At 48.7% G+C, this 57671-nt stretch carries 53 protein-coding genes, 2 tRNA genes, 3 rRNA genes and 3 pseudogenes (1 of these 61 only partly in view); 36 read left to right on the top strand and 25 right to left on the bottom strand.

Going from position 1 to position 57671, the window contains the following annotated elements; all coding sequences use genetic code 11:
- Positions 1–76 precede the first annotated feature (76 nt).
- Positions 77–1082, top strand: a pseudogene (locus tag HRU78_12645) (IS5 family transposase).
- Positions 1083–1218: 136 nt separating this feature from the next.
- Positions 1219–1985: pseudogene (locus tag HRU78_12640) on the top strand (IS5 family transposase).
- A 38-nt stretch (positions 1986–2023) separates the two neighbouring features.
- On the opposite strand, the gene pgl reads toward HRU78_12640, so the two are convergent.
- Genes pgl through HRU78_12610 form a run of 6 tightly spaced genes read right to left on the bottom strand, consistent with a single transcriptional unit; the run spans position 2024 to position 6759 of the window.
- Positions 2024–2707, bottom strand: coding sequence for a 6-phosphogluconolactonase (gene pgl, locus HRU78_12635; protein QOJ24383.1), 684 nt, complete (start codon positions 2705–2707; stop codon positions 2024–2026).
- A gap of 13 nt (positions 2708–2720) precedes the next feature.
- Positions 2721–3362 (bottom strand): HAD family hydrolase, encoded by a 642-nt coding sequence (locus tag HRU78_12630; GenBank protein QOJ24382.1) that lies wholly within the window; start codon positions 3360–3362, stop codon positions 2721–2723.
- A 2-nt stretch (positions 3363–3364) separates the two neighbouring features.
- Positions 3365–4294 (bottom strand): NAD(P)-dependent oxidoreductase, encoded by a 930-nt coding sequence (locus HRU78_12625; GenBank protein QOJ24381.1) that lies wholly within the window; start codon positions 4292–4294, stop codon positions 3365–3367.
- A gap of 4 nt (positions 4295–4298) precedes the next feature.
- A complete protein-coding gene (locus tag HRU78_12620) occupies positions 4299–5234 on the bottom strand; it encodes a phosphoglycerate dehydrogenase (GenBank protein QOJ24380.1) in 936 nt (311 codons plus the stop codon).
- A complete protein-coding gene (locus tag HRU78_12615) occupies positions 5231–6001 on the bottom strand; it encodes a 2,4-dihydroxyhept-2-ene-1,7-dioic acid aldolase (GenBank protein QOJ24379.1) in 771 nt (256 codons plus the stop codon). Before HRU78_12615 ends, HRU78_12620 begins: the two co-directional genes overlap by 4 nt.
- A gap of 8 nt (positions 6002–6009) precedes the next feature.
- The gene (locus tag HRU78_12610) at positions 6010–6759 is read right to left on the bottom strand and encodes a 3-deoxy-manno-octulosonate cytidylyltransferase (GenBank protein QOJ24378.1); all 750 of its coding nucleotides are present in this window, start codon (positions 6757–6759) and stop codon (positions 6010–6012) included.
- A gap of 278 nt (positions 6760–7037) precedes the next feature.
- Here HRU78_12610 and HRU78_12605 point away from each other — a divergent pair, with 278 nt between their 5' ends.
- The 9 genes from HRU78_12605 to HRU78_12565 all read left to right on the top strand — a co-directional run bounded on the left by HRU78_12605 (position 7038) and on the right by HRU78_12565 (position 14774).
- Positions 7038–8303 (top strand): hypothetical protein, encoded by a 1266-nt coding sequence (locus HRU78_12605; GenBank protein ID QOJ24377.1) that lies wholly within the window; start codon positions 7038–7040, stop codon positions 8301–8303.
- A 62-nt stretch (positions 8304–8365) separates the two neighbouring features.
- Positions 8366–9130 (top strand): FkbM family methyltransferase, encoded by a 765-nt coding sequence (locus HRU78_12600; GenBank protein ID QOJ24376.1) that lies wholly within the window; start codon positions 8366–8368, stop codon positions 9128–9130.
- Between the two features lie 7 nt (positions 9131–9137).
- Positions 9138–10250, top strand: coding sequence for a glycosyltransferase family 2 protein (locus tag HRU78_12595; GenBank protein ID QOJ24375.1), 1113 nt, complete (start codon positions 9138–9140; stop codon positions 10248–10250).
- Between the two features lie 212 nt (positions 10251–10462).
- Positions 10463–11656 carry an O-antigen ligase family protein gene (locus HRU78_12590; protein QOJ25052.1) on the top strand — a complete coding sequence of 398 codons (1194 nt, stop codon included), beginning with the start codon at positions 10463–10465 and terminating at the stop codon, positions 11654–11656.
- A gap of 6 nt (positions 11657–11662) precedes the next feature.
- Positions 11663–12631 carry a class I SAM-dependent methyltransferase gene (locus HRU78_12585; GenBank protein ID QOJ25051.1) on the top strand — a complete coding sequence of 323 codons (969 nt, stop codon included), beginning with the start codon at positions 11663–11665 and terminating at the stop codon, positions 12629–12631.
- Between the two features lie 38 nt (positions 12632–12669).
- Positions 12670–13353, top strand: coding sequence for an O-methyltransferase (locus HRU78_12580; protein ID QOJ24374.1), 684 nt, complete (start codon positions 12670–12672; stop codon positions 13351–13353).
- Between the two features lie 157 nt (positions 13354–13510).
- Positions 13511–13765 carry a DUF2024 family protein gene (locus HRU78_12575; protein ID QOJ24373.1) on the top strand — a complete coding sequence of 85 codons (255 nt, stop codon included), beginning with the start codon at positions 13511–13513 and terminating at the stop codon, positions 13763–13765.
- 97 nt (positions 13766–13862) lie between these two features.
- On the top strand, positions 13863–14378 hold the full coding sequence (locus HRU78_12570; protein ID QOJ25050.1) for a hypothetical protein: 516 nt from the start codon (positions 13863–13865) through the stop codon (positions 14376–14378).
- A gap of 51 nt (positions 14379–14429) precedes the next feature.
- Positions 14430–14774 carry an arsenate reductase family protein gene (locus HRU78_12565; GenBank protein ID QOJ24372.1) on the top strand — a complete coding sequence of 115 codons (345 nt, stop codon included), beginning with the start codon at positions 14430–14432 and terminating at the stop codon, positions 14772–14774.
- 158 nt (positions 14775–14932) lie between these two features.
- Here HRU78_12565 and rplS read toward each other — a convergent pair whose 3' ends face one another.
- Genes rplS through rpsP form a run of 4 tightly spaced genes read right to left on the bottom strand, consistent with a single transcriptional unit; the run spans position 14933 to position 16929 of the window.
- The gene (rplS, locus tag HRU78_12560) at positions 14933–15328 is read right to left on the bottom strand and encodes a 50S ribosomal protein L19 (protein QOJ24371.1); all 396 of its coding nucleotides are present in this window, start codon (positions 15326–15328) and stop codon (positions 14933–14935) included.
- A gap of 17 nt (positions 15329–15345) precedes the next feature.
- Positions 15346–16116, bottom strand: a complete 771-nt coding sequence (gene trmD, locus HRU78_12555) for a tRNA (guanosine(37)-N1)-methyltransferase TrmD (protein ID QOJ24370.1) — start codon at positions 16114–16116, stop codon at positions 15346–15348.
- Positions 16117–16127: 11 nt separating this feature from the next.
- Positions 16128–16640 carry a ribosome maturation factor RimM gene (gene rimM, locus HRU78_12550; protein ID QOJ24369.1) on the bottom strand — a complete coding sequence of 171 codons (513 nt, stop codon included), beginning with the start codon at positions 16638–16640 and terminating at the stop codon, positions 16128–16130.
- A 22-nt stretch (positions 16641–16662) separates the two neighbouring features.
- On the bottom strand, positions 16663–16929 hold the full coding sequence (gene rpsP, locus HRU78_12545) for a 30S ribosomal protein S16 (GenBank protein QOJ24368.1): 267 nt from the start codon (positions 16927–16929) through the stop codon (positions 16663–16665).
- A 209-nt stretch (positions 16930–17138) separates the two neighbouring features.
- Here rpsP and HRU78_12540 point away from each other — a divergent pair, with 209 nt between their 5' ends.
- The 13 genes from HRU78_12540 (at position 17139) to HRU78_12480 (ending at position 29461) form a co-directional block, all read left to right on the top strand.
- Positions 17139–18395, top strand: a complete 1257-nt coding sequence (locus HRU78_12540) for a (Fe-S)-binding protein (GenBank protein QOJ24367.1) — start codon at positions 17139–17141, stop codon at positions 18393–18395.
- A gap of 85 nt (positions 18396–18480) precedes the next feature.
- The gene (gene coq7, locus HRU78_12535; protein ID QOJ24366.1) at positions 18481–19107 is read left to right on the top strand and encodes a 2-polyprenyl-3-methyl-6-methoxy-1,4-benzoquinone monooxygenase; all 627 of its coding nucleotides are present in this window, start codon (positions 18481–18483) and stop codon (positions 19105–19107) included.
- 75 nt (positions 19108–19182) lie between these two features.
- Positions 19183–19743 (top strand): YqgE/AlgH family protein, encoded by a 561-nt coding sequence (locus HRU78_12530; GenBank protein QOJ24365.1) that lies wholly within the window; start codon positions 19183–19185, stop codon positions 19741–19743.
- A 12-nt stretch (positions 19744–19755) separates the two neighbouring features.
- A complete protein-coding gene (gene ruvX, locus HRU78_12525) occupies positions 19756–20241 on the top strand; it encodes a Holliday junction resolvase RuvX (GenBank protein ID QOJ24364.1) in 486 nt (161 codons plus the stop codon).
- The gene (pyrR, locus tag HRU78_12520; GenBank protein ID QOJ24363.1) at positions 20222–20728 is read left to right on the top strand and encodes a bifunctional pyr operon transcriptional regulator/uracil phosphoribosyltransferase PyrR; all 507 of its coding nucleotides are present in this window, start codon (positions 20222–20224) and stop codon (positions 20726–20728) included. The genes ruvX and pyrR overlap by 20 nt, the downstream gene beginning before the upstream one ends.
- The gene (locus HRU78_12515; GenBank protein ID QOJ24362.1) at positions 20725–21684 is read left to right on the top strand and encodes an aspartate carbamoyltransferase catalytic subunit; all 960 of its coding nucleotides are present in this window, start codon (positions 20725–20727) and stop codon (positions 21682–21684) included. The genes pyrR and HRU78_12515 overlap by 4 nt, the downstream gene beginning before the upstream one ends.
- A 10-nt stretch (positions 21685–21694) precedes the next feature.
- Complete coding sequence (locus HRU78_12510) at positions 21695–22969, top strand: dihydroorotase (protein QOJ24361.1); 1275 nt, start codon at positions 21695–21697, stop codon at positions 22967–22969.
- Positions 22970–23024: 55 nt separating this feature from the next.
- The gene (locus HRU78_12505; GenBank protein ID QOJ24360.1) at positions 23025–25118 is read left to right on the top strand and encodes a M3 family metallopeptidase; all 2094 of its coding nucleotides are present in this window, start codon (positions 23025–23027) and stop codon (positions 25116–25118) included.
- A 238-nt stretch (positions 25119–25356) separates the two neighbouring features.
- Positions 25357–26136, top strand: a complete 780-nt coding sequence (locus tag HRU78_12500) for a VacJ family lipoprotein (GenBank protein ID QOJ24359.1) — start codon at positions 25357–25359, stop codon at positions 26134–26136.
- 243 nt (positions 26137–26379) lie between these two features.
- On the top strand, positions 26380–27531 hold the full coding sequence (locus HRU78_12495; GenBank protein QOJ24358.1) for an FAD-dependent oxidoreductase: 1152 nt from the start codon (positions 26380–26382) through the stop codon (positions 27529–27531).
- A 69-nt stretch (positions 27532–27600) separates the two neighbouring features.
- Positions 27601–28215, top strand: a complete 615-nt coding sequence (locus tag HRU78_12490; GenBank protein ID QOJ25049.1) for a septation protein A — start codon at positions 27601–27603, stop codon at positions 28213–28215.
- Complete coding sequence (locus tag HRU78_12485; protein QOJ25048.1) at positions 28215–28517, top strand: YciI family protein; 303 nt, start codon at positions 28215–28217, stop codon at positions 28515–28517. The genes HRU78_12490 and HRU78_12485 overlap by 1 nt, the downstream gene beginning before the upstream one ends.
- 149 nt (positions 28518–28666) lie before the next feature.
- Positions 28667–29461 carry a peptidylprolyl isomerase gene (locus tag HRU78_12480; protein ID QOJ24357.1) on the top strand — a complete coding sequence of 265 codons (795 nt, stop codon included), beginning with the start codon at positions 28667–28669 and terminating at the stop codon, positions 29459–29461.
- Between the two features lie 43 nt (positions 29462–29504).
- Here the strand turns inward: HRU78_12480 and alr are convergent, their stop codons facing one another.
- Positions 29505–30581, bottom strand: coding sequence for an alanine racemase (alr, locus tag HRU78_12475; GenBank protein QOJ24356.1), 1077 nt, complete (start codon positions 30579–30581; stop codon positions 29505–29507).
- Positions 30582–30834: 253 nt separating this feature from the next.
- On the opposite strand from alr, the gene lplT reads away from it, so the two are divergent.
- Positions 30835–32109 (top strand): lysophospholipid transporter LplT, encoded by a 1275-nt coding sequence (gene lplT, locus HRU78_12470; GenBank protein QOJ24355.1) that lies wholly within the window; start codon positions 30835–30837, stop codon positions 32107–32109.
- 4 nt (positions 32110–32113) lie between these two features.
- On the opposite strand, the gene HRU78_12465 is transcribed toward lplT, so the two are convergent.
- The 6 genes from HRU78_12465 to HRU78_12440 form a co-directional block, all read right to left on the bottom strand.
- A complete protein-coding gene (locus HRU78_12465) occupies positions 32114–32842 on the bottom strand; it encodes a uracil-DNA glycosylase (protein ID QOJ24354.1) in 729 nt (242 codons plus the stop codon).
- Positions 32839–33300: a ribosomal protein S18-alanine N-acetyltransferase gene (gene rimI / locus HRU78_12460; protein QOJ24353.1), complete on the bottom strand. Its 462-nt coding sequence runs from the start codon at positions 33298–33300 to the stop codon at positions 32839–32841. Before rimI ends, HRU78_12465 begins: the two co-directional genes overlap by 4 nt.
- The gene (tsaB, locus tag HRU78_12455) at positions 33297–33971 is read right to left on the bottom strand and encodes a tRNA (adenosine(37)-N6)-threonylcarbamoyltransferase complex dimerization subunit type 1 TsaB (GenBank protein ID QOJ24352.1); all 675 of its coding nucleotides are present in this window, start codon (positions 33969–33971) and stop codon (positions 33297–33299) included. Before tsaB ends, rimI begins: the two co-directional genes overlap by 4 nt.
- Positions 33972–34046: 75 nt before the next feature.
- Entirely contained in the window at positions 34047–34559 is a 513-nt protein-coding gene (gene thpR / locus HRU78_12450) for an RNA 2',3'-cyclic phosphodiesterase (protein QOJ24351.1), read from the bottom strand.
- A 36-nt stretch (positions 34560–34595) separates the two neighbouring features.
- The gene (locus HRU78_12445) at positions 34596–35084 is read right to left on the bottom strand and encodes a 2-C-methyl-D-erythritol 2,4-cyclodiphosphate synthase (GenBank protein QOJ24350.1); all 489 of its coding nucleotides are present in this window, start codon (positions 35082–35084) and stop codon (positions 34596–34598) included.
- Positions 35081–35785 carry a 2-C-methyl-D-erythritol 4-phosphate cytidylyltransferase gene (locus HRU78_12440; GenBank protein ID QOJ24349.1) on the bottom strand — a complete coding sequence of 235 codons (705 nt, stop codon included), beginning with the start codon at positions 35783–35785 and terminating at the stop codon, positions 35081–35083. The genes HRU78_12445 and HRU78_12440 overlap by 4 nt, the downstream gene beginning before the upstream one ends.
- A gap of 240 nt (positions 35786–36025) precedes the next feature.
- Here HRU78_12440 and prfB point away from each other — a divergent pair.
- The 8 genes and pseudogenes from prfB (at position 36026) to HRU78_12400 (ending at position 44308) form a co-directional block, all read left to right on the top strand.
- A protein-coding gene (gene prfB, locus HRU78_12435; GenBank protein QOJ24348.1) for a peptide chain release factor 2 occupies positions 36026–37133 on the top strand; the annotation gives its coding sequence in 2 pieces (ribosomal slippage) (positions 36026–36106 and positions 36108–37133; 1107 coding nt in all).
- A gap of 318 nt (positions 37134–37451) precedes the next feature.
- Positions 37452–38993 (top strand): 16S ribosomal RNA (locus tag HRU78_12430).
- Positions 38994–39095: 102 nt separating this feature from the next.
- Positions 39096–39172: transfer RNA gene (locus tag HRU78_12425), tRNA-Ile, on the top strand.
- Between the two features lie 6 nt (positions 39173–39178).
- A tRNA-Ala gene (locus HRU78_12420) sits at positions 39179–39254 on the top strand.
- Between the two features lie 208 nt (positions 39255–39462).
- A 23S ribosomal RNA gene (locus tag HRU78_12415) occupies positions 39463–42410 on the top strand.
- 104 nt (positions 42411–42514) lie between these two features.
- Positions 42515–42627: ribosomal RNA gene (rrf, locus tag HRU78_12410) — 5S ribosomal RNA — on the top strand.
- Together the 16S, 23S and 5S rRNA genes with 2 tRNA genes alongside form the textbook arrangement of a ribosomal RNA operon.
- 399 nt (positions 42628–43026) lie before the next feature.
- Positions 43027–43245, top strand: a pseudogene (locus HRU78_12405) (transposase).
- 118 nt (positions 43246–43363) lie between these two features.
- Positions 43364–44308, top strand: coding sequence for a S49 family peptidase (locus tag HRU78_12400; GenBank protein ID QOJ24347.1), 945 nt, complete (start codon positions 43364–43366; stop codon positions 44306–44308).
- A gap of 25 nt (positions 44309–44333) precedes the next feature.
- Here HRU78_12400 and rfbD read toward each other — a convergent pair whose 3' ends face one another.
- From rfbD to HRU78_12380, 4 genes are all read right to left on the bottom strand, one after another.
- Positions 44334–45248 (bottom strand): dTDP-4-dehydrorhamnose reductase, encoded by a 915-nt coding sequence (gene rfbD, locus HRU78_12395; protein ID QOJ24346.1) that lies wholly within the window; start codon positions 45246–45248, stop codon positions 44334–44336.
- Between the two features lie 18 nt (positions 45249–45266).
- Positions 45267–46292, bottom strand: coding sequence for a dTDP-glucose 4,6-dehydratase (gene rfbB / locus HRU78_12390; protein ID QOJ24345.1), 1026 nt, complete (start codon positions 46290–46292; stop codon positions 45267–45269).
- A gap of 84 nt (positions 46293–46376) precedes the next feature.
- A complete protein-coding gene (gene tilS / locus HRU78_12385) occupies positions 46377–47729 on the bottom strand; it encodes a tRNA lysidine(34) synthetase TilS (protein QOJ24344.1) in 1353 nt (450 codons plus the stop codon).
- Entirely contained in the window at positions 47698–48666 is a 969-nt protein-coding gene (locus tag HRU78_12380; protein ID QOJ24343.1) for an acetyl-CoA carboxylase carboxyltransferase subunit alpha, read from the bottom strand. Before HRU78_12380 ends, tilS begins: the two co-directional genes overlap by 32 nt.
- A gap of 158 nt (positions 48667–48824) precedes the next feature.
- Here HRU78_12380 and msrB point away from each other — a divergent pair, with 158 nt between their 5' ends.
- From msrB to HRU78_12365, 3 genes are all read left to right on the top strand, one after another.
- Positions 48825–49349 (top strand): peptide-methionine (R)-S-oxide reductase MsrB, encoded by a 525-nt coding sequence (msrB, locus tag HRU78_12375; protein QOJ24342.1) that lies wholly within the window; start codon positions 48825–48827, stop codon positions 49347–49349.
- Between the two features lie 85 nt (positions 49350–49434).
- On the top strand, positions 49435–50535 hold the full coding sequence (locus HRU78_12370) for a cupin domain-containing protein (GenBank protein QOJ24341.1): 1101 nt from the start codon (positions 49435–49437) through the stop codon (positions 50533–50535).
- A gap of 737 nt (positions 50536–51272) precedes the next feature.
- Positions 51273–51416 (top strand): hypothetical protein, encoded by a 144-nt coding sequence (locus HRU78_12365; GenBank protein ID QOJ24340.1) that lies wholly within the window; start codon positions 51273–51275, stop codon positions 51414–51416.
- Positions 51417–51488: 72 nt separating this feature from the next.
- On the opposite strand, the gene bamC is transcribed toward HRU78_12365, so the two are convergent.
- The 4 genes from bamC to HRU78_12345 form a co-directional block, all read right to left on the bottom strand.
- Positions 51489–52634 carry an outer membrane protein assembly factor BamC gene (gene bamC / locus HRU78_12360; protein QOJ25047.1) on the bottom strand — a complete coding sequence of 382 codons (1146 nt, stop codon included), beginning with the start codon at positions 52632–52634 and terminating at the stop codon, positions 51489–51491.
- Between the two features lie 10 nt (positions 52635–52644).
- On the bottom strand, positions 52645–53529 hold the full coding sequence (locus tag HRU78_12355; protein QOJ24339.1) for a 4-hydroxy-tetrahydrodipicolinate synthase: 885 nt from the start codon (positions 53527–53529) through the stop codon (positions 52645–52647).
- A 134-nt stretch (positions 53530–53663) separates the two neighbouring features.
- Positions 53664–56252 carry an ATP-dependent chaperone ClpB gene (clpB, locus tag HRU78_12350; GenBank protein ID QOJ24338.1) on the bottom strand — a complete coding sequence of 863 codons (2589 nt, stop codon included), beginning with the start codon at positions 56250–56252 and terminating at the stop codon, positions 53664–53666.
- 66 nt (positions 56253–56318) lie between these two features.
- Positions 56319–57671 carry the end of an EAL domain-containing protein gene (locus tag HRU78_12345; GenBank protein QOJ24337.1) on the bottom strand. It continues 1746 nt past the right edge of the window, so 1353 of the gene's 3099 nt are visible here — the last part of the coding sequence; the start codon falls outside the window, past its right edge; it ends in the stop codon at positions 56319–56321.

The following is a 57671-nucleotide window of genomic DNA, read 5'->3' as shown; positions in this document are numbered from 1 at the left end:
TTGATTGGTAGTCTAGGAATAAAAATACCGGATGAGACAAAATTATTTTAATAATGTCTTATTTTATAGAATAAAACTGAAGGCAACGATTGACACTGCGGTGCACACCAAGGCGGTCAAACCGGCTGAATTCAAACGAGTGATTGTTGACACGACAATTCAGGAAAAGGCAATTGCGCATCCGGTGGATAGCCGGTTACTGGAAATTGCTCGCGGCAAGATTGTGCAAGCAGCCAGACGGGCTGGCATCACCTTGAAGCAAACCTACGCCAAAGAAGGCAAGGCGCTGCGCCGAAGGGCAGGCGGCTATGCCCACGCCAGGCAATTGCGGCGTCTGCACAAAACCGTTAAACGCCAACGCACGATCCTTGGTATCGTGCTGCGGGAGATCCAGCGCAAACTGGCAACCGTGACGACGGTCTGTGCCGCATCGCTGCAGCAATTGACCACGCTATTGGAACGGGCAGGACGGATTCATAAGCAGCAACCCAAGGACAACAACAAACTCTATGCATTGCACGCACCGGAAGCCGAATGCATCGGCAAGGGCAAAGCACGCAAACCTTACGAGTTCGGAGTTAAAGCCGGCATTGCTGTTACGCACAAAAGCGGCCTGATAGTCGGTGCCAGAACCTTTCCTGGCAATCCCTACGATGGTCATATTCTCCACCAACAGCTCGAACAAACGCACAGGCTACTCGAAGATACCGGATCAATACCGAAGCAGGTTATTGCCGATCTCGGGTTCGGGGAGTGGATGCTGACAATCCGGCAGTGGAAATCATCCATCGCGGCAAGTACAAGTCGCTGACGAAACCGCAGCGGCGCTGGCTCAAGCGCCGGCAGGCCGTGGAACCTGCAATCGGGCATCTGAAGTCGGATCACCGAATGAATCGCTGCTGGTTACCAGGTCAGTTGGGGATGCACTGCACGCTGTGTTATGTGCGGCTGGCTACAATCTGCGCTGGCTGATGAGAGCTATACACCATTTGGGCATCAAGAATTCTTTATTGCGACTTGCGCTGCTGCAACTGATCAACACCTTTTACACAAAACGTTCGTTTGTCGGCATGACTGTGTGAATTTTGCAGGGGCGACTATGTAGTAATTCAGATTAGCATCAACTTTGGCTAGGGCATGTGGACAATTAAATGTATATAGTTTCCCAGAGAATCAGATTGTGATTTACTGTTTATAAACAGTTAGAGGAGGTTATAAATGGTGAAGCGCTATGGATTACGGGACGATCAATGGCAACGGATCGAGCACTTGTTACCGGGTCGCAAGCAAACAGTTGGTGTAACAGCCAAGGATAACAGGCTATTTGTTGAAGCTGTTTTGTACCGCTACCGTGCTGGGATACCATGGCGTGATCTGCCGGAGCGTTTTGGAGATTGGAACAACATAGCCCGCCGTCATCGCCGCTGGTCGGAAAGCGGCGTATGGGAAAGGGTTTTCACGTATTTGGCCGAAGATGCTGATAATGAGTATGCGATAATCGATAGTACAATCATCCGTGTTCATCAGCATGCTGCGGGGGCAAAAGGGGGAACAGGCAAACGGGGTGCATTGGGCGCAGTAAAGGCGGACTGAGCACAAAAATACATGTAACCTGTGATGCTCTTGGCAACCCGACCGGTTTTCATCTTACACCGGGGCAAGCCCATGATCTTCAAGGTGCGGATGTTTTATTGCCGGACATTCTGACGTGTATAGAATCTTTTCTGGCCGATAAAGCGTATGATGCGGCGGAACGGGTTCTTGATCTGTTAAAGAACGCCGGGGTTCGGGCCGTCATACCACCAAAGTCAAACCGTAAGGAACCACGCGAATACAATGAGGAAATGTATAAGGCACGGCATTTGATCGAGAATTTCTTTGCAAAACTCAAACAATACCGTGCCATTGCAACTCGGTACGATAAACGTGCTTCAACTTTCCTCGGCGGCATCCACCTCGCTGCAGCTATCATTTGGCTCAATTGACCACACGCCTTAGTTAAATATATAGTTCCCCTTTTTATTTACTGTGCGTCTGTTTCAAGAACCGTAACCGACGATCGAGTACGTTGCAATAACCAAGTAATTGGAAGCTTTGGATCTAGATTCTTAATCAATTGATCCAATAGTTTGCGTTTTTTTTCTCCCGTCACCACCAGTACAATCTGCTCGCTTTCCGCCAGCAGTTTCAACGAAAGACTGACCCGCAACGATGGCGCAACCGGCGGTGCGATCGCAATGCAGTGATGGGTATCAGCTAAATCAGGATTCATGCCGGGAAACAGCGAGGCAATGTGGCCGTCTTCGCCCAATCCTAATACCGTCAAACTCAATGGCATCGGCAGCTTGTCGAGGCGCTGGTGGATTGTTTCGATGGCTTCAAAAGGATTGTTGTGATGGGTTTTGAGTCCGACGAAGCGTGCGTTTGCGGGCAAGTGATCTATCAGATGCTGCTTGACCAGGTGTTCGTTCGATTGTGTGTCATTGACATCGACCCAGCGTTCATCGGACAACGTGACAGTGATACGTTCCCAAGGCAGCATACATTTTGCCAATGCGGGCAGGTAATGGCGCGGGGTGTTGCCGCCGGGAACGACCAAGGTGGCTTGGGGTTTCCGGCTTAGGGTGTCGCGCAGTGCGGCAGCGGCAAAATCAGCGAAGCCTTGGCTTAGCGATTCGATATCCGGGTAGACGTGCCTTTGTATCATGGAACTGCCAACGTTATTGCACCAAGCTGCGCAAGTCCGGCACGGTCTTGATGTGCGCCGAGAACGGATTCGGGTCGCCAGGGAAGACGCGCCCGAGGAAAGCGGTGTTGTTGGCTTGCGCGCCTTCCAAATCGGCCATCGCGTCGCCGATCATCAGCACCGTTTCGGGTTGTAAGTTGTGTGTCGCGAGGATTTCCGCGATGATGGTTTTTTTCAGCGCCGGTGCGCCGCGCACAGCGGTGAAATAAGGTGCGAGGCCACGGCGTTCGACGATGACTTTGAGCTCGACTTCCGGTGTGCCGGAGGCGACGAACAGTGGGATTTTGCCGGATTGCTGGCGGATCAGTTCGATTGCACCGGGCACGGGGTCGGCGGCGATCACGGCTTCGACGACCAGTTCGGAGAAACGGATGTCGAGTTGCCGTTCTTCCGCTTCGGTCAGCGGTGGTTGGTGCAGAAAATGCTCCTGAAAGTGGCGGAATTTACGGTAGCGCGACATACCGCCGTTTTTCGTGTGGAATTGTACCACTTGTACAACGATGTCCTCGCCGTACGGGCGGTACAATTCCGCGAACGCTTGCGTTTTGATTGTGCCGGATTCGACCACGACACCATCGAAATCGAAAATGATCGCCTGCCAGTTAAATTTGTTCATGGCTAGGCGCGATTGTCCGATATGGACGGCGTGGCGTCGTCGTTCTCGTCGCCATGGTGCAAGTCCTGATGAATTTCGCGCAAACAGTCGAGGATGCCTTGCCCCAGATCGACATGCTCGTTCAGCACCAGTTTGCGGCCAACGCGCGGTTGAAACGCATACGGCGTAATTTCATAGTGATGCACCGCGTTGGCTTCGTCGAAATGCAATTCCACCGGCCACGGCAGGATTTCCGAGATCATCGTCATGACATCCTTGATGCGCAATCTTTCCTGGCCGGTCAGAATCATGTGCCGGTTGGCGAATTCGGGCGCCAGTATTTGCACGCTCATGCGTGCCGCATCTTCCACGTGGATATATTCGCGCATGGCATCACCGCTGCCTTTGTAGGTGATGGAATGATGCGCGACCGCTTCGTGCAGCATGCGGTAGATACCGTTGCGCTTGTCGGCGCGCCGTCCGTACAGCGAACCGTAACGTAGAATACTGTAATCCAGGCCATAGCGCTCGTGGTAGGTTTCGGTGAAACGTTCCGCCGCCTGCTTACTGGCGCGATAAAAAGAACCGGATTCGGAATAGACATAAATGCTGCTGGCGAACACAAAACGGCGCGCCCCGGCGATACGCGCGGCTTCCAATGCATGCATGTTGCCCAGCACGTTGATGGTGGCGGTCGGGATCGGTTTGTCGTTGGCTTCGTCGATGTCGGCGATCGCGGCGAAGTTGTACACAATGGAAGTTCCTTTGGCGGCCTCGACCACTTGGTCGAGATTCATGATGTCGCCGATGATCATTTCCTGGTTGCTTTTCAGATACGGCGATGGGCTGCGGTCAAACAGCCGCACCCGGTAGCCTGCGGCCGATAATGCGTCCGCGACATGGCTGCCCAAAAAACCGCTGGCGCCGAATACCACAACCTGTTCATTCACCATAATGCTATCCGTTATTGACGAGACCTGCTTTGATCAAACCTTGCAGCAGATTTTCCGCCGCTTCGAGTTCCATGCGCTGGCGCGACTCGCGGGCCAGGGAGCCGACGTGCGAGGTCAGAATGACGTTGCCGCTTTCAATGAGCGGGCCGTGATACGGTTCCTGCTCAAACACATCCAACGCGGCGCTGATCTTGCCGGATTGCAATGCCGCCAGCAGCGCGTTTTCGTCGACCAATCCGCCGCGCGCGGCGTTGATGACGATGGCTTCGGGTTTCATCGCCGCGAATGCCTGCGCATTCAGCATATGGTGCGTATCCGCGCTATAGGGCGTGTGCAGCGTGATGATGTCGGCACTGACCAGCAATTGTTGCAGTGGCATTAACGTGACACCGTCCGGTAGTTGGGTTGCGAACGGATCGTGCGCGATTACCGTGGCTTCAAACGCCTGGCATAAGCGCGCGACGCGTCGGCCGATATATCCCAAGCCGATGGTACCGACGGTTTGCGCCGCCAGCAGGCGGCCTTGCGTGCGCGGCCATTCGCCATTGCGCACCGCCCGGTCGATCGGGTTGATTTGCCGCAATAACGTCAGCATCAATCCCAAGGTCAGCTCGGCCACCGCCTGCGCGGGCGCTTCCGGCGTGTTCAACACCGTGATGCCGTGATGCTTTGCCGCGGCCAGATCGACGCTATCCAATCCGGCGCCGCAGCGCGAAATGACTTTCAGATTCGGCGCGGATTGAAACACTCGTTCGGTCAACGGTTCGATACCGGCGATCAGTCCGGTCGCACCATGAGCCAATAATTCGATGATCTCGCCTTCGGTGAGCTTGCGTTTGTGCGGATTGGTGACGACCTGAAAACCTTGTTGCAACAAGCGCTGAATGGCTGGATTGTTGCCGGTATCGAACGACGAGGTGGAAATGATCAATGAGTTCATGACGTTTTTAATGTTGCGCGGATGCTGTGTAAATGCGTGCGGCAGATCGAATCCAGGATGCGGATATCCAGTGCGTAACCGAGGAAATTAAAACCGGCTTGAATGCGTTGCTGCAATGCCTGCGGATCGGGTTCGATGACATGGATGCCGCCCGGTTTACCCGCACGGCGGCCCGCTTCCAGCACATGCGCGACGGCCGCTTGCACATCCGGGTGATTGAGATCGCCGGGACGGCCCATCGAACCGGATAAATCGTAGGGGCCGATGATATACGCATCGATACCGGGAACGGCGAGAATCTGATCGATCGCCTGAACGGCATCGACATGCTCGATCATAACGACGATCACGGCATTTTCCTCCAGCCACTGGCGGTAGGCTTGAAAGCTCGCGCCGTAACCTTGCGCACGCGCCAGGCCGACACCACGTTGTCCGCGCGGCGGGTAGTACACGCTTGCTACAGCCGCTTCGGCATCGGCGGCGGATTTGATCATCGGCACCATGACACCGGTGGCACCGGCGTCCATGACGCGTTTGATCTGATCGGGGTGGTTCGACGTCAGGCGCACGATGGCCGGACATTGCTTGGCATCCAATACCTGGATGATGGCTTGCACTTCGCCGAGTTCCAGCACGCTGTGCTCCATATCCAGCACCAGCCAGTCGAATCCGGCCGATGCCATGATTTCGGCAATCGACGGATGTCCCAGCGTGACCCAGGAGCCGATGGTCAATTCGGATCGGCTTAATTTAGCTTTTAATGACATGACGATTCCTAGTAGCGCGAGAGTAATGGGTCGGATGCCATCAGTTTTTCGACGCGCGCCAGATCTTCCGGAGTATCCACCGCCTGGGTATTGAATTCGGTAGGCACCATTTTAACTTGCATGCCGTGCTCGAGCAGACGCAGCATGTCGATGGACTCCAGTTGTTCCAGCGGTGTCGGTGTCAAATGTGTATATTGATACAAGGTGCTGCGGCGAAAAGGAATGATGCAGACTTGCTTGTAAGCGGCGGTATTGGCGAAACCGGTTTTGGCCATTGTCGGAATCGGGCGGCGCGACATATAAAGCGCATCGTTGTGCTGATTCATGACGACCTTGATGGTATTGGCGTCGAGGTAATCGGCTTCATGGTCAATTTTGCGTACCAGGTTGACGCAGCCCAGTTTCGGATCATCTTTAAAAGGCGCTACGGCGGTATCGATCATATCGGGATGCGTCATCGGTTCATCGCCTTGCACCATGACGATCAGATCGGCATCGAGGTAGACAACCGCTTCTGCGACGCGATCGCTGGCGCGTTCGTGTATATCGGATGTCATGATGACTTGCGCGCCGAAACCTTCCGCGACTTGGCGGATTTCCTCGTCGCAGGTGGCGATGTAGGTGGCGTCGAGTGATTTGCTCATGGCCACGCGTTTATAAATATGTTCGATCATCGGGCGTCCGAGAATTTTTGCGATGGGCTTGCCCGGGAAACGCGATGACCCCATGCGGGCCGGTATGACAGCGATTGTTTTCATGAAAATAACGTGTGATTGATTAATGGTTGAGTACAAAAAGTTATCATTAAAGGCAGTGCGCTGATTATCCGGTTTTTCCTCTATTCTGGGCAATATTAATTGCTAAATTTAACGCGAATGTCGTTTATAGCAATCATTATAAAACCGGCCAGGATGTGTTGCTGGTAATTGCAGGATCGCCAGAGTAAAATGGCGCGCATTGCAGAATCTGCTGTTTAAACTGGAAAAACACCTGAAATGCTGCGAATCCTAAATAACTCCACCGCTGCATCACCGTTATGAAAGCGCTTTTTTTCCTCCGCCACTATAACGATATCGATCATGTCACACCGGTTATCTACAAATGGACTCGATCCGGTCATCAATGCGATGTGGTGCTGATCGGCTCCGCTCAGTTCCGCCGTGATTTCCGCGTGAAATACCTGAGTCAATTGCAGGGTGTGCGCGTTGCACATATGAAGGAGCTGTTTCCGCTCATTGTCTATTTAAAATGGCGTCTGCAGATGTTGATGCTGACGCGCAATGTGCGGCGCATTCAAGTGATCGGCAAGCTGGTGGAGAAGCTGGCCGGACGGTTTGATGAAAAACAACGCGAGCCGCTGTGGCGGCATACCGCCGAATTTCTGTTGCAGCGGTGCTTCGGCGATGCCGGCAAAGGGGTTGTGGCGTTCGACTGGATTGAACGCAACTCGGTGATTTGCGTGGAATGGGTCGAGGCGGTGGTGGCGCTGGCGAAAGCAAGAGGATGCGGCACCATATCGCTGCCGCATGGCGATAGTCCGCATTACAGTCAATTGATCCGCCGCGGTGAAAGGCGTGTTGCACCCGATATTACGTTTTCGGCGGCGACGATTTTCGATAAGGTGGTGGTGCCTAATGAACTATGTTCGATACGTTTCCGTCCTTTTATGAATGAAAATCAGCTGGCGGTATTGGGTTCGCCGCGCTATTGCGAAGAGTGGCTGAAAATCCTGGGCGGTTTGATGCCGCCTTCACCGCTGACGCATTCGGACAGCCGGTTGAAGATCGTCATGTTTCTGAGAAAGGCCAACTTCACGACGTTCTGGGAAGAAGTGGGCGAAGTGGTTCACATGATCGCCGGATTTCCCGGTGTGGAACTGGTCATCAAGCCGCATACCCGCAGCGGCTGGAAGCAGTCATTGACCACCGACAGTTCGATCAAGAAATTATCCAACATTCGTGTCGCCAGCGACGATGCGCATTCGGTGCATTTGATGAACTGGGCCGATGTCATCATCGATTTGGCGACTTCCGTGGTGTTTGAAGCGGTGCGGGCAAAGAAACCGGTTCTGGCGGCTGATTATTTGATCGCGGCGCGCTCGACAGTGGCTTATTACATGCCGGAAACCGAGCTGAGATGCCGTGACGATGTGGATGAAAAAATCAATCATTTTCTCAACAATGGCTGCGATTCTTTCTACATTGAAGAGCACCGCCAGCGTTTCTTGCGAGAAATGCTGGATTACCCGGATGCCGATGTGCTGCCTCGCTATGTGGAGGTTCTTGAGCAGCTCGCGAGTTAGATGCTTTGCATATCCGCCTTGTAAAAGTCAGGACTTAAGCTTTTAACTATTAAGGTGATCTGATGCTGGCAAAAGAGCTATTCAATGAACTGGTTGTGGCAGCATACAGACTGAAAGGTGGGTATACGGATATACAGGTCAGAGATCAGCGCATTTTAATTTCGGTCGATCACTTACGCACGCTGCAACGCGCAAAAACCTATTCGATCAAAGAACCGGATACGTTGGATTGGCTGGACAGCTTTGAGCCCTGCTCATGCTATTTCGATATCGGCGCGAATATCGGACAGTATTCGTTGTATCCTGCCAAAAAATATGGCGACAAAGTCCAGGTTTATGCATTTGAGCCGCAAAGTAACAATTACTATGTGCTTAATAAGAATATTTTTTTTAATCACCTGGAAAAAAATATTTTGTCCTACTGTGTCGCTATATCGGGGCAAACCGAATTCTCCAAATTGTATATACCCAAATTTATTCCCGGTGGGAATCGCTCGCAATTCGGCAGGGAAGATATTGAGAATATGAAGATATCGGCAACACATGTTCAAGGTATGTTCGGTGTGACACTGGATGATTTGTGCGGTAAGTGGGGCTTCCCTTATCCGAATTACATCAAGATTGACGTGGATGGAATAGAAATTTCCATCCTCAAAGGTGCTGCATCAGTATTGGCACATCCGTCGTTACGCTCTGTCATCGTCGAATTGGGTACCGAAGAAGAACAGAATCAAGCAATTGCATTAATGAAACAGGCCGGCCTCGGAATCAAGCAGCGATCAACCAGAAACTGGGGCGAAGCCTATCTGATTTTTGGCAGGATATAGTCTGACTATGAGCGAATCGATTGCCGTATCGATCGATGTCGTCATCCCGGTTTATAACGCGCCGGAATTGACCAAGCGCTGCATTGATTCCGTCGTGACACATCTTGGCCGGTCGATCGGGACTCTTTTCATTCAGGATGATGCGTCAAACACTGAAACGCGCGAAATGCTCGATGGTTTGTCTTATCAGCAACTCCACGTTCATCATGCACCCGAAAATCAGGGATATGGCCGATCCGTTAACGCAGCGGTTGCCCGCTCGCGCGCCGACTTGGTGCTGGTACTGAATTCGGATACCGAGGTTCGTGAGAATTTTTTACCGCTATTGTGCATGGCTTTTGCAGCCGATCCGAAGCTAGCGGTAATCAATCCCGTGTTTGATAATTTCTTTCGCTATAAAGTCGAGCGTTACCAGCGGCAGGCGGGTGGCTACATTACAACTTATCGCTTTCAAGGATATGCTTTTTTGATCCGGCGTGATCTTTTTCTGGCGCTGGGCGGATTTGATGCGCAATTTGGCCGCGGCTATTATGAGGATACTGATTTCGGACGTAGATTGGCCCGGCAAGGATGGCGCATGGGTGTACATCCGGGTGCGTCTATTTATCATAAAGGTGGCGCTTCGTTCGGTCGCGGCTGGTCGTATTTTGTATTGATGAAACGTAACCGTGCCATGTATTTTTCCCGTTATCCTGAGATATACCAAAATATCCTTGTGGTTTCAGGAGAATACACACTGGCCGACTTACCGGCTCAATGGTCTGATGCGCTGGAACATGTGTTACGGCAGGGTGGTGGGGTTCACTGGCTGACGCCTTTACCGTTGCCGCAGTTACTTTGCTATCCCATGCGTAATGGTCCGGCAAGTTTTAGCGTGATCGTCAAACAGTTAATGCGAGGCTGGTGGCGGAGGGATAAGCGTGTTTCTGCCGTATGGATTTTGCCGGGTGTGCCCTCGGGGTTACGAATGCTAATGATGTTTTTTGTTCGTTTACGCCGTTTGGAACTGCGCGAGTGGCAAACGGATCAGCTTGGATTTGCGCCATCGACGGCGGAATCCCGGCCGGATTTACCGGCCGGGCCGGTTTCCAGGCAGGATAACAAGGGAAATATTGAATAATGTGACGAGCAAGATAAGATGCAAGGTGGATGGAGTGCAGGAAATGAGACATATCATAGCGAGTGATCGGCGAGCTTCCGAGTACATCCTCTTGCCGCAGATCGCTTGCGTAAACAATTGCTCAGTGCTTCTCAAGCAAAACTTCGAATGAATATGTCGCAACTTTGCAAATTTTCATGACGATGAATCAAGAATCCCGCTGGTCTGGTTTTATGCGCACTCCGATCGGATGGCAGGAATTATTTATCCGCTTTACGCTGGTATTTGTTTGTATTGCGTTCTGGCGCGGCGATTTGAATGTTTTTTCCTTTCCGCTGCTGGTTTTAGCCTGGCTGATGGACGGCGGCTTGTATCGCTTGAGTCAGATTCTCAAACTGCCTTTGGTGCAAGCGATTTTGCTGCTATGCATACTGTTACTGATCGGATTGTCATGGGGCGGATTGCCGGACAGCGGGCCGATGAAATGGCTGAAGTATTTTAATTTGCTGATTTTGATTCCGCTGTATGCGTTGCTGAATAAAGCGCGCATGCCGTGGGCGATCGGCGGATTGGTCACGGGTTATCTGATTGTCTTGAGCATGGGCATTTATCACTGGCTGGTAATGGGGGGGCAAGGCATTCCGCAGCTGAAAATGTCCTATCTGAGTTTTTCCGCGATGCTCGGAACGGGAGCTATAGTCGCTGTCGGTTTTGCTTGCTCAAGCCGATCGGTAATGCTGAGTGTGATCTTATGGATTGCGGCGCTCGCGTTAGTTTTTGTGCAATTTCATCAGTACGGCAGAGTTTTTTTGCTGGCGACGTTGATTGCTATCGTGTTGCAAGCTTACCTGTGTTTCAAAATCGATCTCAGAAAATTCGCCGGTATTTTTCTGTTCCTGCTGATCGTGACCGGGATTTTTGCTTACAGCAGTCCTGCTTTTCAGGAAAGATTGCTGTTGCTGAAAAGCGATATCGAGTTGTTGCAGCAAGGTCATTACAATTCCAGTCTGGGTTATCGTCTTGCCATGTGGGATGTCGGCTTGCACGCCATTGCCGAGCGTCCGCTGACGGGTTATGGGACCGGCATGCCGGGACGCTATTTCGACACAATGATCCAAACGTATCGAGGCGGTCTTTATAAGGATTTGCCGGCATTCCAAGAAACTTCGCACTATCATAATGATTGGATTGAGATCGGCATGCATGTCGGCATTTTCGGTATGCTGGCTTTGGCGTTTCTCTATTGGGGGTGGTACCAGGCATTTAAGCGCAGCGGCTTAGGCATACTGGGCGTAGGCTTAATAACCTATATTATTTTGGCCGGATTGACCGATGCGTTTCTGATTTTTAGCAAAATGCCGGTGTTATTGTCGATAATTACCGCGCTTATGATCAGCAGACACAAACAACAACTTGAAAGGATTTGAGGCTTGATGGAGCATGATCGGATCGGCACTGAAACAAACTCGGCTTGCTATTTGTGCGGCAAACAAGGCGAAGTGCTATATCGTAACCTGACCGACCGGTTTTTTGGCGCGCCCGGTGCATGGACATTAAGAAAGTGCAAGAATGAGGAATGCGGTGTTATCTGGCTTGACCCCAGACCGACACTGGATGAAATCGGCAAAGCTTACCACCGGTATTACACTCACGGGCAAGTTGATCTCGTGCGGCAAACACGCACGGCGCGCATCGGTCATGCTATTTTGCATGCAATCAGCATCAATCTGTTGGGATTGCGGCGCGAACGCCGGCGCTATAAGTGTATTTACCTGGACGAAACTCCGCCGGGGCGATTACTGGAAGTCGGTTGCGGTAATGGAAAATGGTTGGTGCGCATGCGTGCGCTGGGCTGGGATGTGATGGGGCAGGAAGTTGATCCGGCGGCTGCGGAACATGTGCACAAAAAGAAGGGAATTCCGGTACATTTAGGCCCGCTTGAAACTATCGAGCCGGATGAATACGATGTGGTAATTTTGAGTCACGTCATTGAGCATGTGCACGACCCGGTGGCCACGTTGACGGCCTGTCATCGTTTGTTGAAGAAGAATGGCTTGCTGATCGTGCTGACGCCGAATGCGGCAAGTTACGGACATGGCAAATTTGGTGCGGCATGGCGCGGTCTTGAGCCGCCCAGGCATTTGCATTTGTTTACTTGCCATACACTGAATCGGCTGGCGCAGAGAGCCGGTTTCAGCGGACAGCGCTGCTGGACAACGCCGGTCAACGCGTATGGAATCGGTCTGGACAGTCCGCCCTTGACTGAATCAACCAATGAACAACAACGTATCGTGACGATCCGCGATGTCGTGCGGGGATTTTGGTTTCAAGTGAGCGCTTGTCTGGTTTTTCTGCTTGATAAAAACTCCGGCGAAGAATGCGTATTAATGGCATCCAAGTGAATGGCTTCATTTTGATTTTTCCGTGTTAAAGGAAACCCATGAACGATATTCAATCTCCAGGCCGGCGGAAATCCCGTGAGCTTGTTCCGGTTGATCCGGCAATCGAGACCTATATGCGCGGACTGGTTACACCGACCGATCATCCGGTTCTCATTGAAATGGAAGAATTCGCGCAGCAGAAAAATTTCCCGATCGTGAATCGCTTGGCAGGTGTTTTTCTTGAAACCCAGGCGAAAATGATCAATGCCAAGCGGATATTTGAGTTCGGCAGCGGTTATGGCTACTCGGCGTACTGGTTTGCAAAGGCGGCCGGTGCTGATGGACATGTTATTTGCAGTGACGCCGATGTCGTCAATCGCGAACGTGCGGAAAAATACCTTGCCGCAGCCGGTTTGTGGCAGCGGATCGAATTCAACGTCGGTTTGGCGCAAGATATTTTCGCGCAAACGGATGGATTGTTCGATATCTGCTATAACGATGTCGATAAAGGCGACTATCCGGAAATCTGGCACATGGCCAAACAACGCATACGGTCCGGCGGACTTTATATCGCCGATAATGTGCTGTGGTACGGCCGTGTCGCTCTGAAAAATTTTCAAGGAGCGGAGCAAGGTTCAACAAAAGCGATCATGGAACATAATCGATTGATTTTCAATGACCCGGATTTTGATGCGTTCATCAATCCAACCCGTGACGGTGTAATCGTTGCAAGAAAGAAATAGCCCGCGTCCATGCTTGTACCTAATCTCATGGTCACGCAATTGACATGGCGGTTTAATGGATTAATTGGTATAGTTGCTGTACTTTTTTTCGGTTGCAGTGCAGCGCGTTTTTTGTGCACTGCGCGCCATAACTTATCTTTTTCAAGGAAAAATTATTATGCAAATTCATGTTTATGATACCTATGTCAAAGCAAAAGACGGGCATACCATGCACTTTGATGTGTTTACTGCAGTGAAAGATGACCAGAAAGCGGTTGAATATGCGAAACAGTGGCTGAGTTCGATTGGCGAAAGTAACGCGGTTGTGACCAGCCGCGAATGCAGTTTTTGTCATAGCCAAAGCGCTCCGGCAAATGTCATTGATGAAATTAACAAAAACGGTTTTTATATTTATAAAATGGAAGGCTGCTAATAATCGCTCACGATCAGGAATCCAGGGTGAAGATGTTTTTACCTTGACTCCGTCAAACGCTAAAAATCGTATCGATAACATTCTCAAGGTTCTCAAAATGAAGTGGAAATGTGGAAAATTTGTTGTTGCTGGTGTCGTTCTTGCGCTGTGTAATTCAGTACAAGCGGCGGAACCGAAGATGATCGGCCAGCACGGTGATTGGACGGCCTATATGTTTATGGAAAATAACAACAAGGTTTGTTACATGGTGAGCCAGCCCAAAAAATCGGAAGGAAATTATTCAAAGCGTGGTGATGTGTATGCTTTGATCACACATCGTCCTGCTGAGAAAAGTAAGAATGTTTTTAGCTATATTGCCGGTTATCCCTATAAACCTGGCGGCGAGGCGACAGTTATCGTCAATAATCAGAATTTCCGGCTTTTCACTCAGGATGACTCGGCGTGGGCTCCCGATCAGGCAACCGATAATAAAATCACCGATGCGATCAAACGTGGCAGTTCATTGGTAGTTAAGGGCGCATCGGCACGAGGAACGGAAACGACCGATACGTTTGGTTTGAGCGGTTCTACGGCCGCGCACAAAGCGATTTCGGCCGAGTGTGGTGTGAAATAATTGACTTATCGCGCAGAGCGATTGGCAGAGAATCTTGATGGTGCGAATTAAATGAGTGACAAGATCGTTATTTATCAGAAGCCTACATGCAGTAAATGCAGAGCGACATTATCCTTGCTTAAGGAGAGCGGTGCGGAGTTTGAATCCGTGAATTATTATGAAACGCCTTTAACCGCCGACAAATTGCGGGAATTGATCCGGAAACTCAATCTCTCCGCGCGCGATATTCTGAGAAAAGACGAACCATCAGCCCATCAGCTTGCTGCAGCATCCGATGATGAGATCATTAACGCCATGATCGACAACCCCGATTTGTTGCAACGTCCCATCGTGGTACGTGGAAATCAAGCCAAATTATGCCGGCCGCCTGAAAATGTTTTGGAATTGCTTAAATAGCAGCTTGAAAGGGCAAGGATAAAACGCGGTTGCTGCGGATTTCTTGTCTCAATCTTACCGACGGTATTGTGCGGATAATTACACTTTGGCGGATTATAATCATCGATCCGGCTCGTTACCGTAACCGGATGATCTATTCCGAGAGCTGTTGCAATTTCTTATTCAGGTGATGCTGCGTTTTTGCTATCACCACCGGTGCGAGCAGGTAATTTCTCGCGAATCCGCGCTGATTTGCCGGCACGATCCCTGAGATAATAAAGTTTCGCACGGCGAACTGCGCCACGGCGTTTGATTTCAATGCTAGCTATTAATGGCGAGTAGGTTTGAAAGGTACGTTCCACGCCTTCTCCGCTGGAAATTTTGCGCACTGTAAACGCCGAATTCAGACCGCGATTGCGTTTGGCAATTACGACTCCTTCGTAAGCCTGCACCCGTTTACGGTCACCTTCAACAACATTGACGTTTACGATGACTGTGTCTCCCGGGGAGAAATCAGGTATCTCTTTATTTAGGCGTTTAATTTCTTCTGCTTCTAATTGCTCGATTAAGTTCATAGTACTTTTCCCTCTTTCTACCTGGATTTACAAGATTGTTTAAATTCTTCCAACAGTTTTTCTTCTTCTAATGTCATGCCTTGTGCAAATTTCAACTCAAATAAATCAGGGCGTTTTAGCCATGTTCTGCCGATCGCTTGCTGTAAGCGCCATCGGCGGATATGCGCATGATTGCCTGACATTAATATTTCCGGCACATAGTTTCCTTGATATACCTCAGGACGGGTATAGTGAGGATAATCCAATAGCCCTGCTACAAATGAATCCTGGTTTGCAGATTCCGGATCGCCCAATGCGCCTGGAATCTGTCTGACGACACAGTCAATCAACACCATTGCAGCCAGCTCACCGCCCGAGACAACATAATCGCCGATAGAAATCTCAATGTCGACCTGACGATTGATTAAACGCTCATCAATTCCTTCGTATCGTCCGCAAAGCAGTATCAATCCCGGTAGTGCGCTGAGTTGCGTGACTAGCGAATGATCGAGCCGTTTTCCCTGCGGCGTTAGATAAGCAACCGTAGGTTTTTCAATACCCAAAACATTTTGTCTTGCCTTCGCTTGCAGGATGGCATCTTCTAATGGTTGTGCCATCATGACCATCCCTGGGCCGCCACCGTAAGGACTGTCGTCTACGGTGCGATAATTATCGCTGGTAAAGTCGCGCGGATTCCATGTGTTAAGACAGAAAAGATTGCTTCTGTTCGCCTTTCCTGTTATGCCGTATTGTGTTATGGCGCCAAACATTTCCGGAAATAGCGTGATAACATCGCATTCAAAAGGCATTGCTTTTTACCTTAATAGTCCGTGCCCCAGTCAACTGTAATCCGTGAAAGCTTTAAGTCCACTTTTATGATGAACTGTTCAACAAAAGGGATGAGAATTTCTTGTTTATCTTTATTCTCACTTTGTATGCGCAGGACATCATTCGCACCGGTCTCAAACAAACCAACAACTTTACCTAATTCTTCACCCTGCAGATTTAAAACCGCAATGCCAATCAAGTCCGACCAGTAGTAACCATCCTTCCCATCTGCGGATAGATCAGGAAATTGATCGCGCGGTATTGCTATTTGCATTCCGTTTAACTTCAGTGCTTGCGTACGGTCAGTATATTCCTTGAATAGCGCATTTAATATACTGCCGTTGATTTGGCCATCAATAACATGCACCACTTGCCAATCATGACCATCCTTACTCAGCCACCATACCGGGTATTCCATTAATCCGTCGATATATTCTGTGTACGGACTAACTTTTATCCAGCCACGAACACCGTAAGGGCCAATGATATGGCCCATGATCACCATCGGTGTGTTTTGTTTGTCTGCTTTAGCTATTTGCTGATGCTGCTTGATTGGCAGAAAATTGTTTGATCAGTCGAGTCGCTGTTGATGATAGCTGCGCACCTTTGGATTGCCAGTAAGCAACCCGTTCCAATTGAACACGCAATGCTTCCTCGCCTTCGGCAGCTCGCGGATTATAAAAGCCGATGCGCTCAATAAACCGACCATCGCGTGCGTAGCGCGAATTCGCCACTACCATATTAAAAAATGGGCGCTTTTTTGCCCCCCCTCTTGCTAATCGGATAATAACCATGTTTTTCCTGTGAACCTGTCAGTCTAAAAAGTATGAAGCAATTTAAATAACATTTAATTTTACAGTAATTCTTGCAATTATGACAAGTGATAAAATAGTCGTATATTTACCTTACCGCAATGCCCTTTAAATGAGCATGGATAGTAGTACCAAACACGCTTTTCTAGTTAAGATGGAGAATAAAATTGCTTTCAGAATTTTCCAAAAAAATGATTATTGAAGAATCAAATCAATGCGTTTCGTGCGGTTTGTGTTTGCCGCATTGCCCAACTTATCGTGTGCTGCAATCTGAAGCTGATTCTCCGCGCGGACGTATCGCCTTAATGAGTGGCGTTGCAACAGGACATATCCCATTGAATGCGCGATTCGTTCAGCATATGGATCGTTGTCTGACGTGCCGGGCCTGCGAAGCGGTTTGTCCAAATAGTGTGACTTACGGGCGCTTGATCGATGAGGCGCGCGCTTTAATTGCGGATCATTCGACATCCACGGCAACTGCTCGAAAGTCACGTGCGCGCATGGTGTTAGAAATGCTGCTGCTTGCGCAACCCATGCGTTTGGACCGGTTGCGTTGGGGGTTTTATTTCATGCAAAAAAGAATGCCGTTGCAGTGGTTGCAAAAATCGATCCTTGGGAAGAAAAGCAAATTGCTAAAATTTATCATGCAACTTCCTTTGGTTAAGTTTCCCTATGCGATGGTTGCGGATGGGAATAATGCGATCGGCAATTTTTGGCAGGCGATTTATCCAGCGCAAAGCGAGAAGCGCGGTGAGGTTGCTTTGTTTCTCGGGTGTGTGGCACGCATTACTGATGTAGAAACTCTAAATTCAAGTATTTATGTACTGAATCGCCTCGGTTATACGGTTCATGTTCCACCCGCTCAGACTTGTTGCGGTGCTATCCATCAGCATAGCGGTGATCCGGAGCAGGCGAATGCATTGGTGCGGCGGAATCGATTCGTATTTGCTGGATTTGATACGGTTATCAGTACTTCATCGGGGTGCGGTGTGCAATTAATCGAATCCGGGGTTGCCGACAATCAAGCGCGCATTACGGATATCAGTCATTTTCTAATGAAGGCTGAGGGATGGGAAAATGTCGATATGGCGCCGCTAGCAAAAAAAATCCTGGTGCATGAGCCGTGCAGTTTGCGTAATGTATTGCATGACCAAGCATATCCTTATCAATTGATTGCCCGAATACCCGGTGTGGAAGCGATGCCTTTGGCTGGCAATGACCAATGTTGCGGTGCTGCAGGGACTTATTTCATCGATCAACCTGAAATCGCGGATATGTTGTTAAGCGATAAGATAACGGCATTGAAGGAAAGCGGGGTTCAGTACCTGGTAACTTCCAATATCGGTTGTGCCATGCATATGGCCAATAGACTGTACGAGCAAGGAATTAATGTTGAAGTGTTGCATCCGGTTGCTCTCCTGGCCAGACAAATGGGGTTGAAATTATAACCGGCAAAATTTTAGTGTACCTAAATGCGCGTATATCGGCCTATAATGGTGCGTCAATTCTTATTCAAGGATGAAGTAAAAGACGATGATTACTATCGATAAGCTTATCATTGGTTTTGACAGCGCCCTGCGGACACTCTCGACACCGGCTCAGACTTTGCGGCCTGTGCCTGGCAGTGAACTGCCGGAAGCTGAGATGACGGATGCAGAGAAACGGTTATCGTGTGCGTTGATGCGCGTAAACCATGTTGGTGAAGTATGTGCGCAAGCGCTGTATCAGGGGCAAGGGTTGACAGCGCGCAATGAAACCGTGCAGCAAACCCTGATGCAGGCGGCGCGCGAAGAAACGGAGCATCTGGCGTGGACGGAGCGCCGTATCGCTGAACTGGGCGGGCATAAAAGCTTGTTGAATCCGCTCTGGTACGGCGGATCTTTTGCCATCGGTGTCGTGGCAGGTATGCTGGGTGACAAGTGGAATCTAGGTTTTCTAGCCGAGACGGAACATCAGGTTGGAGCACATCTGGCCGGTCATTTGCAGCGTTTGCCCGATCATGACGAGAAAAGCCGCGCCATCGTGACACAAATGAAAATCGATGAAGCCAGCCATGCGACCATGGCATTGTCATACGGTGGCGCAGAACTACCGTTGCCGGTGAAGTTAACCATGAAACTTGGATCGAAAGTGATGACTCATACCGCATACTGGGTTTGAATGCGATGCTGTATGGGGAATCTACCGGATAAAAGAGAAATCGGAATAATCAAGCAATAAGTGAAAATGTCCGCGATGAAAAATATCAATCTGACACATCATTTCTTGATTGCGATGCCGGCGATGGCAGATTCTGTCTTTTCCAAAACATTGACGTATATTTGTGAACACAACGAACAAGGTGCATTGGGTATCGTCATTAACAGGCCCACTGACCTGACACTGATCAATCTTTTCAAGCAACTGGACATTCCACCGGCCGATGCTTTCACGGAATCTGTGCCGGTATTGTTTGGCGGACCGGTGCAGCTGGATTGCGGTTTCGTGTTGCATCAGCCGGTCGGTAAGTGGCAATCTACCCTGACTGTGAATGGAGAAGTCGGCTTGACAACCTCATTGGATATTTTAAAAGCCATTGCCAATGCCGAAGGACCGAACCAAGTGTTGATCGCGATGGGCTATGCGGGCTGGGCTGCGGGTCAAATCGAGCATGAGTTGGCGCAGAATGCGTGGCTGACGGTGCCCGCTTCAACCTCCGTGATCTTTGACTTGCCGACGGAAGAAAGGCTTCCGGCTGCAATGCAACTACTGGGTATTCAAGATGCCAATCTTTCCAACGAAGTCGGGCATGCATAATCATTTGTACAGATGACGGTAAGCTTCGCGGATAAACATTTGCAAAATCATTTGCCAGAACAGCACGTAGCCGGAGTTGTTCTGGCTTTTGATTTCGGCAAGAAGCGCACGGGCGTGGCCATGGGGAATACCGCCGTTGGCGTGGCGCATCCTCTGGCAACGGTTGACAGCGCGGTGACAGAACGGTGTTTTGCACTGATTGCTCAATTGATCGAAACCTGGCAGCCGGTTTTGCTGGTCGTGGGATTGCCGTTGCACAGCGACGGCACAGCGCATGAATTGACGCAATTGAGCCAGCGTTTTGCGCGGCGGCTGGAAGGTCGCTTCAATATCCAAGTGATCATGAAAGACGAACGCTATACCAGTGAAACAGCCAGCGCGGCATTGCGTGAAGCGGGCATTACCGGAAGAAAACAAAAGGCGGTATTGGATCAAATAGCCGCACAGCAAATCTTGCAATCATTTTTTGACGAACAGCATGCGATTACCAGACGCTGAAGCAGTACTCAAAGATCTCACGCAAAAAATCCGATCCGATACCGGTAAGGATTTTTCGCTTGTAGGTATCCATACCGGTGGGGTGTGGCTGGCGGAGCGTCTGCATCAGGAACTGGGAATTAAACAACCGCTGGGAACGCTCGATGTCGCTTTTTATCGCGATGATTTCGATAAGATCGGTTTGCATGCACAGGTTAAGCCATCGGAAATACCGTTTGCTGTGGAAGGCGCGCATATATTGCTGGTGGACGATGTGCTGCAGACGGGACGCACCATCCGGGCGGCGATCAATGAATTGTTCGATTACGGCCGGCCTGCTTCGATCAGTCTTGCCGCGTTAGTCGACCGGGGCGACAGGGAATTGCCGATAGCCGCGCAGTACACCGGTATCACGCTGGAATTGCCGATGGACGAAATGCTCGAGTTGCGGCGTGGAAAGAACGGAAAGTTAAGCTTGCATTTGTACGATAAGAATCTGCCGGAATGATCAATAGGAACCCGCAACTGGATGAACATGGCGTGTTGCAGCATTTGCTGACAACCGAAGGATTGCCTGCCGCTACTTTGCTGCATATCCTGGACACCGCCGAATCGTTTGTCGGAGTCACGGAACGTGATGTCAAGAAAATTCCCCTGTTACGCGGGAAATCGATATTCAATCTTTTTTTTGAACCCAGCACGCGCACGCGTACGACGTTCGAGATCGCCGCCAAGCGATTGTCAGCCGATGTTTTTAATTTGAATATCGCCGTTTCAGCGCAATCCAAGGGCGAAACGTTGCTGGATACGGTCAATAATCTTTCCGCGATGAATGCGGATATGTTTGTCGTGCGGCATGCGCAGAGCGGCGCGGCGCACTTGATTGCAAAACATGTGCAACCGGAAATTCATGTGATCAATGCCGGGGACGGTAGCCATGCACACCCGACACAGGCGCTGCTGGATATGTTTACGATCCGTCGTTTCAAGCACGATTTTCGTAACTTGCGCGTGGCCATTATCGGCGACATTTTGCATTCCCGCGTGGCGCGCTCCCAGATTCATGCATTGACCACGCTCGGTGTGCCGGAAGTGCGCGTGATCGCGCCTAAAACGTTGCTGCCCAAAATGGTGGAGCGCTTGGGGGTGCATGTTTATCACGATATGGCTAAGGGACTCAAAGACATTGACGTGTTGATGATGCTGCGCTTGCAAAATGAACGCATGAAAGGCGCGAATCTGCCCAGTCCGGAGGAATATTTTAAATATTACGGGCTGACGCCGGAGAAATTGTCACTCGCCCGGCGCGATGCCATCGTGATGCATCCGGGACCGATGAATCGCGGTGTCGAGATCGATTCGGAAGTCGCGGACGGCAAACAGTCGGTCATTTTGCCGCAAGTAACCTTCGGCATTGCGGTACGTATGGCGGTGATGTCGATATTGGCGGGCAATCAGGTTTAGAGGCGGTTGCATGAGAATTCATATCAAAAATGGGCGCTTGATCGATCCAAAAAACGGTATCGATGCCGTACAGGATATTTTTATCGCCAAAGGCAAAATCGTGACCATTGGTACGGCGCCCAGCGAATTTCAAGCCAGCCGGGTGATCGACGCGCAATCGTTGGTCGTGTGCCCGGGATTGGTCGATCTGTCGGTGCGCCTGCGTGAACCGGGGCTGGAATATATGGCGACGCTGGAGTCGGAAATGGCGGCAGCGGTTGCCGGTGGCGTCACGAGCATCGCGTGTCCGCCGGATACCGATCCGCCTCTCGATGAGCCAGGATTGGTGGAAATGCTCAAGCATCGCGCCAAGAATCTCAATCAGGCGCATGTTTATCCGATCGGCGCGCTGACGCAGGGATTGAAGGGGGAACGCTTGACCGAGATGGCGGAGCTGAATGATGCCGGATGCGTGGTGTTCGGCCAATCGGATGGTTTATTGCCGAACTTGCGCGTGCTGATGCAAGCCATGCGGTATGCATCGACATTCGGTTTTAGCGTATGGCTGCGGCCGCAGGAAATCACGCTGACGGGCGATGGCGTGGCGCACGATGGCGAAGTGGCGACCCGGTTGGGCCTGTTGACAGTCCCCGTATGCGCGGAAACGATCGCTATCGCCAATATTGTGTTGTTGACCAAGGAAACCGGTGTCAGCGTCCATCTGTGCCGGATTTCCAGCGCCGAAGGCTTGACGATGATCCGCGCTGCGAAACAACAGGGTTTACCGATTACCTGCGATGTGACGATTAATCACCTGCACTTGTCGGACATGGATATCGGTTTTTTTGATTCCAATTGTCATTTGATGCCGCCGTTGCGTAGCTCTAGCGATCGCGATGCGCTGCGCCAGGGTTTGCTGGATGGCACGATCGATGCGATCTGTTCGGATCATGCACCGGTAGACGAAGACGCTAAATTGTTGCCGTTCGCTCAATCCGACGTCGGTGCGACGGGCGTGGAATTGTTGCTGCCGCTGACATTAAAGTGGGCCACCGAAATGCGCTTGCCGCTGCCGAAAGCGCTGGCGAAAATTACCTCGGATCCGGCACGGATACTGGGAGTTGACGCGGGCCATCTGTCTGTCGGCAGTGCGGCGGATATCTGCATTTTCGACCCTGATCATTTCTGGAAAGTGACTTCGTCGGCTATTCAGAGTCAAGGAAAAAATACGCCTTTCATGGGCATGGAATTGCCGGGTGGTGTTAAATATACCCTGGTAAATGGTCATGTCGTGTACGAATGCTGAGTTTTCAGCAAAATTTCCTCATTATTTTTGTTTTTAACCGATCATGTGGAGCAACATGTCAAACCCATTACTAGATTTTTCCGGCTTACCCCGTTTTGCAGAAATCAACAACGAACATATCACACCGGCCATTGAAACGCTGTTAAAGGAAAATCGCGCGGTGATTGATAAGGTACGAGCAGATGACCGGGTGCCGGCCTGGCAGACGTTTGTGCAGCCAATGACGGATGCCAATGAACGGCTGTCTCGCGCTTGGGGGCAGGTGTCGCATCTGAATGCGGTGATGAATACGCCGCAGTTACGTGAAACTTATAATGCCAATCTGCCGCTGATCACGCAGTTTTATGCCGAGTTGTCGCAGGATGTAAAGCTGTTTGAGAAATTTAAACAGTTACGCGCAAGCGCGGAATTCGATCAGTTGACGCCGGCTAGAAAGAAGATCATCGAGAATGAGTTGCGCGATTTCCGTTTGGGTGGCGCGGAATTGCCATCCGACAAGAAACAGCGGTTCTTGCAAATCCAGGAAGAATTATCGAAATTATCTTCAACGTTCAGCGACAATTTGCTGGATGCGACCAATGCGTTTTCCCTGTTGATCGAAGATGCGAAAGCCTTAACCGGGATTCCGGACGATGTGCTGCAGACGGCGCAACAGTTAGCCGCAGCAGATGGCAAAACAGGCTGGAAATTTACCTTACATATGCCGTCGTATCTTCCCGTGCTGCAATACGCCGATAATCGCGATTTACGCGAACAAATGTACCGTGCTTATGCGACGCGCGCCAGCGAGTTTGATAGCCAGGCGGACTCGAGCAAAGATAATATGCCGCTGATTAATAAAATACTGGAATTGCGCCGGGAGGCGGCGCAAATGCTGGGCTATGGGAATTATGCCGAAGTTTCCCTGGCATCGAAAATGGCGACCTCTCCGCAGCAAGTATTGGAGTTTCTGAAAAAATTGGCAGGAAAAGCAAAGCCATACGCGGCGCAGGATTTGCAAGCGCTGCAGCAATATGCCGCTGAGCAATTGGATTTGCCAAAACTTGAAGCTTGGGATTTGGCGTATGTCAGTGAGAAATTGCGCCAAGAGCGCTATGCTTTTTCTGATCAGGGAGTTAAGCAATACTTTCCGGAGGATAAAGTATTGGCCGGTATGTTTAAAGTGGTGGAAAAGCTGTATGGAATCCGCATCACGCTTGCGGCACCTGAGCGCAAGATTCAGTGCTGGCACCCTGATGTGAAGTTTTTTGATATTCATGACGCCAACGGTCATCTGATTGGTCAATTTTATTTGGATCTTTATGCACGGCCGAGTAAACGGGGTGGTGCGTGGATGGATGATGCGATTACACGCCGGCGGATCGATCATCAGCCAGTGGGTAAGCACGCGATACAATTGCCGGTGGCTTATCTCACGTGTAATTTTTCTGCGCCGGTCACTATGGATGATCAGCCGCGCCCGGCGTTATTTACTCATAACGAAGTGATCGTCTTGTTTCATGAATTCGGTCACGGCTTGCATCATTTGATGACTAAAGTGGAAGACTTGGGGGTGTCCGGAATTAACGGCGTTGAATGGGATGCAGTGGAGCTACCGAGTCAGTTCATGGAAAATTTTTGCTGGGAGTGGGATGTGCTGGCGGGGATGACGCAACATATTGATAGCGGTGAGCCATTACCCAAAGAGTTGTATGGCAAGATGATTAAAGCTAAAAATTTCCAGAGCGGGTTGCAAATGCTGCGCCAAATTGAGTTTGCGCTGTTCGATATGCATGTGCACTTCGATTTTGATCCGGATGGTGACAAGACGGTCTTACAGTTGCTGGACGAAATCCGTAGCGAAGTTGCCGTGGTTATTCCACCGGACTTTAACCGTTTCCCCAATAGTTTTGCGCATATTTTCGCCGGCGGTTATGCCGCGGGTTATTACAGTTATAAGTGGGCGGAAGTGCTTTCGGCGGATGCCTACAGCATGTTTGAAGAAACTGCTGCAGATGGGGTCGTGAATGCAGCCACGGGTTCGCATTTTCTGGAAGAGATTCTGGCGGTGGGAGGAAGCCGTTCGGCGCTCGAGTCGTTTATTGCCTTTCGCGGACGCGAGCCGGAATTGGATGCGTTATTGCGCCATAGCGGAATGGAAACGGCTTAACCGGAGAATTGCATCATTTTGTCCATTCTATTGCTGAATGGATACTTTATTTAGTCCTGGCATAATCTACCGTATATTGAACGCGGGGTATCTGATTAATTGGCAGCTTTCTAATTATTCCGTGCAGTATGGATGCATGATTGCCTGAACAAAACGGCATACTTTGTGCGAGGGTGTATTGAATCAATCGTATAAATATGGCAAGATCGACCGAATTTTTACTAAAAGAAATAAGAACATGATTAATATTATCCGTTCCATAGCTGTCGCTATTCTGGTTTCTAGTTTGTTTTTAACGGGTTGTGCTTCAACGAAGACGTTAAGTGCAAACGGCAACAACCAGAATGGTGTGAATGATCCTCTGGAATCCATGAACCGTGCAGTTTTCAATTTCAATGAAGTGTTCTATCACAATGTCATGGATCCGGTTGCCAGAGGATATAAGATTGTTACACCTGATCCGATTGAAATGATACTCGGCAATATGTTCTCCAATGTGAACGAAGTGGTCGTGATAGCTAACTCCGTCCTGCAATTGAATTACGAGAGCGCATTGGCCAGTAGCGCGCGATTGTTCGTTAATACTACCTTTGGTATGTTCGGTATGATCGATATTGCCAGCGACATCAGTGCCGTGAGCGATGTCAATCTCAATAAGCGTAATGAAGATTTTGGTCAGACATTGGGCCGCTATGGTATTGCTAGTGGACCTTATATTGTGCTCCCTTTCTTGGGACCAAGCTCAGTTCGTGATACGGTCGGTCTCGCTGTCGATAGTTTCATATTTGATCCTATCACCCAAGGGGTTACAGGGATTTTCGTGAATAACGTCGCTTATATCAATTCAACAGCAGTGCGTGTGCCAATTGGCGCTGCAAGAACCATCCACTTGCGTGCGCGGCACCTGGAACATGATAAAACGCTTGAGGAAGCCGCACTGGATAAGTACGAATTCGTGCGTGACGCTTATTTGCAAAGACGTACAAGCCTGGTGAACAACAAGGACGAGGCCAAGTAATATAGCGCAGTTCCTTTGTTTCTGGATGTGGATTGCATCCCTGAACTGACATCGTAGATCGTAATAAAGGCACATTGATTCGGAGTAATGCTTCAGTAATCAGTGTGCCTTGTTTTTTTGTCAGCTCAGGAAAATGAAACGAAAAGATTTTAATGCGATTGCGGCTTGTCTTAGCGATGATGAATGTATCGGTGATCAAGAATATACGTATTGTGGATTTTGACCTGGAGGAGATCTGAGTTAATGGGAAATCCAGTAGTTATTGTGGGAAGCGGATTAGCCGGCTATGCGGTGGCGCGTGAATTGCGCAAGCTGAATACCGAACTTGCGGTTGTCATGCTATCGGCTGATCACGGTGGTTTCTATTCCAAACCTATGTTGTCAAATGCACTGGCATCCGGGAAAATTCCCGAATCCATTTTAAATGGCGATGCGGTACAAATGGCATCACAATTAAAAATTTCCATCCGCCCGCATTGCCGCGTGACCGCAATTGATCAAGCGGAACGTGCAGCGGTACTGACCGGTGGTGAAAGAATAAGCTATGACCGGCTGGTTTTGGCATTAGGTGCCGATCAAATTCATTTGCCGTTGTCGGGTGATGGCGTGGCAAAAATATTAACGGTTAATGATCTCGATGATTATAAAAAATTTCGTGACGCGCTAAGCGGTAAGAAACGGGTCAGTATTATCGGTGCAGGCCTGATCGGCTGCGAATTTGCCAACGATCTGGCAATAGCCGGTTATCAGGTGGATGTGATCGACATCAGCGCGCAACCGCTGGGACGGCTGTTGCCTCCAGCGGGCGGAGCTTTTATACGGCAGAAGCTGGAAGCAGCGGGTGTGGTTTTTCATTTGAATGCAACCACACAATCGATCGATCAAGCGCAAGAAAGGCTGCGTTTAACGTTTACCAGTGGCGAGCCGATCGAATCCGATATCGTACTGTCCGCAGTTGGCTTGCGTGCGCGCACGCAACTGGCCGCATCAGCCGGTATCCAAGTTAATCGCGGCATAGTCGTCAATCGTTTGCTGCAAACACAGTGTGACGGCATTTATGCTTTGGGTGATTGCGCTGAGGTGGCAGGGAAAGTGCTGCCTTTTGTGATGCCGATCACGCATGCAGCCCGAGCTTTAGCGGCGACACTTGCAGGTAATCCGACTCAGGTTCGTTATCCGGCGATGCCGGTGATCGTGAAAACACCAGCCTGTCCTGCCGTGGTTTCGCCGCCGGATTTCAATATAAAAGGTGAATGGCATGTGGAAGCCGATCAAAATGGTGTGAAAGCGCTATATCGGGATGAAGTAGGTCAATTGCTCGGTTACGCTTTATTGGGTGCGGCGACACAGGAAAAAAATAATCTCACGCCGCAGTTGCCACCGGTATTGGTGTGAGAACATTTCTTTCATTTTGTGATCTATTAGCCAAGTTGCTATTGAAATAAATTCAGAATATTCACGGTGATGAAATTTCTTTTTGATCTATTTCCGGTCATTTTATTTTTCCTGGCGTTCAAGCTGTACGATATTTTCATTGCGACCGCGGTTGCGATAGCAGCGACTTTCGCGCAAATAGGCTGGCTTTGGTTTCGTCACCGGCAAGTCGACAAAATAATGTGGATAAATCTGGCGGTTATTGTCGTTTTTGGCGGTGCGACATTAATATCCCAGGATGAAATGTTTATCAAATGGAAGCCGACGGTGTTGTATTGGCTGATTGCAGCGGTTTTATTCGGATCTAGTGCAATTTTCAAAAAAAACCTGATTCAAGCGATGCTTGAAAAACAAATGGTATTGCCGCCACAAGTCTGGAGCAAACTCAATTTGAGCTGGGCGGGTTTTTTCCTGATTATGGGATGTATCAACTTGTATGTCGCATTCAGCTTCCCGCTGGATACTTGGGTTTCATTTAAGCTGTTCGGTGCTACCGGGTTGATGCTGATTTTTGTCATTGGACAGGTGATGATGTTGGAGAAATATTTGCAGGAAGCATCGCCAGCCGTGAGGGATAATGTCGCCGAAGGTGCAGAAACCGGTCAAAAAAATGAGAGTAAAGATAAAGTGGACAAGGAGCAATGATGCTGTATGTCATAAACGGTGAAGATGTACCCGATAGCCTGGAAAAAAGAATGGTGGTTCGTCCGGAGCATCTAAAGCGAATTCAAGCGCTACAAGAAGCGGGGCGATTGATTTTGGCCGGACCCTATCCGGCTATCGATAGCCAAGATCCCGGTTCGGCAGGATTCTCCGGTAGTTTGATCGTAGCCGAGTTTGAGTCTTTGGAAGCAGCTCAAGCTTGGGCAAATGCGGATCCTTACGTAAGCGTTGGTGTTTATCGGGAAGTGACTGTCAAGCCATTTAAAAAGGTATTACCTGCATAGTGCTTCCGTGCTGCTTTCTAGCAGTATCAAGTTGTTCAATAGAAATAATGGCATGTTGAGTTCACGTCGATTCAGTTAAGGCGTATACTTTAACGCTGCGTATAATTTGACGGATTTAATTTTATCTTAATCACAAAAAAGGAAATTCCATGCGTTTGACGAAATTTTCACAAGTAATGATGGTTAGTATTATGGGAATGGTTGCTCTATCTGCTCAAGCCCAGTCGACAGGCACGGTGGCTAAAGTGAATGGCGTAGCAATTCCACAGTCGCGTCTGGAATTGATGGTGAAAGCGAGTGTTGCGCAAGGTCAGCCAGACGGCCCGGAAATGAGGAAAGCGCTGCGTGAGAATCTGATCGCTGAGGAGATCCTGGCACAAGAGGCGATCAAGAAGAAACTGGATAAGGATCCTGATGTTGTCGCGCAACTTGAGATAGCGCGCCAGGCGGTGCTGGTCAGAGCATTTCAAGCAAATTACATAAAAAACAATGCGGTGAATGAAGATACATTGCGCAAGGAATACGAAGTTCTGAAAGTACAAATGGGTGATAAAGAATACAAGGCGCGCCATATCCTCGTAGCAAGCGAAAATGAAGCCAAAGATATTATTGCCAAGCTTAAAAAAGGTGGTAATTTCGCCAAAATTGCCGAAGAAAAATCAATTGATGACGGCAGTAAGGAAAATGGTGGTGAGCTTAACTGGAGTCCGCCGGCAGCTTACGTCAGACCTTTTTCCGAAGCGCTGGTGAAATTATCCAAAGGGGGATTGACGGAGCAACCGGTGCAAACTTCTTTTGGTTGGCATGTGATTCAGTTAATGGACATACGTCCGATGGAAGTACCGCCTTTCGAAGAAGTTAAGCAAAATATTCAGCAACGGGTATTACAGCGTGAATTCGGCACCGTTGTGCAGGAATTACGCAGCAAAGCTAAAGTGGAATGACGATCATCGAATGCGTTTGCCGCGGCTGGATTGGATTGCAACGTTACAGCGAAGCGATCTTTTCTACTCGCGGTGCCAGCGCGCAAAGCAATTCATAACTGGTAGTACCGGCGCTCAAAGCCACTTCATCAACACTTAATCCTTTTCCCCACAATATGACCGGGCTATCTAATCCGGCATTTTCGATACCGGTTAAATCGACAGCCAGCATATCCATGGATACCCGCCCCAATAACCGGCTGCGTTGGTTATTGATCAATACGGGGGTGTTTGTCGGTGCGTGGCGCGGGTAGCCATCGGCATAACCGCACGCGACGATGCCGATGCACATTGGATGAGGTGCTTGGAAAAGACCGTTGTAACCGACTTTCTCACCCGTTTTCAAATCGTGTATCGCAATAATTTTGCTCGATAGTGTCATAACCGGCTGCAGATCCAACTCCGCTGCGGTTTTGTCCGGGAAAGGCGAAGCACCGTACAGCATGATACCGGGGCGCACCCAATCGGCGTGCGTTTCGGGAAAACGGATGAGTGCGGCTGAATTCGCCAGTGTGCATGGATAAGGATGCTGTTTCGATATGGTCTTGAAGCACTGCAGCTGCTGCACTACATTTTCTTCCTCGCAAGCCTCGTCAGCAGAGGCAAAATGCGTCATCAAGGTAATGTTTTTTTGATATTGCTTTTCCAGCAGTTTGCCGATTGCTTGTGAAAATTGCTCCGGCGCCAATCCCAAGCGATTCATCCCGGTATTGATTTTTATAAATAAGTCCAGATTACGATGTTTGGAAGCGGACAGCATGGCGATTTGCTCTGTCTGATGAATTACCGCGCTTAACCGATAGTGTTCAAAAATTGCCAGCTCTTGCATTGAAAAGAAGCCTTCCAGAAGCAGTATCGGTTGCTGGTAGCCGGCATCACGTAAGCATATGGCAGCATCCAGTTCCAGCAGTGCGAATCCATCGACGTTTTTTAACGCACTGGCCGCAAGAAGTAATCCGTGACCGTAGGCGTTAGCCTTAAGGATTGCCATGATGCGTGCATGTGGAGCATATCGGCGGACTACGGTCAGGTTATGAGTTAAAGCGGAAGGATCGATAAAAGCTTGGATAGGGCGTGGCATTAATGTAATGTTCAGAATAAGCAAGAGCGAGTATTATTCGCAACGTTTTATCATAATCTAAATTTGCAGTGCCGATTTAACTTTTATGTCGTGATACCTTCATCTGCGAAGCGGTATGATGTGCTAATCTTGAATATTGGACGGGGAAACGGATGAGTTCTGCCATTGTCGGTTTTGGTGAGCAGGCGATTAATTGCAGGGATGATTCTTCGTACTGAATCTACTGAGAATAATAAATAGACAAGGAAATAGTTTGGAACGCGGTTTTTATACGATTATGGCGGCGCAGTTTTTCTCTTCTTTGGCGGATAACGCGTTGCTGGTGGTGGCGATTGCATTGTTGATTGATTTGCACGCCCCGGCTTATTTGACACCCATGCTGAAGTTCGTTTTTGTGCTGTTCTATGTCATTTTAGCTCCTTTCGTCGGCGCGTTTGCCGATTCCATGCCGAAAGGGCGCGTCATGTTTATCAGCAACACCATCAAAATTACCGGTTGCGGGTTATTGTTCATTGCCATGCATCAATATTTCGCATTGACCGCCTACGCGGTTGTCGGATTGGGCGCGGCAGCGTATTCACCGGCCAAATACGGCATCTTGACGGAATTATTGCCGCCGGAGAAATTGGTAATTGCCAATGGCTGGATTGAAGGGCTGACGGTGGCATCGATTGTGTTGGGTACGGTAATGGGCGGTGTGCTGATAACGCCTGCGATTGCCGATGTGCTGCTGGGATTCGACTTTCCATTTGTTGACACCGGAATAGATAACGCCTTGGAGAGCGGCATTTTGATTATAGCCGTTATTTACGCCATCGCAGCGTTGTTTAATCTGTATATTCCGAATACCGGCGTTGATCACCGTATGCCGAAGAAAAATCCTTTTTATCTCATTCACGAATTCAGTCACTGTGTGAGATTGCTCTGGATGGACAAATTGGGGCAAATCTCGCTTGCCGTGACGACTTTGTTCTGGGGAGCGGGCGCGACATTGCAGTTTATCGTATTGAAATGGGCGGAAGTAGCGCTGGATTATCCGCTCAATCAAGCCGCGCAACTACAAGGGGTGGTTGCAGTGGGTATCGCCGTAGGCGCGGTGATGGCGGCGCGGTGGATTTCATTGCGGCAGTCGGTCAAGGTAATTCCGCTGGGTATTGCGATGGGTATCGTTGTGATGGCGATGATTCTGGTGAAAGATTTATGGATTGCGATCACATTGCTGATGCTGATTGGCGGTTTGGCCGGTTTCTTTGTCGTACCGATGAATGCCTTGTTGCAACACCGCGGACATATTTTGATGGGCGCCGGACACTCCATCGCAGTGCAGAACTTTAATGAAAACCTGAGTATTCTGACGATGCTGTTGCTCTACGCTCTGTTGATCTGGTTTGAAGTGCACATTTATATTGTGATCGTTGCTTTCGGATTATTTGTATCCGTCACGATGGCGCTGATCAGAAAGTGGCATTTGCTTAATCAAAGCAAGGAAGACTCGCTACATTTAATCGGCGCGAAGAAAATTCATTGATAACTCAGGGTAGGGACTGCATGGTCGACCGGGCAAAACATAAATCTCTCCAGGCTTTTGCTTTATCCGGCAGAGAGCGCAGCAAGTAGGCCGGATGGTAAGTCACAATTAATGGAATGCCGGAATACTCGTGCACTTTCCCGCGCAGACTTGAAATGCTGTCGTCGCGATCGAGGAGATTTTGCGCGGCTACTTTGCCGAGCGCCACGATGAGTTTCGGTTTAATCAACGCAATTTGCCGGGTTAAATAAGGCTCGCACTGCCGGGCTTCGTTTGAAGTTGGGTTTCTGTTGTTGGGCGGGCGGCATTTGACGATATTGGCGATATATACGCGCTCGCCACGCTTGAGTTGAATAGCGGCTAACATTTGATCCAGTAGCTTGCCGGCTTGTCCAACGAAAGGTTCGCCGATTTCATCTTCCCGTGCGCCGGGTCCTTCACCGATAAAGAGCCAATCCGCATTTTCGTCACCCACACCGAATACCGTTTGTGTGCGGGTTTGGCTTAAGGGGCATGCAACACACTGCGATACCGCCAACTTCAGCTGGTTCCAATTCATCTGCGTGATAGATGGTTGCACTGCATCAGATCCCGCATCAGGCGGAAGCGGCAAATTTTCCGTTCCGATTGACTGTGACAGCGATTCTTCGGCTTGCTGCTGACTATCTGGTTTTTGACGCCAAAGCGGCAACAAATTCAATTCTTTTAGTATTTGCCTGCGCCGGGAATTCATAACATCAACCGCATAACGAGTGCATCTTCGCGTCCGCACATGGCGGGGTAATAGCCTTTGCGCGTGGCGATATGTTGAAAACCCATCTGCTTATAGAGCTGCGCAGCGCCGTGATTGGATTCCCGCACATCCAGGAAAACCGATTTTGCTTGTTGTTCGCGGGCATATTGTATGAGGAATTGGAGCAATTTCTTTCCTAGCCCTTTTTTCTGCCAATCGGCCGCGATACCAAGTGTGAGAATGTGAGCTTCTTCGGGACTCATCATCATAATACCGTAACCCATCAGCGTATCGGTTTGATGTAGTACATGGCATATATAGCCGGCTTTGATTGAATCGGCAAAATTCCCCGGTGACCATGGAAAAAGGAAGATTTCCCGTTCAATTAGGATAATGCGATCCAGATCCGAGAGCAGCATCGGCCTGATTTCGACGGTTTGTTGCGGAATTGTATTCATCGTTCGTTTTCTTTCAGCGCAACTTTATTGCGGATATAGACGGGTGCAGCAAGTGCTGCATCGGTATAGGCACCCTCATGGAATTTGGGCAGAGCAAGCTGCGCTATTTCTTGCGCGCGAGGATGGAATCCGGAATGGATCCGTTGAGTATTTGCACTATATCGCATTGCTAAAACATCGTGATAAACATCAAAACCGCTACCGCATCCATGCCAGTCATTACCGGATACAGATGGTGCCTGCTGCGGTGAGCAGAGCGCGGGCGGACTGATAATTTCCCAGCTTTGATCGGTTAATTTCCGGTACGCGCCATGATAAATCTCGTTCATGCGGGCATCAAGCGCCACGATGACTTTCTGTTGGCCGATTTGTTCTGCGACTGCTTGCAGCGTGCAGATCGCCGCAACCGGCAGATCGGCGGCAAAGGCCAATCCTTGCGCCACACCGCAGGCAATGCGCAGGCCAGTAAAAGAGCCGGGACCTGCGCCAAAAGCGATACCATCGATTTGTTGCAATGTTAATCCGGCTTGCGCCAGAATTTCCCTCACCATTGGTAAGATCATCTCGGAATGATTGCGTCCGGCAAGAATCTCTTTGCCGGATATCTCTCCATCGAGATTCAGTGCGACGGAACAAAACTCGGTAGAGGTTTCAAGGGCGAGAATTTTCAAGTGAGTGCGGGGCTGGGTGTAAGAAAAATTGTTTGTAATTTAATGTGTGCCAATTTTGGGGGTGGTCTATGCTGTTTATTTTAGCCGCCAATGATGAAGCGGAGCATATTCAACACCGGTTGGAACGGATTTCGATAGTACAAGAGACCATTGATTGACCGGCCAGCGGATGGGATTAATCAAATCGGAGCTAATTTGATGAACGGCTTGCCGCAGTAATGTGATGTGCGGTTTGTATGCGCGCTGGTCAAATGAGAATCCATTTTCCGCTAATTTCATTTGGATTGCTTCGACGAGAGCGAACAGTTCGGCCGGCAATTGCTTCCCCTGAAGAGAGACAATTTGATTACGCTTCCAGTAGCTGATCTGATCCAATACGAGCTCAAATTTCTTCACTGGTATGTTTTTCATGATTTGCCGCAGTATTTCGATGCGTTCGGCACTAACCTCGCCCAGGAATACCAGCGTGAGATGAAGATGTGGCATTTTAATTTTACGTCCGCCGCAAATGGGCTCTAGTGTTTGAGCGTGATGCGCTACTTGTTTTTGTACAGTTTTATTAGGGAAAACGGCAAAAAATACGCGCATGAGTTTTGCTATGGAGCGGAGTTTATTTTAATCAAACTATCTTTCAGCGCGATCAATCAAACAAACCACTTCGGCCACTATACCTTCTTTGCGGCCAACTGCACCCAGGTGCTCGGCGGTTTTTGCTTTGATGTTGATATTGCGTGCGGATGTTTGCAGGTCTTGCGCGATATTGGCGATCATGGCCGGAATATGCGGAGCCATTTTTGGCGCTTGCGCGATAATGGTTGCATCAATATTGACGATTTTGTAATGATTGTCTTCTAATAGGTTATATACATTACGTAATAACACGCGACTATCGATATTTTTGTAGCGCGGATCGGAATCGGAAAAATGTTGTCCGATATCACCCAATGCGGCAGCACCCAATAGCGCATCGCAGATGGCATGCAACAATACGTCGGCGTCCGAGTGACCGAGTAATCCCTTTTCATGCGGGATCGTTACGCCGCCAATGATCAGCTGACGGTCTTCAACCAGCTGATGAACATCAAAACCCTGTCCTATTCTTAGTGTGCTCACGGATTATTCCTTTGTTGTAGTATCAATTCGGCTAAAGCCAAGTCTTGGGGGTAAGTTACTTTAAAGTTATAAGCGTCGCTCAGTACAAGTTTGGGTTGAAGTCCAAGCGCTTCGATGGCGCTGGCATCATCCGTTATATTGATATGGGTCGCTTTTTGCAATGCTTGCGTGAGTAGATCGCAGCGGAACATTTGCGGAGTTTGCGCTTGCCATAAGTTTTCCCGTGATTCGGTGTTTTTTACGCGTTTTTCCGCATCGCTGCGTTTTAAAGTGTCGGCGACAGGTACTGCCAGTAGTCCACCTACTGCGTCACTGGTTACTTCATCGATCAATTTGTTGAGCTGAACTGAAGTTAAGCAGGGCCGGGCGGCGTCGTGTACCAAGACCCAATCCTGCTTGTCGATTAGTTTGTTTTGTTGTGCGGCAGCAAGTCCATTGAGCACGCTGTCCGCCCGGGTTGCTCCGCCGCAGTTCAGCACGACTAATTTTGTGGAAAATTCAGACCAATCGTATCTGGACCATTCAGTATCGCTGGGTGCAAGTACGGTGATTACGCCAGCGATCGATTGATTTGTGCATAATGTTTTGACCGCATGGTAAATCATAGGCTGGTCGCGGAGAGGCAAGTACTGCTTGGGAAGCTCGTTGCTCATGCGTGAACCGGAGCCTGCTGCTGGGATTAGAGCAAAAAATTTTGACATGATTAAGTCAGTAAAACAGGATTAAGAAAACAGATTGGCGGATAAAAATACATGAATCGCTGATTGAATGAATACGCAATTATAGTTTTTTTACTTGTTGATGGTTTGAAATTGTTGCCAAAGATTTTTGCGCATACTCAGTGTGAGGAACTTACGTTTCCGCTGGATTGACGGAAGGCACTAGGAATTAAAATCTCGGTACACGGTATAATCAAGCAATTCAATGTTGAGGTGGAATTTATGGAAGCAGAACGAATCAACGCAATTGCTAATCATCTTCAGGATCTCGCTAACCGCGCCAGCGAATTACGGAGGTTTCTTTGACTTCGATGCCAAGCAAACCAGACTGAATGAATTGACACGCCTACTTGAGGATCCGGCGATTTGGAATGACAGTCAAAGGACGCAAGAAATTGGACGTGAGAAAAAGCAACTGGAGAACACGGTTGTCATATTGGAGTCGATGGAGCAACAACTCAATGATGCGCGAGAGCTGTTTCAAATTGCTAAGGATGAATCCGATGACGCAGCGCTTGAAAGTATCGCCGGCGATGTCGATGACGTAGAAAAGGCAATTGCTAATTTGGAATTTCGCCGCATGTTTTCCGATCCGATGGATCCAAGTAACTGTTTCGTCGATATACAATCAGGGTCCGGCGGAACGGAAGCGCAAGATTGGGCTGCGATGCTCGAACGTATGTATCTGCGCTATTGTGAAAGGCAAGGACTGGCTGTCGAAGTTTTGGAAGAGTCGCCGGGCGATATCGCCGGTATCAAAAGCGCTACATTGAAAGTAACCGGTGAATATGCGTATGGGTATTTGCGCACGGAAACCGGCGTTCATCGTCTAGTCAGAAAATCACCGTTCGATTCGGGTAATCGTCGTCATACCTCTTTTGCGAGTGTCTTTGTTTATCCGGAAGTCGATGACACGATAGAGATTGAAATTAATCCGGCCGATCTGCGAATAGATACCTTTCGCGCATCGGGAGCGGGGGGGCAGCATATCAATAAAACCGATTCCGCTATCCGCATTACGCATAATCCGACCGGGATTGTGGTGCAATGTCAAAGCGGGCGTTCGCAGCATCGTAACAAAGCGGATGCCCTCGTGATGTTGAAGTCACGTTTATACGAAGCGGAGTTGCGCAAACGTAACGAAGAAAAGCAGGCTATCGAAGAAACGAAAACGGATATTGGTTGGGGACACCAAATCAGATCGTATGTATTGGATCAATCACGCATCAAAGATTTGCGAACGAATGTTGAAATTGGGAATACGCAAAGTGTTTTAGATGGAGATCTGACTTGCTTCATTGAAGCAAGTCTTAAACAAGGAGTTAAATAGAATAAAAAGTAAAATTAGGTTAGTTGATGTAATCAAAAGAGTTTATGTGATTTTGTTGGCTTTAAGAGATCGTCATAAAAAATTATTCGCATAAATCTCTTGACCAGCAATTCAGAGTCTGTATAATTCCGCTTCTCGCTGCTTCGCAACATTTAAAAAGTAGCAACGTTCTTTAAAAAAATACAATCGATAGGTGTGAGTACTTAGAGAAAAAATAGATTCAAATAAGAATCTTAAAAAATTAAGTTATTCGCAAATAAGTAATAGATATTGGTTTTATAATCAACATCAAAAACGTCAAGCGAGAGTTTTACCAGAATTAAACTTAAGAGTTTGATCCTGGCTCAGATTGAACGCTGGCGGCATGCTTTACACATGCAAGTCGAACGGCAGCACGGGTGCTTGCACCTGGTGGCGAGTGGCGGACGGGTGAGTAATACATCGGAACGTGTCCTAAAGTGGGGGATAACGCATCGAAAGATGTGCTAATACCGCATAATCTCTAAGGAGAAAAGTAGGGGATCGAAAGACCTTATGCTTTTGGAGCGGCCGATGTCTGATTAGCTAGTTGGTAGGGTAATGGCTTACCAAGGCGACGATCAGTAGTTGGTCTGAGAGGACGACCAGCCACACTGGGACTGAGACACGGCCCAGACTCCTACGGGAGGCAGCAGTGGGGAATTTTGGACAATGGGCGCAAGCCTGATCCAGCAATGCCGCGTGAGTGAAGAAGGCCTTCGGGTTGTAAAGCTCTTTTAGTTGAAAAGAAAGAATCGCGATTAATAATCGCGATTTATGACGGTATCAACAGAAAAAGCACCGGCTAACTACGTGCCAGCAGCCGCGGTAATACGTAGGGTGCAAGCGTTAATCGGAATTACTGGGCGTAAAGGGTGCGCAGGCGGTTCTGTAAGTCAGATGTGAAATCCCCGGGCTTAACCTGGGAATTGCGTTTGAAACTGCAGAACTAGAGTGCGGCAGAGGGAGGTGGAATTCCATGTGTAGCAGTGAAATGCGTAGAGATATGGAAGAACATCGATGGCGAAGGCAACCTCCTGGGCTAGCACTGACGCTCATGCACGAAAGCGTGGGGAGCAAACAGGATTAGATACCCTGGTAGTCCACGCCCTAAACTATGTCAACTAGTTGTCGGGCCTTATTGGGCTTGGTAACGTAGCTAACGCGTGAAGTTGACCGCCTGGGGAGTACGGTCGCAAGATTAAAACTCAAAGGAATTGACGGGGACCCGCACAAGCGGTGGATTATGTGGATTAATTCGATGCAACGCGAAAAACCTTACCTACCCTTGACATGTCAGAAAGTTTTCAGAGATGAAATCGTGCTCGAAAGAGAATCTGAACACAGGTGCTGCATGGCTGTCGTCAGCTCGTGTCGTGAGATGTTGGGTTAAGTCCCGCAACGAGCGCAACCCTTGTCATTAATTGCCATCATTTGGTTGGGCACTTTAATGAGACTGCCGGTGATAAACCGGAGGAAGGTGGGGATGACGTCAAGTCCTCATGGCCCTTATGGGTAGGGCTTCACACGTAATACAATGGCGCGTACAGAGAGTTGCCAACTCGCGAGAGGGAGCTAATCTCAGAAAGCGCGTCGTAGTCCGGATCGGAGTCTGCAACTCGACTCCGTGAAGTCGGAATCGCTAGTAATCGCGGATCAGCATGTCGCGGTGAATACGTTCCCGGGTCTTGTACACACCGCCCGTCACACCATGGGAGTGGGTTTCACCAGAAGCAGGTAGTCTAACCGCGAGGAGGGCGCTTGCCACGGTGAGATTCATGACTGGGGTGAAGTCGTAACAAGGTAGCCGTAGGGGAACCTGCGGCTGGATCACCTCCTTTCAAGAGTATCTCATAAGTACTCACAACCTATCGATTGTTAATAGGCAGAGTTAAGAGCCAAAAGCTTGTGCTAGTTTTGATATGTGGAACTTAGACTCATCGAGGGTCTGTAGCTCAGTTGGTTAGAGCACACGCTTGATAAGCGTGGGGTCGGTGGTTCAAGTCCACCCAGACCCACCACAAAAAGGGGGTGTAGCTCAGCTGGGAGAGCACCTGCTTTGCAAGCAGGGGGTCATCGGTTCGATCCCGTTCACCTCCACCAATTTTCTTAATGAGTTCTATCGCTGAGATAGATAAAATTGCCTATTGAAATATTTTTTTTTGTTCTTTAAAAAAGTGGAGAAGTAAAATATTTATTTATGTTAAACAATCATTAAGAATTGATTGTTTTTGTAGATAAATTTGGGTTAGATTGTATCTCTGTAATAAAAAGTAGGAAAAATTCTATAATAAACTATTAAGTTATTAATGTTATAGGATCAAGTGAATAAGTGCATGTGGTGGATGCCTTGGCGATTACAGGCGATGAAGGACGTGGAAGCCTACGAAAAGCTTCGGGGAGCTGGCAAGCAAGCTTTGATCCGGAGATGTCCGAATGGGGAAACCTGGCTCTTGTTTAATTGGCTTTAGAAATTTTTAAATTTAAAGAGTTAATTAAGCAAGAGTCAACTTTAGCTGAATATATAGGCTAATTGTAGCGAACCTGGAGAACTGAAACATCTAAGTAACCAGAGGAAAAGAAATCAACCGAGATTCCCAAAGTAGTGGCGAGCGAAATGGGATCAGCCTTCAATATTTAGTATTTAGATTAGTCGAATTTTCTGGAAAGTTAAACCATAGTGGGTGATAGTCCCGTAGACGAAAATTTAAATATGGAACTAAGATTGAGAAAAGTAAAGCGGGACACGTGAAATCCTGTTTGAAGATGGGGGGACCATCCTCCAAGGCTAAATACTCGTAATCGACCGATAGTGAACCAGTACCGTGAGGGAAAGGCGAAAAGAACCCCGGAAGGGGAGTGAAATAGATCCTGAAACCGCATGCATACAAACAGTGGGAGCTCGTAAGAGTGACTGCGTACCTTTTGTATAATGGGTCAGCGACTTACATTCAGTAGCAAGCTTAACCGAGTAGGGGAAGCGCAGCGAAAGCGAGTCTTAATAGGGCGTTTAGTTGCTGGGTGTAGACCCGAAACCAGATGATCTACTCATGGCCAGGATGAAGCGAGGGTAACACCTCGTGGAGGTCCGAACCCACTAATGTTGAAAAATTAGGGGATGAGCTGTGAGTAGGGGTGAAAGGCTAAACAAATCTGGAAATAGCTGGTTCTCTCCGAAAACTATTTAGGTAGTGCCTCATGTATCACCTTTGGGGGTAGAGCACTGTTATGGCTAGGGGGTCATTGAGACTTACCAAACCATTGCAAACTCCGAATACCAAAGAGTGCGAGCATGGGAGACAGACATCGGGTGCTAACGTCCGGTGTCGAAAGGGAAACAACCCAGACCCTCAGCTAAGGTCCCTAAGACACAATTAAGTGGGAAACGAAGTGGGAAGGCATAGACAGTCAGGAGGTTGGCTTAGAAGCAGCCATCCTTTAAAGAAAGCGTAATAGCTCACTGATCGAGTCGTCCTGCGCGGAAGATGTAACGGGGCTCAAATTGTGCACCGAAGCTAGGGATTTACATTTTATGTAAATGGTAGGAGAGCGTTCCGTAAGCCTGCGAAGGTGGTTTGTAAAGACTGCTGGAGGTATCGGAAGTGCGAATGCTGACATGAGTAGCGATAAAGGGAGTGAAAAACTCCCTCGCCGAAAACCCAAGGTTTCCTGTGCAACGCTAATCGGCGCAGGGTGAGTCGGCCCCTAAGGTGAGGCAGAAATGCGTAACTGATGGGAAACTGGTTAAAATTCCAGTACCTTTATTTAATGCGATGTGGGGACGAAGAAGGTTAGCTCAGCCGGGTGTTGGATGTCCCGGTTCAAGCGTGTAGATGTGTTGCTTAGGCAAATCCGAGCAGCTGAATTGAGACGTGATAACGCAACATTCTTAGGAATGCCAAGTGAGTAATACCATGCTTCCAGGAAAAGCCACTAAGCTTCAGTTAAATGAAGACCGTACCGTAAACCGACACAGGTGGGTAGGATGAAAATTCTAAGGCGCTTGAGAGAACTCAGGAGAAGGAACTCGGCAAAATAGCACCGTAACTTCGGGAAAAGGTGTGCCCTTAGTATGTGTAGCGCTTCGCGCGTGAAGCAGAATAGGGTTGCAATGAAATGGTGGCTGCGACTGTTTAATAAAAACATAGCACTCTGCAAACACGAAAGTGGACGTATAGAGTGTGACGCCTGCCCGGTGCCGGAAGGTTAAATGATGGGGTGCAAGCTCTTGATTGAAGCCCCGGTAAACGGCGGCCGTAACTATAACGGTCCTAAGGTAGCGAAATTCCTTGTCGGGTAAGTTCCGACCTGCACGAATGGCGTAACGATGGCCACACTGTCTCCTCCTGGGACTCAGCGAAGTTGAAATGTTTGTGAAGATGCAATCTCCCCGCGGCTAGACGGAAAGACCCCGTGCACCTTTACTGTAGCTTTACATTGGACTTTGATAACATTTGTGTAGGATAGGTGGGAGGCATTGAAGTGAATTCGCTAGAATTCATGGAGCCAACGTTGAAATACCACCCTGATGTTGTTGAGGTTCTAACCTAGATCCATTATCTGGATTGGGGACCGTGTATGGTAGGCAGTTTGACTGGGGCGGTCTCCTCCCAAATTGTAACGGAGGAGTACGAAGGTACGCTAGGTACGGTCGGAAATCGTGCTGATAGTGCAATGGCAAAAGCGTGCTTAACTGCGAGACTGACAAGTCGAGCAGGTGCGAAAGCAGGTCATAGTGATCCGGTGGTTCTGTATGGAAGGGCCATCGCTCAACGGATAAAAGGTACGCCGGGGATAACAGGCTGATTCCTCCCAAGAGTTCATATCGACGGGGGAGTTTGGCACCTCGATGTCGGCTCATCACATCCTGGGGCTGTAGCCGGTCCCAAGGGTATGGCTGTTCGCCATTTAAAGTGGTACGTGAGCTGGGTTTAAAACGTCGTGAGACAGTTTGGTCCCTATCTGCCGTGGGCGTTGGAAGTTTGAAAGGACCTGCTCCTAGTACGAGAGGACCGGAGTGGACGCACCTCTGGTGTACCGGTTATGACGCCAGTCGTATCGCCGGGTAGCTATGTGCGGACGAGATAACCGCTGAAAGCATCTAAGCGGGAAACTCTCCTTAAGATAAGACTTCCCGAGAGTATAACTCTCCTAAAGGTTCGTCGAAGACTACGACGTTGATAGGTCGGGTGTGGAAGCATAGTAATATGTTAAGCTAACCGATACTAATTGACCGTGAGGCTTGATCCTATAACTTTAATAATTTATGCGTATATAATCTAATCATAATTTTACTTTTCCCATTATGAATAATGTTTATTATGAATAATGTTTAAATAGATATTATTCAATTACAAGTTACGCTTGGCGGCCATAGCACTTTGGACCCACCTCTTCCCATCCCGAACAGAACCGTGAAACGAAGCTGCGCCGATGATAGTGTGCATTCGCATGTGAAAGTAGGTTACCGCCAGGCACTCTATTAAAAGCCTCTCATCAAGATTTTTATTGATGAGAGGCTTTTTTATTTCTGAAAAACTTATTTTGTCGGCTTATCGCCTTCCATCTCCGGCAATCGGCTGATGTCATGACGCTGAACATGCGGTGCGGGCTGGAGCGCGCCAGGCTGAGAATGCTGCCTCGCAAGGCATACAAGCAATCACCCAAAGGCAATACGTGTACTTGCGAAATGCACCGCAAGCCACTTCTTGCTTTGACGTCAGCCACCGTAGATTCAGGTTCTCTTGACTATTTTTTGGGAGTTGCCCTACGCACCACAGTGTTGTGCGGGTGCTTCCATGTAATATCTATCCCATAAATCCTCCCTTCATGGAAGTGTACAATACACTACCCCATCACAAAGTGGGACTAAACAAAGTACTCAGTGCCGCATGTAGTGGGGTTTATCAAAGGTAAAAGTACAATGGCAATGGTGCGGCAATTGGGTAGAGGAAGGAATTTCACGGAAGAAAGTTTCTGGGCTTATGGATATTTTGTATCAACGGTTGGGTTGGACGAGGAGATGGTCAGAACGTACATCCGAGATCAGGAGAAAGAAGATGAACGTTATGATCAGTTAAAATTGGGTGTATAGATGCCGCTTTAGCGGCTCACAAATAGCCCCTTTGAGGGGCTCCAGCGATAAGCCTCCGGCTTTGTTGGAGCATATTTAACTCTATTTATTTTTATTTCTGACTTGCGAGTGTGCCGCTATGAGTGAATTTGACATAAAAAAAGAAGATTGGGAAAGGAGCTTACTTGAGAATCTTGCTTTGGCTTCTTTGCGGGAACAACGCCGCACGCGGTTGTGGGGGATATTCTTTAAGCTGATTACTTTTTTTTATCTTTTTATTTTATTATTTTTTGCACTCGGCTGGATCGAAGATGGAAAAGTACGAATTGCTGAAAAGCATACTGCATTGATTGACTTAAATGGAATAATCACTGCAGATAGCATGAGCAACGCTGATAAAGTGAATGCAAGCCTGCGCTCCGCTTTTCAGGATAAAAACACACAAGGAATAATAGTGCGAATCAACAGCCCTGGCGGAAGCCCGGTTCAAGCAGGCTATATTAACGATGAAATACGGCGCTTGCGCTCCAAATACCCTGATATACCACTCTATGCAGTTGTCGGTGATATTTGCGCTTCGGGTGGTTATTATGTAGCTGCCGCTGCCGATAAAATTTTTGTCGATAAGGCAAGTTTGGTCGGTTCAATCGGCGTCTTGATAGATGGTTTCGGCTTTACTGGCGCTCTGGAGAAATTGGGTGTGGAGCGCCGATTGCTGACAGCAGGAGAAAACAAAAGCTTTCTGGATCCATTTACTCCATTAGATCCTATGCAGAAAGAACATGCTACGCGATTGTTGCGTGAAATACACGAGCAATTCATTCAAGTCGTAAAACAAGGACGAGGCGAGCGATTAAAAGATGCTCCGGAAATATTCAGTGGCATAGTCTGGACAGGACAGAAAAGCATTGACTTAGGACTTGCTGATGAAATGGGCAGTGCCGAATATGTTGCTCGTGAAATTATTCAAGCGGAAACATTAGTTGATTTTACCCCTCATGAAGGCTTATCCGATTTATTTAATAAGCGTTTCGGTCAAATAATCTTCAATACTTTATCCGACTATGCGGTGAGTTTGCGATAAGCAGGTTCTTTCTGCAGAGCAGTTTTTATTTCCAGCAGTCGCTGGTAAATATCTCGGCTAGTGTATGAGTCGTGCCAATTTGCCACGTTGGAAGTAAAAGATTAAACGTTGTTACTAATTTCTGTGAATTTAAACGCGAGTTGAGCGGACGTTTTGCAGGCAAGGGAAAATCGTTGCTAGTGATTGGGTGCAAAGTAGCTGGCTTGGTTTTAAGTGGAATATTATTGCGCTCGGCATTTTCCAGAATAAATTTGGCAAAGCCATACCAAGAAGTGCTGTCCCTTGCAGTCAAGTGATATAAGCCCGAGACTGCGGGATTGTGCTTGATGATTTCGAGCAGCGCGAAGGCCGTTATATCAGCAATCAATTCAGCGCCGGTTGGCGACCCGATTTGATCATCGACAACGGTGAGTTTATCCCGTTGTTGTGCCAAACGAAGAATCGTTTTAATGAAATTGTTTCCATAAGCCGAATACACCCAGCTGGTGCGGAAGATTAAATGTAAACAACCCGAGGCTTGAATATTTTTCTCACCTTCCAGTTTGGTTTTTCCGTATACATTCAGCGGCTCAGTAGCATCAGTCTCTAGAAAAGGCTGGTCACCGTAACCATTGAAAACATAATCGGTTGAATAATGGACTAACCAGGCATTCAGCTGCTTCGCTTCTTGTGCGATGATGCCAGGTGCCAGGGCATTCAACGCATGAGCCGATTCCGGCTCGCTTTCCGCCTTGTCGACAGCGGTATAAGCTGCTGCATTGACGATGATATCGGGCGCGACTTTCCTGATTGTCTGCCTAATACCTTCAGAATTTGTAAGATCACCACAATAATCCAAGCTTGTGGAGCTTAATGCGATTAACTCACCCAAGGGCGCGAGGCTGCGTTGCAACTCCCATCCCACTTGGCCACTTTTGCCAAATAACAAAATTTTCTTCACGGTAAGCCTGCGTAATTCTTATTCCTGATAAACGCCAGTTTGAACATCATCAGCCCATTGTTGGTTGTGGAGATACCAGTGAATAGTTTTGCGGATACCCGTAGCGAATGTTTCAGCTGGTTTCCAATCGAGTTCGCGCTCGATTTTCGTTGCGTTAATGGCGTAACGCCGGTCATGTCCCGGCCGATCTTTGACATACGTAATGAGACTATGAAAATCCCTGTTCGGGTACGATTCCTCTAATAAAGCACAGATCGTTTGCACGATTTCGATATTGGGTTTTTCATTCCAACCGCCTACGTTATAAGTTTCTCCCGGAACACCTGCCTGCAGGACATGGCGGATTGCGCTGCAGTGATCCGTTACGTAGAGCCAGTCGCGGATTTGCTGCCCGTCACCATATACCGGTAAGGGCTTTCCTGCGAGCGCATTGACGATCATTAAAGGAATCAATTTTTCCGGAAATTGAAACGGACCATAGTTATTCGAACAATTTGTGGTTAATACCGGCAATCCGTAGGTGTGATGGTAGGCGCGAACCAAGTGATCGCTGGAAGCTTTACTGGCTGAATAGGGACTATTGGGCTCATAACGGTGTTCTTCGGTAAAAGCAGGTTCATTTTTGCTTAATGAGCCGTAAACTTCGTCGGTTGAGACGTGCAGAAAGCGGAAATCTTGTTTTGCGGCGGAATCCAACTCGCGCCAATAAGCATGCGTTGCTTCCAATAAGCGAAATGTCCCTAGAATATTGGTTTGAATAAATTCTTCCGGACCAAGGATCGAACGATCAACATGGCTTTCGGCCGCCAGGTTGATAATTGCGCGCGGCCGATACTGTGCCAATAATTGCAAAACCAGCTTGCTATCGCCAATATCGCCTTTGACGAAAATATGCCGCGAATCCCGGGATAATGAAGAAAGGTTGTGCAGATTCCCGGCATAAGTCAATTTGTCGAGATTGATGATTCTTTCATCCGATTGCGTCAGCCAATCCAGAACAAAATTACTACCGATGAATCCTGCGCCTCCTGTGACTAAAATCATGCAATTTCTCAGAAGAATAAGTTGGTAATTGTGATCAAAATGAAAATGCCAAACAGTTCTCGAAACATTTTCTTGAGTGTCGATTTACTCGGGATCCCAGACAGGTAAAATCCCCATTTCCCCCGATTTTACTTGAAATTCGCAATCAATGCCGATTTCCGGAACCCATATCAATTCCTCACCGCAAAACAGCAGCGGTTTATTATTACGCTGCCAGGGTGGGATGCAGGCTTCTTGCATGAGGTTTTTCAAGCTTCTGCGCGGCCGGTTGCAAACCGGTGTGTAACGTTCACCACCTTGCCGGGAACGCACGGTAACCGGTCCGGCTAATAATTTTTCCGCGTCGATACCTTGATTCATGACTTGAGTGAAACGGATCGTGCCGCTTAAATGCGGTAGTGCCCAATGCATTTCGCCATGCCATGCGAATTGACCAAAGCTCAGGGGTGACAATTTCTTGGTCAGGATATAAACAGCACCTTTGAAACAGCGGATTTCACTATTGCCAAAAGTGATGTGGAGTTGATTATCCTTGCTTGCTGACAACAGCTGATTGGCAATGTCTTCCAGTTTTGCCGTACTGGGAAGTGCCGCTCCGTGCTGTAACAAAGTGTACCGCAGGAGATTTTTAGCGCGTGCGAAGCTAAGTTTGCGCACGCGATCGATTTGAAGCATGCCGGAAACGAAGCAGTTTTCGCTATCCATTGCCGCCAGTTCATCCAGCAATTGCGATGCTTCGGATAAATGCCGGCTCGTGCGTAGCAGTGTTTTGGGATAATTGGGATAGCGCTTTCTTAGCAATGGCAGTATGTCATGGCGCAGGAAATTTCGATTGAAGGCCGTGTCGTCATTGCTTTCATCGTTAATCCATCGCAAGTTATTTTGCTGCGCATACGCTTCGATTATATGGCGTGGAATTTCCAGCAGCGGCCGCAGTATTTGCGGTGCGCTGGCGGAATTCTGCTTCCGCATAACCGGCATGGCACTCAATCCCCGGATTCCAGCACCACGGAATAATTGCAACAGTAATGTTTCGGCTTGGTCATCGAGGTGTTGCGCCACGGTTATATAATCCGTTTGCATGCGGCTAAACACGCGATATCGTTCTTCCCGCGCAATTGCTTCCAGGCTCATTCCGGTTTCTTTGGTTATGTGCAGATGGGCGATGTAAATGGAGATACCGTAAGCATGACAGAGATTGCAGCAAAACCTGCTCCATTGCGCTGCGTTGCTGCTGATGCCATGATTGACATGCACAGCGGAAAGTGTAAATGGCGCTTGCTTGGCTAGTACATTGAGGATATCCAGTAACACGACTGAATCGATGCCTCCGCTCAGCGCAATCGTCAGATGATCGCCCGGTTTGATATGGGCGAGCAGTACTTCCTTGGCGTTATCAAGCAGACTATTCGATTTTGACTTCCTTGAATGAGCCATAGGCCATCAGCCGATCCAGACGTTTTTCCAGAAGCGCTTCGATTGAATGATCCTGAAGTTTGCGTAGCGATTCTTTCAGCACGGTTTTAACCGATTGCATGATGGCGGGATAATCGCGGTGCGCGCCGCCAATGGGCTCGGTAATGATGCTGTCGATCAGATTCATGGCTTTCAAACGATCAGCGGTAATGCCCATGATCTCGGCAGCTTCCGGCGCCTTATCGGCGCTTTTCCATAAAATCGAGGCGCAACCTTCCGGCGATATGACGGAATAAGTGGCGTATTGCAACATATGGATCATGTCGCCCACGGCGACAGCCAAGGCACCGCCGGAGCCGCCTTCGCCAATGATGACGCAGATGACGGGAATTCTTAATTCCGCCAGGACATAGAGATTTCTGCCGATGGCTTCCGACTGACCGCGTTCTTCCGCATCAATACCGGGATATGCTCCGGGTGTATCGATAAAAGTAATTAGAGGGATCGAGAATTTTTCCGCCAGGCGCATTAAGCGCAGCGCTTTGCGATAACCTTCCGGTTTCGGCATGCCGAAGTTGCGATAAATTTTTTCCCGTGTGTCACGGCCTTTTTGATGACCGATTACCATCACGGTTTGTCCGTTAAACCGCGCCAGACCGCCGACAATGGCATGATCATCGGAGAAATTCCGGTCGCCGTGTAATTCTTCGAAATGGGTAAATAAATGTTCGATGTAATCCAGTGTATACGGGCGCTGTGGGTGACGGGCGACTTGCGAGATTTGCCAAGGTGTCAGTTTGGCGTATACATTTTTCGTCAGCGACTGGCTTTTTGCTTGCAGGCGTGCAATTTCTGCAGAAATATCCAAAGCCGAATCATCCTGCGCAAAGCGTAATTCTTCAATTTTTGATTCAAATTCTGCAATATTTTGCTCAAATTCCAGAAAAGTGATTTTCATGTGGGTTAAGCTATAATCCGAAAGATGAAATGATACAGGATTTACAGCCCGATCGGCACGGCTCAGTGAGTCAAGCGGATGGTTTATTACGCGATGAACGAACAGGATCTTTTCCTGTGCTGAAGCAGCCGGCTGCAAGAAATAGTTGAGGATATCGTATGAATAGACGTATTTTTTTGCAGCGGATGGGTGTATCCACTGTGTTTCCCGCCATTCCGTTTATTTTTCCGGTGCAACTCGTTGCAAGCGGTGTCAATTCGGCGGCAATCGCGCCACTCAATAAGCCGAAAGAAGCTTGGCGCGGATTGATAACACCGGAGGCCTACCGGATTTTGTTTGAGGAAGATACCGAAGAAGCCGGAAGCAGTGAGTTAAATGCTGAAACGCGCGAAGGAATCTATATTTGTGCAGCATGTTATTTGCCGCTGTTTGAGAGCCAATATAAATACGAAAGCGGGAGCGGATGGCCCAGTTTTACCCAACCCATTTCCGGACATGTTGGCACCAGACCCGACTATCAGCTCATTTTTCTGCGCACGGAATATCACTGTGCGCGTTGCGGCGGGCACCAAGGACATGTTTTTAAAGATGGTCCGCCACCGAGAGGTGAGCGCTGGTGCAATAACGGCTTGGCACTGAAATTTGTACCGCAGACCGATTCGTTACCGGCGCTTAGGGGTTGACGGTAAATTATATCCGCTGATTATTTGAAAAAAGTTTGAGGGGGATTGAAACATTAACAAAGTAAAAATTATTTCCTTGGGTGGTATGACGCCGAAGGTTTTTTTGCGAGATTACTGGCAGAAGCGTCCCTTGCTGGTGAGAAATGCATTACCGGGCTTCAATGGCTTATTAACTCGTGACGAATTGATGGCACTGGCGTGTAATGAAGATGCGGAATCGCGCCTGGTAACTCAAAGAAATGGTAAATGGCAGCTCAAGCATGGTCCGCTGGATAGCGCCGATTTGGCGAGGTTGCCCAAAAGGAATTGGACCTTGCTGGTGCAGGATGTCAATCACTTTCTTTCTTCGGCACGTGATTTATTAACACAATTCCGCTTTATACCGCACGCCCGGTTGGATGATTTGATGGTCAGCTATGCGCCTAAAGGTGGTGGGATCGGGCCGCACTTTGATTCCTACGATGTGTTTTTGCTGCAGGGAATGGGTTCCAGGCGCTGGCAGATATCCGCACAGCTGGATGATGAGTTTATTGCGGATGCGCCGCTTAGGATCTTGAAGAATTTTCAAGCGGAGCAGGAATGGGTGTTAGAGCCTGGCGATATGCTTTATTTGCCACCCAAGTATGCGCATAACGGTATTGCCGTGGATGACTGTATGACATATTCCATCGGTTTTCGCGCCCCTAGTCACCAGGAATTGATAACGCAATTTCTTGTTCATTTGCAGGATAATATGGTGACGGACGGCTGGTATTCCGATCCCGACTTGCAGATGCAGTCTCATCCCGCAAGAATTAGTGTGGCTATGCAATCACAAGTTAACTCGATATTGAAGAAAATAAAATGGGATCGGAAAGATATCCAGGATTTTCTGGGAATTTATCTGTCGGAACCCAAGTCGCATGTTTTTTTTGAACAACCGGTGAAGTCATCAGCAATGCGCGCTTTTCTGAAGAAGATTAAGGAAAGCGGGGTGCAGCTCGATTTAAAAAGCAGGATCTTAAGCAGTAATAATAAATTTTATATCAATGGTGAAATTTTTGAGGTTCGTTCCGCCACCGCATATAAAACATTACTCAATCTGGCTGATAATCACCAATTACCGCCAACACCCGATATAGATCAAGAAACCGGAGAGATTCTTTATCAATGGTATGTCAATGGATACATCAAAAATTGGGCGTAGTAGATTGCTTATTTTGTGTCGATTTTTAATCAGTTCTTTTCTGTATGGAAATTAATAATCTTGTTGAATTGAATGAACAATGCGGCCCGGAGTGTGCCGGAATTATTGAATCAGTATTTGTATAATCTTGTCAGTTCGATTATGCTAGCGCGTGTAAATCAAAACGAAGGACATGGGAGATTAAATTGTTTAGATTTTCACTTGTAGTAATAGCTTTTGCTGTATTGGTATTGAGTGCTTGTGAGGGTAAGAAAAGTCTTGATGGCTATCCTATGGATAAGCCGCCTCCCTCAGCTTATACACCAAGAGATTCTGAACCTCAAGAATTAAAATAAACGGGTAAGCAAGTAGCAGAATTATCGCTATAATCATAATATTATTGCGATGATCATCTAAATTGCTCAGAAGCAACTCTTATAAGCCACAAGTTCTCGGAGTCAGAGAATTTGTGGTTTCTGATTGATAATCAAAAAAGATTTACCGAATGTTGCTGGTGATTTTTGTGCATCAATCATAATCTCTGGTTTCCATTTTCTTATCGGAATACTTAAATAACATGAAGATGGATTTTCAGAAAACAGGAGATCATTTAGATATTATTTTTATCCGGATGATTTAAACCTGAATAGCAGTTACGGATCAATTGACTTTCAGCCAGAATGCGTGCTTGAAGGGCTAATCATATTCGTTATATACTGCGCGCTTTAATTTTAAGAACTTTTTATAAGGAAAATCACATGAAATATACTCTTCTGGTTGTATTTTTACTCGCTTTAACGTTATCCGCATGTGGCAAACCTAGCCAAGCATTGCCTGAGACCGAGAAAGCAAACTATGATAAAGTTATGAGCGGTGGAGAACCGGACGTTAAAAAGAAATAATTTTTCTGTTTGAAGAAATAAAAAACCGCCTTTGAAGGCGGTTTTTTATTAATAAGCTTGCTTGTGCTCTTGCTATTTAAGCTGCTCATGTAATGGCTTCAGGATGCGGCTGGCGGTTGATGCGCTTACGTCAGTTCCATCATCATTCTGTAAACTGACGGTACTGGTGTTTGTGCCGGTATTATGTACCTGGATACGGTATTTTGCCGCTTGTGCACTGTCCTTGTCGCTGCTGCGCCAGAACATAATGTTTGAGAGAATGCCTTCGTCATCTCCCTTTTTCTTTCTGTCCGCGTCAGGACTAACATAACGCACGAAATAAATTCCCTGTTCCCGATTGCGATCTTCGACGGTGAAACCGATTCGATCGAGCGCTAAACCCACTCGCCGCCATGAACGGTCAAATGCTTCGTTGACTACCAGCGAAGTGCCTTCTTTATTGATAAATGCACGTTCCTGTGCGGAGCTTCTGCCCGTGGTTAATTCCAGTTTGGCCTTTTGTTCCTCAACGCCAAAGCGCATCATCAAACGCGATAACATTTCGGCTTCCAGATTAGGATCAGCTGGACGCGGCTGCCAGATGGAGCGATTAAGGCTACCGCCTTCCAGAACCTCGATCATACCGCGGTGGCTGATATAGACTTCGGTGCTTCCGGTTTCGTTGCGTTCCAGGCGGGTACGGAATTTATCCCGCTCGGCGGTTGAATAAATGCTGTCGAGGAAAGTGGAAAGAAAAGTACGGATGATATCTTGCGGGATTTTGGCCCGGTTTTCCGCCCAATCGGTTTCCATGATGCCTGCTTCAGGAACCTCTACTTTGATCAGGAATCCGAGCTCTTGCCAAAATTCCTTAATTACCGGCCACACGACTTCAGGCGGCTGAGGTATGACCAGCCAACGCTGTGTTCCGGAACGTTCGATGTGCACATTTTGAATCGATGCCGGTACTAAGGAAGCCGTGGCACTTTTTTGTTGTCCGCCGCGTTCGCTGTTGTAACTGGAAAAAGTTGTACTACCGGAAGAACCATCCGGTATTGCATAACGCTCATCGATCGCAGGCTGGATGAGATCAGGCGGTATTTCCAGAGGCGGCAATTTCCCCGCCGACTTGTAATCAATGGTTTTGGTATCCGGAAACAGGTCGATCATTTTGCAACCTGTGTTTGTCAGTGAAAGCGTCAATACTAGGGACGGTATGGCTACTTTCCGCCAGTGCATTTTTGACATCTTACCTCTTATTTTGGATATTGGCCGATTGCATCGCTTCACGCAGCAATTGGTGATACTGGCTGGATAAGGGCGTAAGCGGCAGGCGGATTCCAGAGCTGATTAAACCCATTTCTGCAACAGCCCATTTCACTGGGATAGGGTTGGCTTCGACAAACAGATCGATGTGTAAACGCAGGAGCTTGCTATTGAGTGCTCGCGCGGTATTGAGGTCGCCGGCGAACGCTGCGGCGCACATATCATGCATCATGCGAGGCGCTACGTTGGCCGTGACTGAAATGATGCCGTGCCCACCTAACAGCAGAAAGGCTAATGCGCTGACATCGTCTCCGCTATAAATGGAAAAACCGGACGGTGCGCGCTGTAACAAATCGGAACCACGCCCGATATCGCCCGTTGCGTCCTTGATGCCGATAATATTCGGGATCTGCGCCAAGCGTAACGCCGTGTTGTTATGGATATCGGCTACGGTTCTTCCCGGGACGTTATACAAGATATGCGGGATATCAACGGCTTCGGCGATTGCTTTGAAATGTCGATACAACCCTTCCTGCGTCGGTTTGTTGTAGTAAGGTGCAACCGAGAGGCACGCATCAACACCGGCATTCTTAGCATAAATCGATAAATCGATAGCTTCGCGTGTTGAGTTGGCGCCCGTGCCGGCAATCACCGGTATGCGTCCGGCCACGTGATCGACTGCGGTACGCATCAGCAGATGATGCTCATCAAAATCCACAGTCGGGGATTCACCGGTAGTGCCGACGACCACGACACCATCGGTGCCCTGGTCTATGTGAAAATCAAGCAGAGTGCGGAAGCGATCCAGATCCAATCCGCCCTCTTCATCCATGGGTGTAACGATAGCAACCAAGCTACCTTTAAACATAACAATCTACCCGGTAAAAAGAATACATTTTACCCGAATCTCAAGCTGATTAAGTAGATTCACCATGTCTCCCGGGCTATTTTTTCCAGCTGCCCGTTTCCAGTTGCATTGCGGAATTCATTCACATCATCCTACTATTCCGTTACACGCGTGAAACTGATCTGGTCATCCTGGTAATCGACTTTAATGGTATCTTTGGCAACAAATTTTCCTTCCAGAATCTCTTTGGCTAGCGGATTTTCAATTTGCGTCTGGATCGCACGTTTTAAAGGACGGGCTCCAAACACCGGATCAAAGCCCGCTTGAGAAATAGCCGACAATGCCGCATCGCTGACATCGAGACGCATGTCAAGTTTGGCCAATCGCGCTTCGAGGTTATGCAATTGTATTCTGGCGATGGACCGAATATTTTTCTGATCCAAGGCGTGGAACACGACCACCTCGTCAATACGATTGATGAATTCGGGCCGGAAGTATGTTTTTACCTCGCCCATCACAGCGTCTTTGATGACTTGATACGAATTGCCGGCCATTTCCTGAATCATTTGCGATCCAAGATTGGAAGTCATGACAATCACGGTATTTTTGAAATCGACGGTGCGGCCCTGGCCGTCGGTCATGCGCCCATCGTCGAGAACTTGCAGCAAAACGTTAAAGACATCCGGATGCGCTTTTTCCACTTCATCCAGCAAGATAACGGCGTAAGGTTTCCGCCGCACCAGCTCAGTCAAGTAGCCGCCTTCTTCATAACCGACATAACCCGGTGGTGCGCCGATCAGACGCGCAACCGAATGTTTTTCCATGAATTCGGACATGTCGACGCGAATTAAATGTTCTTCCGAGTCGAACAGGAAACCGGCCAGTGCTTTGCATAACTCTGTTTTGCCGACGCCGGTCGGTCCCAGGAACAGGAAAGAGCCATACGGCCGGTTCGGATCGGACAGACCGGCGCGGGAGCGGCGGATGGCGTCGGACACCAGACGTACCGCTTCATCCTGGCCGACAACCCGCTCATGCAGCTTTTGTTCCATCAGCAGCAGTTTTTCCCGCTCGCCCTGCATCATTTTCGAGACCGGAATACCGGTCGCACGGGATACCACTTCGGCGATTTCTTCCGCACCGACTTGCGTGCGTAATAATTTGGGTGTGGCTACTGTGCTGGCTTCAGCGCTGTTGGCTTGTTGCAGTTGCGCTTCCAGTTGCGGCAGACGGCCGTACTGCAGTTCCGAGACTTTTTGCCAATCGCCTTTACGCGTAGCGGTCTCGATTTCCAGCTTGATTTTCTCCATTTCTTCCTTGACTTGCTTGGAGCCTTGCACCTGGAATTTTTCGGTTTTCCAGATTTCTTCTAAATCGGCGTACTCGCGTTCTTTCTCTTTGATTTCATCCTCGAGCAATTGCAGGCGCTTTTGCGATGCCTCATCTTTCTCTTTCTTGATCGCTTCGCGTTCGATTTTCAATTGGATCAAACGCCGATCCAGTTTATCCAGTGCTTCGGGTTTGGAATCTATTTCCATTTTGATCCGGGCTGCGGCTTCGTCGATTAGATCGATTGCTTTGTCCGGCAGAAAACGGTCGGTGATATAGCGATTGGATAATTCCGCAGCCGCGACGATGGCCGGATCGGTGATGTCCACGCCATGATGCACTTCGTATTTCTCCTGTAAGCCGCGCAGGATTGCAATGGTGGCTTCCACGGTCGGTTCTTCCACCAGCACTTTTTGGAAACGCCGTTCCAGCGCAGCGTCTTTCTCAATATATTTACGGTATTCGTCGAGAGTGGTCGCGCCGACGCAGTGTAATTCACCGCGCGCCAATGCCGGTTTCAGCATATTGCCGGCGTCCATTGCGCCTTCCGCTTTACCGGCACCCACCATGGTATGCAACTCGTCGATGAAAACAATGGTTTTTCCTTCATCCTGCGAGAGTTCTTTCAGTACCGATTTGAGACGCTCTTCAAATTCGCCGCGATACTTGGCACCGGCCAGTAGGGCGGCCATATCCAGAGAGAGAACGCGTTTGTCTTTCAGGCTTTCCGGCACTTCCCCGTTGACAATACGCTGCGCCAAGCCTTCGACGATGGCAGTTTTACCCACGCCCGGTTCACCGATCAGCACCGGATTATTTTTGGTACGCCGCTGCAGCACTTGTATCGCGCGGCGGATTTCATCGTCGCGTCCGATGACCGGATCCAGTTTGCCTTGGCGCGCCCGTTCGGTGAGATCCAGAGTGTATTTTTTCAATGCTTCACGGCTGCTTTCAGCTTCCGCGCTGCTGACTTGTTCACCGCCGCGGATGGTATTGATGGCGCGCTCCAGCGCCGCGGCATTGGCACCATGTTGTTTCAGCAGTGCGCCAATATCGCCTTTGTCTTGCAGCAGCGCAAGCAGGAACATTTCCGACGCGATGAATTGGTCGTTGCGTTTTTGCGCTTCCTTATCCGCCAGATTGAGCAGATTATTCAAGGTGCGGGAAATGTTGACCTCCCCGCCGGTATTTTCCACTTTCGGCAAGCGTTGCACGCTTTGCTTGACGCTTTCCAGCAACGGCGCCGTGTTAACACCGGAGCGTTGCAGTAAAGAGAGCGTGCTGCCGTCTTCCTGTTGCAGCAATGCCAGCAGCAGATGTTGCGGTTCGATGGCTGGATTATCCTGGCCGACCGCGATACTCTGCGCATCTGCGAACGCTTGTTGGAATTTGGTCGTGAGTTTGTCGAAACGCATGAAATTCTCCCGTGGTAGGTTATTGCTGCCTACGTGGGGGGAGAGGGGTGAAATTTCAAGAGCCGGCTATTTTGCCGAACGGATAGCGCGGACTTTGTTTTTTTGTAGCACCGGGCTGGCAAGTATCGATTCGATTTCTGCCGCGGCAACCGGCTTGCTGAAATAATAGCCTTGATAGTGATTACATTGCTGCGCAATCAAGAGATCGAGCTGCTCCTCGGTTTCTATGCCTTCTGCAGTAACATCCATTTCCAGGCTGTGTGCCATTGCAATGATGGTGGCGACAATGGCACGGTCGCTGCGGTCGGTTGCGATATCGCGCACAAAGGTGCGGTCGATTTTGAGGGTATGAATCGGGAAGCGCTTCAGATAACTGAGGCTGGAATACCCGGTGCCGAAATCGTCAATAGAAATGCGGATACCCATGGCATTGAGCTGATTCAGCGTTTCCGCGACTTTTTCGATGTTATCGACCAGCATGCTTTCGGTGATTTCCAGCGTGATGTACTTTGCTGCGACACCGGTTTCTTGCAAAATCCGGGCAATGTTATTGATCAATTCCTTGTCGCGGAATTGCCGCGCCGATAGATTTATGGCGACCTTCGGTACGTGATAGCCCTGCGCTTGCCAGACTTTGATTTGCTCGCACACTGTTTTTAACACCCATTCGCCGATCGGAATAATTAAACCGGTTTCTTCCGCCAAGTTGATAAATTTATCCGGGGTGATCAGTTTATGCTCGGGGTGCCGCCAGCGCAGCAGCGCTTCAACACCATGCAGCTGACGATCCGGCATGTCCATGATCGGCTGGTAAAATAAAACCAGCTCATTGCGTTCCAGCGCGTAGCGTAAATCGAGACCGAGTGTATGTCTTTCGTGAGCGGATTTATTGAGCTCATCGGTAAAAAACTGGTAATTGTTGCGGCCGTTCTCTTTGGCGTGATACATGGCAACATCGCCGTTTTTTAACAGTGTTTCGGCATTTATGCCGTCTTCCGGGAAAACCGCGATACCGATGCTGCCGCAAATATGTAATTCATTCTTATGAATATAATAAGGTCGCATCAGTGCATCGAGAATCTTTTGCGCCACTTTGGCCGCATCCAGAGATTCTGCAATGGAATTGAGTACCACGATAAATTCGTCCCCTCCTTGGCGGGCGACGGTATCTTCACTGCGCACGCAAGTCAGCAATCTCTCTGCGACCGCTTGCAACAGCAGATCGCCGATATCGTGACCGAGTGAATCGTTGATCGTTTTGAAATGATCCAGATCGATAAAGAGCACCGCCATATGCTTCTGGCTGCGCGCATCATGAATCAGCGTCTGTTCGATACGGTCTTGCAGCAAATGCCGGTTGGGCAGCCCGGTTAATGCATCATGCGTGGTCATTTCGATGATGCGCTTTTCTGCTTCTTT

Source organism: Gammaproteobacteria bacterium (genome assembly GCA_015709635.1).
Taxonomy (GTDB): Bacteria; Pseudomonadota; Gammaproteobacteria; order Burkholderiales; family Nitrosomonadaceae; genus Nitrosomonas.
The sequence above is the reverse complement of the archived record's forward strand: the minus strand, read 5'-3'. Positions and strand labels throughout refer to the sequence as shown.

Excerpts from the sequence above, each read along its gene's own strand:
- HRU78_12630 (QOJ24382.1), bottom strand. The coding sequence starts at position 3,362 with ATGAACAAATTTAACTGGCAGGCGATCATTTTCGATTTCGATGGTGTC.
- HRU78_12505 (QOJ24360.1), top strand. The coding sequence starts at position 23,025 with ATGTCAAACCCATTACTAGATTTTTCCGGCTTACCCCGTTTTGCAGAA.
- HRU78_12590 (QOJ25052.1), top strand. The coding sequence starts at position 10,463 with ATGCGCACTCCGATCGGATGGCAGGAATTATTTATCCGCTTTACGCTG.
- HRU78_12515 (QOJ24362.1), top strand. The coding sequence starts at position 20,725 with ATGATCAATAGGAACCCGCAACTGGATGAACATGGCGTGTTGCAGCAT.
- pgl (QOJ24383.1), bottom strand. The coding sequence starts at position 2,707 with ATGATACAAAGGCACGTCTACCCGGATATCGAATCGCTAAGCCAAGGC.
- alr (QOJ24356.1), bottom strand. The coding sequence starts at position 30,581 with ATGCCACGCCCTATCCAAGCTTTTATCGATCCTTCCGCTTTAACTCAT.
- HRU78_12485 (QOJ25048.1), top strand. The coding sequence starts at position 28,215 with ATGCTGTATGTCATAAACGGTGAAGATGTACCCGATAGCCTGGAAAAA.
- HRU78_12620 (QOJ24380.1), bottom strand. The coding sequence starts at position 5,234 with ATGAACTCATTGATCATTTCCACCTCGTCGTTCGATACCGGCAACAAT.
- HRU78_12500 (QOJ24359.1), top strand. The coding sequence starts at position 25,357 with ATGATTAATATTATCCGTTCCATAGCTGTCGCTATTCTGGTTTCTAGT.
- HRU78_12615 (QOJ24379.1), bottom strand. The coding sequence starts at position 6,001 with ATGTCATTAAAAGCTAAATTAAGCCGATCCGAATTGACCATCGGCTCC.
- clpB (QOJ24338.1), bottom strand. The coding sequence starts at position 56,252 with ATGCGTTTCGACAAACTCACGACCAAATTCCAACAAGCGTTCGCAGAT.
- rplS (QOJ24371.1), bottom strand. The coding sequence starts at position 15,328 with ATGAACTTAATCGAGCAATTAGAAGCAGAAGAAATTAAACGCCTAAAT.
- HRU78_12610 (QOJ24378.1), bottom strand. The coding sequence starts at position 6,759 with ATGAAAACAATCGCTGTCATACCGGCCCGCATGGGGTCATCGCGTTTC.
- HRU78_12380 (QOJ24343.1), bottom strand. The coding sequence starts at position 48,666 with ATGAAAATCACTTTTCTGGAATTTGAGCAAAATATTGCAGAATTTGAA.
- coq7 (QOJ24366.1), top strand. The coding sequence starts at position 18,481 with ATGATTACTATCGATAAGCTTATCATTGGTTTTGACAGCGCCCTGCGG.
- HRU78_12490 (QOJ25049.1), top strand. The coding sequence starts at position 27,601 with ATGAAATTTCTTTTTGATCTATTTCCGGTCATTTTATTTTTCCTGGCG.
- HRU78_12595 (QOJ24375.1), top strand. The coding sequence starts at position 9,138 with ATGAGCGAATCGATTGCCGTATCGATCGATGTCGTCATCCCGGTTTAT.
- HRU78_12365 (QOJ24340.1), top strand. The coding sequence starts at position 51,273 with ATGAAATATACTCTTCTGGTTGTATTTTTACTCGCTTTAACGTTATCC.
- msrB (QOJ24342.1), top strand. The coding sequence starts at position 48,825 with ATGAATAGACGTATTTTTTTGCAGCGGATGGGTGTATCCACTGTGTTT.
- rimM (QOJ24369.1), bottom strand. The coding sequence starts at position 16,640 with ATGGTGATCATGGGCCATATCATTGGCCCTTACGGTGTTCGTGGCTGG.
- HRU78_12530 (QOJ24365.1), top strand. The coding sequence starts at position 19,183 with ATGAAAAATATCAATCTGACACATCATTTCTTGATTGCGATGCCGGCG.
- HRU78_12625 (QOJ24381.1), bottom strand. The coding sequence starts at position 4,294 with ATGGTGAATGAACAGGTTGTGGTATTCGGCGCCAGCGGTTTTTTGGGC.
- rfbB (QOJ24345.1), bottom strand. The coding sequence starts at position 46,292 with ATGATTTTAGTCACAGGAGGCGCAGGATTCATCGGTAGTAATTTTGTT.
- rpsP (QOJ24368.1), bottom strand. The coding sequence starts at position 16,929 with ATGGTTATTATCCGATTAGCAAGAGGGGGGGCAAAAAAGCGCCCATTT.
- trmD (QOJ24370.1), bottom strand. The coding sequence starts at position 16,116 with ATGCCTTTTGAATGCGATGTTATCACGCTATTTCCGGAAATGTTTGGC.
- tilS (QOJ24344.1), bottom strand. The coding sequence starts at position 47,729 with ATGGCTCATTCAAGGAAGTCAAAATCGAATAGTCTGCTTGATAACGCC.
- HRU78_12570 (QOJ25050.1), top strand. The coding sequence starts at position 13,863 with ATGAAGTGGAAATGTGGAAAATTTGTTGTTGCTGGTGTCGTTCTTGCG.
- pyrR (QOJ24363.1), top strand. The coding sequence starts at position 20,222 with ATGCGATTACCAGACGCTGAAGCAGTACTCAAAGATCTCACGCAAAAA.
- HRU78_12400 (QOJ24347.1), top strand. The coding sequence starts at position 43,364 with ATGAGTGAATTTGACATAAAAAAAGAAGATTGGGAAAGGAGCTTACTT.
- HRU78_12600 (QOJ24376.1), top strand. The coding sequence starts at position 8,366 with ATGCTGGCAAAAGAGCTATTCAATGAACTGGTTGTGGCAGCATACAGA.
- HRU78_12540 (QOJ24367.1), top strand. The coding sequence starts at position 17,139 with ATGATTATTGAAGAATCAAATCAATGCGTTTCGTGCGGTTTGTGTTTG.
- HRU78_12370 (QOJ24341.1), top strand. The coding sequence starts at position 49,435 with ATGACGCCGAAGGTTTTTTTGCGAGATTACTGGCAGAAGCGTCCCTTG.
- HRU78_12565 (QOJ24372.1), top strand. The coding sequence starts at position 14,430 with ATGAGTGACAAGATCGTTATTTATCAGAAGCCTACATGCAGTAAATGC.
- HRU78_12440 (QOJ24349.1), bottom strand. The coding sequence starts at position 35,785 with ATGTCAAAATTTTTTGCTCTAATCCCAGCAGCAGGCTCCGGTTCACGC.
- ruvX (QOJ24364.1), top strand. The coding sequence starts at position 19,756 with ATGACGGTAAGCTTCGCGGATAAACATTTGCAAAATCATTTGCCAGAA.
- HRU78_12510 (QOJ24361.1), top strand. The coding sequence starts at position 21,695 with ATGAGAATTCATATCAAAAATGGGCGCTTGATCGATCCAAAAAACGGT.
- HRU78_12580 (QOJ24374.1), top strand. The coding sequence starts at position 12,670 with ATGAACGATATTCAATCTCCAGGCCGGCGGAAATCCCGTGAGCTTGTT.
- HRU78_12575 (QOJ24373.1), top strand. The coding sequence starts at position 13,511 with ATGCAAATTCATGTTTATGATACCTATGTCAAAGCAAAAGACGGGCAT.
- HRU78_12585 (QOJ25051.1), top strand. The coding sequence starts at position 11,663 with ATGGAGCATGATCGGATCGGCACTGAAACAAACTCGGCTTGCTATTTG.
- bamC (QOJ25047.1), bottom strand. The coding sequence starts at position 52,634 with ATGCACTGGCGGAAAGTAGCCATACCGTCCCTAGTATTGACGCTTTCA.
- HRU78_12605 (QOJ24377.1), top strand. The coding sequence starts at position 7,038 with ATGAAAGCGCTTTTTTTCCTCCGCCACTATAACGATATCGATCATGTC.
- HRU78_12465 (QOJ24354.1), bottom strand. The coding sequence starts at position 32,842 with ATGAATTCCCGGCGCAGGCAAATACTAAAAGAATTGAATTTGTTGCCG.
- thpR (QOJ24351.1), bottom strand. The coding sequence starts at position 34,559 with ATGCGCGTATTTTTTGCCGTTTTCCCTAATAAAACTGTACAAAAACAA.
- HRU78_12480 (QOJ24357.1), top strand. The coding sequence starts at position 28,667 with ATGCGTTTGACGAAATTTTCACAAGTAATGATGGTTAGTATTATGGGA.
- rimI (QOJ24353.1), bottom strand. The coding sequence starts at position 33,300 with ATGAATACAATTCCGCAACAAACCGTCGAAATCAGGCCGATGCTGCTC.
- HRU78_12355 (QOJ24339.1), bottom strand. The coding sequence starts at position 53,529 with ATGTTTAAAGGTAGCTTGGTTGCTATCGTTACACCCATGGATGAAGAG.
- HRU78_12495 (QOJ24358.1), top strand. The coding sequence starts at position 26,380 with ATGGGAAATCCAGTAGTTATTGTGGGAAGCGGATTAGCCGGCTATGCG.